51 protein-coding genes (1 of these 51 only partly in view) are annotated in these 57,247 nt (G+C 72.1%); 27 read left to right on the top strand and 24 right to left on the bottom strand.

The window, feature by feature from the left end; all coding sequences use genetic code 11:
* Positions 1–201, bottom strand: the 5' end (the start) of a protein-coding gene (locus tag IF20_RS20975; protein ID WP_110944388.1) for an ABC transporter permease. Its footprint begins 678 nt before the window's first position; the window shows 201 of its 879 coding nt (coding positions 1–201); the start codon lies at positions 199–201; its stop codon lies beyond the left edge, outside the window.
* A complete protein-coding gene (locus IF20_RS20970; protein WP_052866829.1) occupies positions 146–964 on the bottom strand; it encodes an ABC transporter ATP-binding protein in 819 nt (272 codons plus the stop codon). The genes IF20_RS20975 and IF20_RS20970 overlap by 56 nt, the downstream gene beginning before the upstream one ends.
* 492 nt (positions 965–1,456) lie before the next feature.
* On the opposite strand from IF20_RS20970, the gene IF20_RS20965 reads away from it, so the two are divergent.
* The 6 genes from IF20_RS20965 (at position 1,457) to IF20_RS38005 (ending at position 12,733) form a co-directional block, all read left to right on the top strand.
* Positions 1,457–2,131: a vWA domain-containing protein gene (locus IF20_RS20965; protein ID WP_199896689.1), complete on the top strand. Its 675-nt coding sequence runs from the start codon at positions 1,457–1,459 to the stop codon at positions 2,129–2,131.
* A 34-nt stretch (positions 2,132–2,165) separates the two neighbouring features.
* Positions 2,166–3,587, top strand: coding sequence for a protein kinase domain-containing protein (locus tag IF20_RS20960; protein WP_052866790.1), 1,422 nt, complete (start codon positions 2,166–2,168; stop codon positions 3,585–3,587).
* 338 nt (positions 3,588–3,925) lie between these two features.
* Positions 3,926–6,997 (top strand): DEAD/DEAH box helicase, encoded by a 3,072-nt coding sequence (locus IF20_RS20955; RefSeq protein ID WP_052866789.1) that lies wholly within the window; start codon positions 3,926–3,928, stop codon positions 6,995–6,997.
* Positions 6,981–8,423 carry a hypothetical protein gene (locus IF20_RS20950; protein ID WP_052866788.1) on the top strand — a complete coding sequence of 481 codons (1,443 nt, stop codon included), beginning with the start codon at positions 6,981–6,983 and terminating at the stop codon, positions 8,421–8,423. The genes IF20_RS20955 and IF20_RS20950 overlap by 17 nt, the downstream gene beginning before the upstream one ends.
* Before the next feature lie 9 nt (positions 8,424–8,432).
* A complete protein-coding gene (locus IF20_RS20945) occupies positions 8,433–10,799 on the top strand; it encodes a hypothetical protein (RefSeq protein WP_199896688.1) in 2,367 nt (788 codons plus the stop codon).
* The gene (locus IF20_RS38005; RefSeq protein WP_110944384.1) at positions 10,796–12,733 is read left to right on the top strand and encodes a DUF2357 domain-containing protein; all 1,938 of its coding nucleotides are present in this window, start codon (positions 10,796–10,798) and stop codon (positions 12,731–12,733) included. Before IF20_RS20945 ends, IF20_RS38005 begins: the two co-directional genes overlap by 4 nt.
* 158 nt (positions 12,734–12,891) lie before the next feature.
* Here the strand turns inward: IF20_RS38005 and IF20_RS20930 are convergent, their stop codons facing one another.
* From IF20_RS20930 to IF20_RS20915, 4 genes are all read right to left on the bottom strand, one after another.
* Positions 12,892–13,764, bottom strand: coding sequence for an MBL fold metallo-hydrolase (locus IF20_RS20930; protein ID WP_052866784.1), 873 nt, complete (start codon positions 13,762–13,764; stop codon positions 12,892–12,894).
* 187 nt (positions 13,765–13,951) lie between these two features.
* Positions 13,952–15,496 carry a 3-hydroxyacyl-CoA dehydrogenase gene (locus IF20_RS20925; protein ID WP_052866828.1) on the bottom strand — a complete coding sequence of 515 codons (1,545 nt, stop codon included), beginning with the start codon at positions 15,494–15,496 and terminating at the stop codon, positions 13,952–13,954.
* A gap of 19 nt (positions 15,497–15,515) precedes the next feature.
* Positions 15,516–16,295 (bottom strand): CoA-transferase subunit beta, encoded by a 780-nt coding sequence (locus tag IF20_RS20920; protein WP_052866783.1) that lies wholly within the window; start codon positions 16,293–16,295, stop codon positions 15,516–15,518.
* Positions 16,292–17,212, bottom strand: coding sequence for a CoA transferase subunit A (locus IF20_RS20915; RefSeq protein WP_052866827.1), 921 nt, complete (start codon positions 17,210–17,212; stop codon positions 16,292–16,294). Before IF20_RS20915 ends, IF20_RS20920 begins: the two co-directional genes overlap by 4 nt.
* Positions 17,213–17,362: 150 nt before the next feature.
* On the opposite strand from IF20_RS20915, the gene IF20_RS20910 reads away from it, so the two are divergent.
* The 9 genes from IF20_RS20910 to IF20_RS20870 all read left to right on the top strand — a co-directional run bounded on the left by IF20_RS20910 (position 17,363) and on the right by IF20_RS20870 (position 27,380).
* A complete protein-coding gene (locus IF20_RS20910) occupies positions 17,363–18,277 on the top strand; it encodes a LysR family transcriptional regulator (protein ID WP_052866782.1) in 915 nt (304 codons plus the stop codon).
* Positions 18,278–18,422: 145 nt separating this feature from the next.
* On the top strand, positions 18,423–19,646 hold the full coding sequence (locus IF20_RS20905; RefSeq protein ID WP_052866781.1) for an acetyl-CoA C-acetyltransferase: 1,224 nt from the start codon (positions 18,423–18,425) through the stop codon (positions 19,644–19,646).
* Positions 19,647–19,826: 180 nt separating this feature from the next.
* Positions 19,827–21,179, top strand: coding sequence for an MFS transporter (locus IF20_RS20900; protein ID WP_052866780.1), 1,353 nt, complete (start codon positions 19,827–19,829; stop codon positions 21,177–21,179).
* 29 nt (positions 21,180–21,208) lie between these two features.
* A complete protein-coding gene (locus IF20_RS20895; protein ID WP_324605586.1) occupies positions 21,209–22,255 on the top strand; it encodes an alpha/beta fold hydrolase in 1,047 nt (348 codons plus the stop codon).
* 167 nt (positions 22,256–22,422) lie between these two features.
* A complete protein-coding gene (locus tag IF20_RS20890; protein ID WP_052866779.1) occupies positions 22,423–22,914 on the top strand; it encodes a helix-turn-helix domain-containing protein in 492 nt (163 codons plus the stop codon).
* Positions 22,901–23,581, top strand: coding sequence for a hypothetical protein (locus IF20_RS20885; protein WP_052866778.1), 681 nt, complete (start codon positions 22,901–22,903; stop codon positions 23,579–23,581). The genes IF20_RS20890 and IF20_RS20885 overlap by 14 nt, the downstream gene beginning before the upstream one ends.
* A complete protein-coding gene (locus IF20_RS20880) occupies positions 23,574–24,788 on the top strand; it encodes an MAB_1171c family putative transporter (protein WP_052866777.1) in 1,215 nt (404 codons plus the stop codon). Before IF20_RS20885 ends, IF20_RS20880 begins: the two co-directional genes overlap by 8 nt.
* A 173-nt stretch (positions 24,789–24,961) precedes the next feature.
* On the top strand, positions 24,962–26,224 hold the full coding sequence (locus IF20_RS20875) for a cytochrome P450 family protein (RefSeq protein WP_052866776.1): 1,263 nt from the start codon (positions 24,962–24,964) through the stop codon (positions 26,222–26,224).
* Between the two features lie 172 nt (positions 26,225–26,396).
* A complete protein-coding gene (locus IF20_RS20870) occupies positions 26,397–27,380 on the top strand; it encodes a D-alanyl-D-alanine carboxypeptidase family protein (RefSeq protein WP_052866775.1) in 984 nt (327 codons plus the stop codon).
* Positions 27,381–27,426: 46 nt separating this feature from the next.
* Here the strand turns inward: IF20_RS20870 and IF20_RS20865 are convergent, their stop codons facing one another.
* The 6 genes from IF20_RS20865 to IF20_RS20840 form a co-directional block, all read right to left on the bottom strand.
* Positions 27,427–28,071 carry a DUF309 domain-containing protein gene (locus IF20_RS20865; RefSeq protein ID WP_110944383.1) on the bottom strand — a complete coding sequence of 215 codons (645 nt, stop codon included), beginning with the start codon at positions 28,069–28,071 and terminating at the stop codon, positions 27,427–27,429.
* Complete coding sequence (locus tag IF20_RS20860; RefSeq protein WP_052866774.1) at positions 28,068–28,403, bottom strand: DUF427 domain-containing protein; 336 nt, start codon at positions 28,401–28,403, stop codon at positions 28,068–28,070. The genes IF20_RS20865 and IF20_RS20860 overlap by 4 nt, the downstream gene beginning before the upstream one ends.
* A gap of 95 nt (positions 28,404–28,498) precedes the next feature.
* On the bottom strand, positions 28,499–28,978 hold the full coding sequence (locus IF20_RS20855) for a thioesterase family protein (RefSeq protein ID WP_052866773.1): 480 nt from the start codon (positions 28,976–28,978) through the stop codon (positions 28,499–28,501).
* On the bottom strand, positions 28,975–29,937 hold the full coding sequence (locus IF20_RS20850; RefSeq protein WP_052866772.1) for a 3-hydroxyacyl-CoA dehydrogenase NAD-binding domain-containing protein: 963 nt from the start codon (positions 29,935–29,937) through the stop codon (positions 28,975–28,977). The genes IF20_RS20855 and IF20_RS20850 overlap by 4 nt, the downstream gene beginning before the upstream one ends.
* Positions 29,938–29,965: 28 nt before the next feature.
* Positions 29,966–30,853 (bottom strand): BKACE family enzyme, encoded by an 888-nt coding sequence (locus IF20_RS20845; protein ID WP_052866771.1) that lies wholly within the window; start codon positions 30,851–30,853, stop codon positions 29,966–29,968.
* A gap of 139 nt (positions 30,854–30,992) precedes the next feature.
* On the bottom strand, positions 30,993–31,856 hold the full coding sequence (locus tag IF20_RS20840) for a TetR/AcrR family transcriptional regulator (RefSeq protein ID WP_052866824.1): 864 nt from the start codon (positions 31,854–31,856) through the stop codon (positions 30,993–30,995).
* Between the two features lie 196 nt (positions 31,857–32,052).
* Here IF20_RS20840 and IF20_RS20835 point away from each other — a divergent pair, with 196 nt between their 5' ends.
* Positions 32,053–34,140, top strand: coding sequence for a SpoIIE family protein phosphatase (locus IF20_RS20835; RefSeq protein ID WP_052866770.1), 2,088 nt, complete (start codon positions 32,053–32,055; stop codon positions 34,138–34,140).
* A gap of 118 nt (positions 34,141–34,258) precedes the next feature.
* A complete protein-coding gene (locus IF20_RS20830; RefSeq protein WP_052866823.1) occupies positions 34,259–35,533 on the top strand; it encodes an MFS transporter in 1,275 nt (424 codons plus the stop codon).
* A gap of 25 nt (positions 35,534–35,558) precedes the next feature.
* Here the strand turns inward: IF20_RS20830 and IF20_RS20825 are convergent, their stop codons facing one another.
* Positions 35,559–36,302: a L,D-transpeptidase family protein gene (locus IF20_RS20825; RefSeq protein WP_052866769.1), complete on the bottom strand. Its 744-nt coding sequence runs from the start codon at positions 36,300–36,302 to the stop codon at positions 35,559–35,561.
* Between the two features lie 425 nt (positions 36,303–36,727).
* Here IF20_RS20825 and IF20_RS20820 point away from each other — a divergent pair, with 425 nt between their 5' ends.
* Positions 36,728–38,125 carry an NADP-dependent succinic semialdehyde dehydrogenase gene (locus IF20_RS20820; protein ID WP_052866768.1) on the top strand — a complete coding sequence of 466 codons (1,398 nt, stop codon included), beginning with the start codon at positions 36,728–36,730 and terminating at the stop codon, positions 38,123–38,125.
* Positions 38,126–38,143: 18 nt separating this feature from the next.
* Here the strand turns inward: IF20_RS20820 and IF20_RS20815 are convergent, their stop codons facing one another.
* Positions 38,144–40,285 carry a SpoIIE family protein phosphatase gene (locus tag IF20_RS20815; RefSeq protein ID WP_110944380.1) on the bottom strand — a complete coding sequence of 714 codons (2,142 nt, stop codon included), beginning with the start codon at positions 40,283–40,285 and terminating at the stop codon, positions 38,144–38,146.
* Between the two features lie 170 nt (positions 40,286–40,455).
* Here IF20_RS20815 and IF20_RS20810 point away from each other — a divergent pair, with 170 nt between their 5' ends.
* Entirely contained in the window at positions 40,456–41,343 is an 888-nt protein-coding gene (locus tag IF20_RS20810) for a universal stress protein (protein WP_052866767.1), read from the top strand.
* A gap of 6 nt (positions 41,344–41,349) precedes the next feature.
* Here IF20_RS20810 and IF20_RS20805 read toward each other — a convergent pair whose 3' ends face one another.
* The 5 genes from IF20_RS20805 to IF20_RS20785 form a co-directional block, all read right to left on the bottom strand.
* A complete protein-coding gene (locus IF20_RS20805; protein ID WP_052866766.1) occupies positions 41,350–42,576 on the bottom strand; it encodes a metallophosphoesterase in 1,227 nt (408 codons plus the stop codon).
* Positions 42,577–42,619: 43 nt separating this feature from the next.
* Complete coding sequence (locus IF20_RS20800; protein WP_052866765.1) at positions 42,620–43,153, bottom strand: DUF1990 family protein; 534 nt, start codon at positions 43,151–43,153, stop codon at positions 42,620–42,622.
* Positions 43,150–43,989, bottom strand: coding sequence for a YndJ family protein (locus IF20_RS20795; RefSeq protein ID WP_052866764.1), 840 nt, complete (start codon positions 43,987–43,989; stop codon positions 43,150–43,152). The genes IF20_RS20800 and IF20_RS20795 overlap by 4 nt, the downstream gene beginning before the upstream one ends.
* A gap of 110 nt (positions 43,990–44,099) precedes the next feature.
* Positions 44,100–44,864, bottom strand: a complete 765-nt coding sequence (locus tag IF20_RS20790; protein WP_052866763.1) for a crotonase/enoyl-CoA hydratase family protein — start codon at positions 44,862–44,864, stop codon at positions 44,100–44,102.
* Complete coding sequence (locus IF20_RS20785; RefSeq protein ID WP_052866762.1) at positions 44,864–46,519, bottom strand: acyl-CoA dehydrogenase family protein; 1,656 nt, start codon at positions 46,517–46,519, stop codon at positions 44,864–44,866. The genes IF20_RS20790 and IF20_RS20785 overlap by 1 nt, the downstream gene beginning before the upstream one ends.
* Before the next feature lie 83 nt (positions 46,520–46,602).
* Between IF20_RS20785 and IF20_RS20780 the strand changes: the two genes are divergently transcribed.
* A complete protein-coding gene (locus IF20_RS20780; protein WP_110944379.1) occupies positions 46,603–47,397 on the top strand; it encodes a PaaX family transcriptional regulator C-terminal domain-containing protein in 795 nt (264 codons plus the stop codon).
* Between the two features lie 85 nt (positions 47,398–47,482).
* On the opposite strand, the gene IF20_RS20775 is transcribed toward IF20_RS20780, so the two are convergent.
* Positions 47,483–48,361 carry a triphosphoribosyl-dephospho-CoA synthase gene (locus IF20_RS20775; protein WP_052866760.1) on the bottom strand — a complete coding sequence of 293 codons (879 nt, stop codon included), beginning with the start codon at positions 48,359–48,361 and terminating at the stop codon, positions 47,483–47,485.
* 194 nt (positions 48,362–48,555) lie between these two features.
* On the opposite strand from IF20_RS20775, the gene IF20_RS20770 reads away from it, so the two are divergent.
* Entirely contained in the window at positions 48,556–48,789 is a 234-nt protein-coding gene (locus IF20_RS20770) for a hypothetical protein (protein WP_052866759.1), read from the top strand.
* 50 nt (positions 48,790–48,839) lie between these two features.
* On the opposite strand, the gene IF20_RS20765 is transcribed toward IF20_RS20770, so the two are convergent.
* Positions 48,840–50,045, bottom strand: coding sequence for a lactonase family protein (locus IF20_RS20765; RefSeq protein WP_052866758.1), 1,206 nt, complete (start codon positions 50,043–50,045; stop codon positions 48,840–48,842).
* Between the two features lie 223 nt (positions 50,046–50,268).
* Here IF20_RS20765 and IF20_RS20760 point away from each other — a divergent pair, with 223 nt between their 5' ends.
* Both IF20_RS20760 and IF20_RS20755 read left to right on the top strand, forming a co-directional pair.
* On the top strand, positions 50,269–50,943 hold the full coding sequence (locus IF20_RS20760; RefSeq protein WP_052866757.1) for a dienelactone hydrolase family protein: 675 nt from the start codon (positions 50,269–50,271) through the stop codon (positions 50,941–50,943).
* 46 nt (positions 50,944–50,989) lie between these two features.
* Positions 50,990–51,667, top strand: a complete 678-nt coding sequence (locus IF20_RS20755) for a phosphoribosyltransferase (protein ID WP_052866756.1) — start codon at positions 50,990–50,992, stop codon at positions 51,665–51,667.
* A gap of 30 nt (positions 51,668–51,697) precedes the next feature.
* Here IF20_RS20755 and IF20_RS20750 read toward each other — a convergent pair whose 3' ends face one another.
* The 3 genes from IF20_RS20750 to IF20_RS20740 all read right to left on the bottom strand — a co-directional run bounded on the left by IF20_RS20750 (position 51,698) and on the right by IF20_RS20740 (position 54,555).
* Complete coding sequence (locus tag IF20_RS20750; RefSeq protein ID WP_052866755.1) at positions 51,698–52,954, bottom strand: acyl-CoA dehydrogenase family protein; 1,257 nt, start codon at positions 52,952–52,954, stop codon at positions 51,698–51,700.
* Positions 52,955–53,003: 49 nt separating this feature from the next.
* The gene (locus IF20_RS20745) at positions 53,004–53,933 is read right to left on the bottom strand and encodes a sulfite exporter TauE/SafE family protein (protein WP_052866754.1); all 930 of its coding nucleotides are present in this window, start codon (positions 53,931–53,933) and stop codon (positions 53,004–53,006) included.
* Between the two features lie 163 nt (positions 53,934–54,096).
* Positions 54,097–54,555, bottom strand: a complete 459-nt coding sequence (locus IF20_RS20740; protein ID WP_052866753.1) for an RrF2 family transcriptional regulator — start codon at positions 54,553–54,555, stop codon at positions 54,097–54,099.
* Positions 54,556–54,614: 59 nt separating this feature from the next.
* Here IF20_RS20740 and IF20_RS20735 point away from each other — a divergent pair, with 59 nt between their 5' ends.
* The 4 genes from IF20_RS20735 (at position 54,615) to IF20_RS39285 (ending at position 57,243) form a co-directional block, all read left to right on the top strand.
* Entirely contained in the window at positions 54,615–55,421 is an 807-nt protein-coding gene (locus tag IF20_RS20735) for a methyltransferase domain-containing protein (protein ID WP_052866752.1), read from the top strand.
* A 126-nt stretch (positions 55,422–55,547) separates the two neighbouring features.
* Positions 55,548–55,874 carry a hypothetical protein gene (locus tag IF20_RS20730; RefSeq protein ID WP_199896695.1) on the top strand — a complete coding sequence of 109 codons (327 nt, stop codon included), beginning with the start codon at positions 55,548–55,550 and terminating at the stop codon, positions 55,872–55,874.
* 401 nt (positions 55,875–56,275) lie between these two features.
* On the top strand, positions 56,276–57,097 hold the full coding sequence (locus IF20_RS20725) for a SigB/SigF/SigG family RNA polymerase sigma factor (protein WP_052866821.1): 822 nt from the start codon (positions 56,276–56,278) through the stop codon (positions 57,095–57,097).
* Positions 57,094–57,243 carry a hypothetical protein gene (locus IF20_RS39285; protein ID WP_199896686.1) on the top strand — a complete coding sequence of 50 codons (150 nt, stop codon included), beginning with the start codon at positions 57,094–57,096 and terminating at the stop codon, positions 57,241–57,243. The genes IF20_RS20725 and IF20_RS39285 overlap by 4 nt, the downstream gene beginning before the upstream one ends.
* Positions 57,244–57,247 lie beyond the last annotated feature (4 nt).

The following is a 57,247-nucleotide window of genomic DNA, read 5'->3' as shown; positions in this document are numbered from 1 at the left end:
CGGGTCGACGACGCCGGTACGGGCGCCCAGCTCCCAGCCGGCGACGAGCACCACGGCGAGACCGAGTTGGGCGGCGAGCACGGCGGGCCGGGACGGGCCGGTCCGGCGGCGGCGCGGGGGCCCGGCGGCCCGTGGCGGTGCGGGGTCAGCCGGCGTCTTGGACAGCTCCGGCGCCCGCGGTCCCGTGGGAAGCGCGCTCATAGGTCCTCATCACCTCGTTCCTCAAGTCCGCCCAGATCGCGCCGTACAGCTCCGTGAAGCGCGGCGTGGTCCTGATGTCGAGCAGGTCGCGCGGCCGGGGCAGCTCCACGGGGTACCGGCCGACGATGCGGCTCCCCGGGCCGGCGGACAGCAGCACGACCTCGTCCGACAGCGACACCGCCTCCTCCAGGTCGTGGGTGACGAAGAGGACCGTCTTGCCGCTGTCGGTCCACAGCGACAGCAGCTCGTTCTCCATGACCTGCCGGGTCTGCACGTCCAGCGCGCCGAACGGCTCGTCCATCAGCAGGATGTCCGGATCGCCGATCCAGGTCTGGGCGACGGCGGTGCGCTTGCGCATACCGCCGGACAGCTGGTGCGGATAGGCGTTCTCGAACCCGGCCAGGCCCACCCGGTGCACCCACTCGCGGGCCCGCTCCAGCCGTTCGGCCTTGTCCACGCCGGACAGTTCGAGGCCGAACGCCACGTTCTGCACGACGGTCTTCCAGGGCAGCAGGGCGTCCTGCTGGAACATGTAACCGGCCCTGCGGTTCAGGCCCTGCAGCGGTTCGCCGCCGATCAGCACCTGTCCGGCGGAGGGCTCGCGCAGCCCGGCGACCGCGTTCAACACCGTGGACTTGCCGCAGCCCGTGGGACCGACCACCGAGACGAACCGCCCCGGTGCCACCGCCAGGTCCACCTCCCGCACGGCCGTGTAATCGCCCTCCGCGCCCTGGTACGTCATCGTGACGCCGCGCAGCTCCATGGCCGCGCCGTCGTCCCCGTCACCCACCGGCACCCTCCGTTCAGCGGGACCTGGAGATCACTCGCCGGTCATGATTGATCACCACACCGTGATCGCGCAATGGTTGGGCAGGGGGAAGTGGGCGGGGCAGTATGCGGGGAAGCCGCGGGCACGTCGGCGTTACCGCCGCATCGTGGTGAAGTCCACCGGCAGGCGCCAGTTGCCGGGGGTGTGTCCTCAGATCTCGGAGCCGCTTGCGGTCGCCGTGCTCGGGCAGCATGGAATGCCGTCATTCAGAGCATGTATGAGCGGAGATTTCTTCGCGAGCGAGAGGGGACGATGCAACGGCGAGTAGCTCGCCGTCCGGGAGGGTGTCCGCACGCGTGAAGTGAGAACACATCATCTTTTAGCCAAATATCCGTATACTGTGATGCCTCAGTGTCGCGAGTGACCCTTGCCACACCTGGGGCGGCTTGCGGCTGTCGGTGTGGTGAGGACGGTGAGGGAGATGTCGTGGGTGCCACACCGCGTTTCATGGCCGCGAAGGCACGTCCGTTACCGGTACTTGTACTGGCGGATGTGAGCGGAAGCATGGGGGAGCCTCGAGAGAAGATCGATGTGCTCAACGAGTGCATCCGTCGCATGCTCGGCGACTTCGCGACGGCCGACATCGGCCGGGGCGTCATCCACGTCGGAGTGATCTCCTTCAGCCAGGACAGGGCGGACCTGCACCAGAAACTGGTGCCTGCCGCTGAGGCTTCCTGGACTGACATGGAGGCCAGAGGTGGTACCCCCCTCGGAGCGGCTCTTGGACTCGCCGATGAGGTACTGCACGACGAGTCGGTCATTCCGGCCCGGGCCTTTTCTCCCACTCTCATCCTCGTGTCGGACGGGATGCCCAACGACGAATGGGAAGAGGCCCTCGTCCGTTTGCTTGACTCCCCGAAGGGATCCAAGGCCCACCGTCTGGCCATTGCCATCGGGCCGGATATGACTGAGCAGGCGAAGGCTGTACTGCGCCGCTTCGTCAGCGACGAGGAGAACGGGGTGTTCGAAGCGCAGGACGTCGGGCGCATTCAGCAGTATTTCCGGTGGGTCACCGTAACCGTCACTCAGCGGGCCCAGAGCACTCATCCCGACCGGGCGCCGGTGTTGAGCCCCGACGATCTGTCCGACTTCGGCGCCTGAGTCGCGCAAACAGGCGGTGAGAGGAACCCGTTCCGTGGCATCACGCTGGGATCTCGGCGGTCTGCTGCGGCCCGTCGAGGACGAGTACTACCAATTGTGGTCGCTGACTCACTCGATCGGAGCCGGCGGCCAGGGTGAGGTGTGGCTGGCCCGAGGCGGTCGCACCGCCGTCAAAATGATCACTGCGCCGTCCCAGGAAGCAGCAGAGGCCGTTCATGCTCGGCTGCGTCGCATCCAACGCCTCCCGCTGGACGGTGTTCCGCTGGCCCGCGTGCATGCCTTGCTCGCGCCGCCGAAGCTCGGTTACGTGATGGAACTGGCCGACGAGATGGTGCCCCTGGACACGTTGTGCGTCCCTGATGAGGAGGACCTGGCGGCCTGGTACGTGCGCACCGGTGGCCTGGAACGCCGACTTCGCCTGTTGGCTCAACTCGCAGACGCCGTTGCCCGGCTCCATGCTCGCGCCATCGTGTACCAGGACCTGTCACCCTCGAACGTTCTGGTGTCGGCCGCCGTCGAACAGCAGGAAATCCGGCTCATCGACGTGGACAATCTTGGCCTCGTCTCGACAGTCGAGTCTGCTGCGGTGCACACCCCTGGGTATGGAGCACCGGAGATCGTGGCGGGGCGCAGCGGGGCCACCACGCTGGCTGATGCGCATGCGCTCGGCGTTCTGATCTTCGAGACGCTCACGGCGAACCATCCGTTCAGGGGAGACGAGGTCCTGGACTCCGATCCCGCCTATCAACAGGAGTACGCAGACTGCTTCCGTCTTCCCTGGATCGACCATCCCACTGACCGTACCAACGAGTGCTCCGTAGGCATCACGCCTCGGCAGGAGCTGCTGTCCGGTCAGCTGTGGGAGCTGGCCACGCAGTGCTTCGTGGCGGGTGTGGCCGATCCTCTGCTGCGGCCGTCGGCTGCCCGGTGGGCAGCGGCCCTCCACTCGGCGGCGGGACAGACGGTGGAATGCCCGGAGTGCGGGTGGGCCTACCGCGCCGTTGCGCCTTCGTGCCTCTCATGCCGGAGGCCCAGAGACAGGGTCTGGGTATTGCGCCACGGACTGACCGGTCCGGTGGGCATCGAGCCGCAAGCTCAGTCGGAAGGCGGTGACGACATGCCGGATGCCGAGTTGGCGGAGGTCCCCCTCCCCGATTTCACCGTGTTCCGTCCTGGCGGGACGACGGCACTGACCGCCCGGCATACCTCACCTGCCCCGGACCGGCCCGACGCGGTGGTTGCTCAACTGCGGCTGCACGGCCGGGACGCCACCGTACTGAACGTTTCGCGGGCCAGCCTCTGGCTGGATCATCAGGACGGACGGCCGTGGCGGGAGATTGGCCAAGGAAGCCAGGCAACCTTACCTGTCGACGGGCGCACCTGGACCCTCCACTTCGGAAGGCAAGGCGCCATTCACCGCTGGGTACGCCTGATGGCATTGGAGGCAGGTGCGTGAGCGTTCGCCTCAAGGAACCGGTCATGCCGTCCCGTATGCCGGGAGAAGGCGTCTTCGTGTCGTTCTTATGGAGCCGAGTGCCTCAGGAGTGTGCCGGCCGGACCCTTCCCGACGGCAGCGAGGTACGTCTCTCTTGCCGGCCCACGGGCCAAGTTGACCTGGTCACGGACACCGGAACGTTCGGAATCAAGCCGGCGACTCCCGAGGACGAACGGAAGCTCGTCGAAATCGAGGCAGCCGGCAACAGTTGCGTAACGGTCACCGCTCATCCAGTCCGGCCGGAAGCGCCCGCGTCCGACGCATCGCGCCGGCCTCGTAGAGGAAAACAGCACTCGCCCGTGCCGGAGCACGACGAGCCCTTCACCTTACGGGTGCACCTCTACGCCCCCGCCGTAGGGCTCGCTGTCCCGCTCACCTCGGGACTGCTTCTCGATGTCAACGACGCCGTCGTGGAGGATGCCGCGAAGTACGCGGATCGGGCGGACACTGCCAACGTCGCCTCCGTCATGGATTTCATGAGACGCGAGCTCTTCCTTGAGCCCCGCCCCGGAGCCACCACGGACGCCAGGCGCATGGTGGTCTCGGCCGGGCCGTCTGGCAGCTTCGAGGCCGGCTTCCGGGTGCACGGCCCAGGGCTCATGGCTGACGTCGAGAAACACCATGGTGGCTACCGCGTCGTTCGCCTCCTCAGCTCGATCCATGACCAGCGCGTCGACGATCAGAAGGCGTTGGCCGTGGGGGCCATCGACTTCCGTGACATGTCCGCCAGACAACGCGACCGCGAGCGCATCCAGCAGGGACTCGACCTGGTGGCCAGCCAGAACAGCTACCTGGCAATGTGGGATAGGTACCAGGAGCTGGAGGCCCACTACATCAGGGGCCGTATTCGCGGCTTCGGAATCATCCGTTATTCCGACGTCAAACTCGAGTCCGACGGCCGCTGCGCGTTCACGGTGGACCTCAACCGGGCACTTCCTGCCACCCGAGCCGCGCTGGAGAACACGGCAGCAGTCGAGCGCGTCGAGATCGAGGCAGCAGCGGAGGTTCCGGTCTCCGTGACGGACACCGCGATGACAGATCGGGAGTGGTTGGTCGCCTCCCGCGCCCAAAGGGTGCGGGCCTGGGTCGGTGAACCTCTTGGATACGACAGCGTCACCGAGACCTTGAGGCTCGCCGGCACCCTCAACGACCAGCAGGACCCGCCGCCTCGAGGGTGGCTCTACCTGGCACACCGCGGTGATCAGCGTCGGCTCGACCGGCGTGAGAAGGCCATGCAGAAGCTCCGCACCGACGGTGCGCACATTCCTGCGCTGCCGAGCCTGCTGGAGGGGAAATTCTGGCCGCAACCGGCACAACGGCGAATCACCAAGCTCTCCCCTTCCGCCATCAATTGTTTCGCTCCTCACGGCCCGACGCCGGCCCAGCGGGAAGCGGTCCTCACTGCTCTTAACACACCTGACGTGGCGATCATTCAAGGACCTCCGGGCACCGGCAAGACGCAGGTGATCGCTGCACTGGTCAACCAACTGGGTGATCAGGCACAGGGCGGTGACGTCGCCGGGAGTACCCTGCTGACGAGCTTCCAGCACGCGGCAGTGGACCATCTGGTCAGCAGAGGTTGGGTCTTCGGGCTGCCGCCGCTCAAGGTCGACTCCCGTGGCCGGGGCAGTAAAGTGGCCTTGGACACCTGGCGAATCGAGGCAGCCCGTGCCGCCGACCTACGGCTGCGCGAGCGCCCGGCGGGGCGTCATCTGGCTGCTGGGCGAGCCGCCGCCGAGCTGGCTGCCATGTACCGAGTGGCACCGGTCCCCCCGGAGTTCTTGCCGCAATTCCTCGACCAGGTGCTCTCTGAGCTCGGCGACGTGGCTGAACCGGCACTGGTCGGAGAACTCCGCAGTCACAGGGACAGGGCCGAGGCGCATCGCAGGAGGGTCGCGGCCATAGCCGACGCCGAGGTGCGCGCGGACCTCCTGCCTTACATCAGGTCGCTACGCTGCACGGCGACCGGATTCCAGGACGACGGGCCCAGAACGGCACGAGCGCTGCTCACCCGGCTCGAACTCGCCGACAGCCCGCTGATCGACGATGTCCCGTACGAGGGCCCCCTACGCGCGGCCGTCGGCGCCACTTCGCCATCACCCGAACTGCTCGACTCGCTCGGCGCGCTGCGCGATGCTCTGCTCGACTGTCTCGCCGCACGCGTCCGACTGCCTGACGTCACCGTGGCCGATCCCGCGGTCGTCGACATCCTGGACCGCATGGCCGCACAACTCCAGGAGGCCGTGACCCGATCACCCGATGCTATCGCTGCGGCGCTGCTCGATTACCGTGACGATCTGCGCAGCGATCCGGAAGGAGTCGACGACACTCTTCGCGCTTACACCGTCTCGCTGGCCTCCACCTGCCAGCAGGCCGTTTCCAAGGCCATGGTCGAAGTCGGCCGTCAGGACGGAGTCTTCGAGTCGGTCATCGTGGACGAGGCCGCACGGGCCAACCCACTGGATCTGCTCATTCCGCTCTCCCAGGCCCGCCGGCGGATCGTGTTGGTCGGCGATCACGCTCAGCTCCCCCACATGCTGGAACCCGATGTGGAGCGCGAACTGAGTTCGCTCGGCGACGACGTCCGTGACCGGTTGCAGGAGAGTTTGTTCCAACGCCTCGCGCGGCAGTGGGAGCACGGATCACGCGACGGCCACTCCCGGTTCGTCCGCCTCGACACTCAGTTCCGTATGCATCCCGTCCTCGGAAGCTTCGTCAGCGACAACTTCTACGACAGGAAACTGCGCAACGGTCGTGACGCAGCTGAATTCGTCCACGGGATCGACCGATACGGGGAAGTTCCCGCAGTGTGGCTGCCCGTGCCGCTGTCCACCGGTGGCGAAACCCGACGGGGAGCGAGCCGGGCGCGGCACGCCGAGGCGGTCGTCATCGCAGCAGAGATCTCCGCGTTGATCGAGCAGCACCCGAAGATGACCTTCGGCGTCATTTCCTTCTACGCGGCACAGGTCACCGAGGTGTGGAAGGAACTGAAGAAGGCTGGACTCGCGGAGTACACCGAGGCGGGCGGATGGCGGCCGGTGTCCCGGCTCTGCCGTGACGAGGACGGCACACCACTCGACCGGTTGCGGGTCGGCACCGTCGACGCTTTCCAGGGTATGGAGTTCTCCGTCACCTATCTGTCCACCGTGCGCAGCTGCGCACCCTCCGCACGCACCGACGCCAAGCGCGCTTACGGGCACCTGACCGTTACCAACCGATTGTGCGTAGCGATGAGCCGCCAGCAGCGTCTGCTGGCAGTGGTCGGCGACGATGACATGTTCGGGCCTGACAGCCCCAAGGCGGTCGAGCCCCTCGCCGCGTTTCTGGAACTGTGCAGGAAGGGGGGCGACGGTCGTGTCATTCAACCGTGAGACCCCGGTCTTTCAGTTGGCATTCCCGCCCCGTGGGCGGTACAAGCCCCTTCTGCTCCCCGTGTGGGTTCACCAAGTAACTGCACCGACCGGCTACGCCCGCACACTGGACGTATTCCAGACCGTGGTGTTGCGCCTGTGCGCCGCTGGCGTCCGCGATGTTGGTGACCTCTCCCGGTTGATCGGACTGGACGCCGCCCTGTGCCGTACCACCATCGCCCGGCTCGTGGAGGGCGGATTGATGCAATCCGGACTGAAGCTGACTGAGGCAGGACGACGTACGGTGGCGGAGGGAGAGGTGGCGGAAGCAGAGCCTCGGCTCGTGCGTGTCTTCCAGGACCCGGCCACCGGGACGCTGCTTCCCCGCATCCTGGTCGCCGATCCGGTACGCGCCGATCTTCGGATGCATCGCGGCCGCTGGGTCACTATCCAGTTCGGTACTGCCGGCGCCTCCCGCGAGGTCAGTGCGCTGACACTGCGGACCAGCGGTTCTTCCATGCGCCCGTCGGAACGTGATGTGCTCGGAGCCTGTAGAAGCCACGACCATGCGGCCCGCGGTGTGCGCGGAGTGTCCCGTGACCAGGCCAACACCGAGGTGGCGGCTCGGCGGGTCGGCTTCCACGGCGCTGCGAGCCCGGCTCATCTGGTGTGCTACGTCGTCGAAGGGGATGACGGTTCTGGGCGCCAATGGACCGTTGAAGACCCCTTCGCGGTCGGTGACGGCCGCGCCTTCGCCGACCTGCTGGCTGGTCGCATCGAAGGCGACGAGCAGCTGGGGCGGCTGATCGACGACTTCCTCGGCGGGAACCGCCGTGACCGGACCGCAACGGCGCGCAAGGTCGACCGGGAACTCGCCGAGGTGGCTCGTGACGATGTCGTGCGCGCTCTCGGGGAGGAGGTCCGGGACCACCCGGAGGTGTTCAATCACCTCGCGGACATTGAGTTGGCGCTCGTCAAGGACACTGCGCGGGAGCGAGAGAACGCCGCACGCAATGCGATCCGCGTCTTCGAGTGCATCCTTCCCGGACTCAATGAACTGTTCCCCGCCCGACTGCCGGAGTCCACGGTGCCTGGGGTACGTGAGCGTACGTTCGTGCTGGCTGCTCAGCGCCTGGGCGCTACCTCCGTGCCGCCGGAGATGCGCAAAAACTGCAGGAATCCGAACAAGCAGCTGGCCGGGGACATACTCAGGGCCGTCTGGGCGGCCGGAGAGAATCCCCGGCATCCCTTCGCCGCATTCCTCCGTGCGCGTCCCACGCTCCTTGAGGACCTCGACCGGTCACGGATCCTGCGCAATAACGCTACGCACGGATCGACCGGTGCTCCAGCACCCGACGAGCTGGAGCACATGCGGACTCTCGCCTACGACGCAGCCCGCCACCTGCTCGGTCTCAGCGGTGGCCGATCCACAAAGAGCAAGAGGTGAACTGACGACATGGGGAAGAAGCAGACGCGAACGCGTCGAAAGGCAAAAGGAGCGGTGTGGCCGGGGCAGCCGGCTGCGTCTCAGAACCCCGCGACCCCCCGCGCTCGTCAGCAGGTTCCGGCGGCGGCCACCACCGGCCCGAAGGAGACGGACGGCACCGCAGAATTGCTGACCGAGATACAGCAAGTTGCGGAAGAGGCACGAGAGGCTCTCACTGCGGGGGGTGACGACGGCGACGCGGTATCCGAGCTCGAGAGGGCCTGGCGGCTCTACCGCGCGCTCGCCGAGCGCCAGGCAGCAGCCGCAGACGCCTTGGCAGTACAGGCTGAGTGGCTTCGTACCGAGCGGGAGAAGCTCACGGTCGCAGTCACCCGTCAGACGGAGGAGGCCACCGCCCTACAGGAGAAGCGCGCCGCGCTCGATGCTCGTACGGAGATCCTTGACGACCAGGAGCGCTCACTGGCCGACCGCGAGCAGGCGGTGGAAGCGCAGTTCGCCGAACGTCGCCTTGAGGCGGGCCGTGAGCTGGAAACCTGGCTGGCCGACCAGCGCCGAACGGCAGTCGCCGCCCTCGACACCGAACGACAGGACTGGCAGTCCCGGTGGAGTGAGGCACAACGACGTCTGGCCGATGCGCAGGCGGCTCTGGACCAGCGGGAGAGCGAACTCGCGCAGCAGGAACGAGACCTGCGATCGGCCCGGCTTCGCCTGGACGACGAGCGAGAGGACGTCGACCAGCTCAAGGCCGCGCTCAAGGAACAACAAGCCGCTCGCGCGGAACGGTTCGAGCGTGAGGTGACGAGCCGCACCGACCAGTTGCTTCAGCAGATGGAGGAGGACCGCCACAGGCTCTCCACCCTCACCGAGGGCAACAAGCGTCTGAGCACCCGGCTGCGTGAGTACGACAGTGCCCTGGCCTCTCTCGGGGGTATGACTCTGGAGCAGGTCGTCGAGCGAATAAGCGAGCTCCGGGCCGAGAACGCCCGTCTGTCGGAGGAGAACGCCACTGCCCCACGGGCCGATGCGCGCATGCTCGAGCAAATGCGGCAGCAGGTGGTGCAGCTCGCCGCGGACAACGAAGAACTGGTGCGTGAGCGCGGAGAGCTGGAGTCCGCCTTGCAGCGTGATCGCATCGCCGTCAACGAGCGCCAGAACTACCTGGAAGCCAACAACTGGCTGCGCGCTGCAAACAGCCAGCTCCAGCAACTTCTCAATGAGGAAGCGGCCAAGCTCCAGGCCACTGCTCAGGCAGGCAAAGAGGGACACGCCTTCCCAGCCTGTTCGCGTATGGACCGGGAATTCGGCACACCGCAGCCGTCCGGGGCGCACGCTCCAAATTTGCCCGAGCTCGTGCGACAGATGCAGGCAGTCATGCGACAGAAGGCGGGCCTTTCCTACCACCTGTCCGACCTGCGCTTGGTTCTGGCGGGGATGGCAATGAGCCGTCTCCATCTCTTCCAGGGAATCAGCGGAATCGGCAAGACCGGGCTGGCCTGTGCGCTGGCCACCGCCTTCGGTAACGACAGCAGTGTGGCCGTGGTGCCCGTCCAAGCAGGCTGGCGCGATCCTCAGGATCTCATGGGCTATTACAACAGCTTCGATCGGATCTTCTATGAGTCCGAGTTCACCAAAGCCCTGTACCGTGCGCAGTGCCCTGCTTTCAAGGACCGCCCCTTCTTCATCGTCCTCGACGAGATGAACCTTTCCCATCCCGAGCAGTACTTCAGCGGAGTGCTGTCGGCCCTCGCCATCAAGGACCGGCCCCGACTGGCTCTGACCACAGCGCCGGTCAAAAACCCGCCCGATCTGCTCATCGACGGGACCCACATCGCTATCCCGGAGAATGTCTGGTTCATAGGAACCGCCAATCACGATGAGACGACCGTCGGATTCGCCGACAAGACCTATGACCGATCCTTCGTGCTGGAACTGCCCTGGCAGCACCCGGACCTACCGGAGACAGCGCCGGCATTCCCAGAGCCCTTCGCGTACCGCAGTCTCAGCCAGGCATTCACCGAAGCGCAGACCGCCTATGGTGCGCAGGCCGTCGGCATCATCGATTTTCTCGACGACCAGTGGCGTGATCGTTTCGCCGAAGAACTCGGCATTGGCTGGGGCAACCGACTGGAGTTGCAGATCAAGGAGTTCGCTCCGGTCGTGGTCGCTGCCGAGGGGAGCCCGGGGGAGGCGCTGGACCACCTTCTGGCTACGCGCATTCTGCGATCCCTGCGGGGACGGTACGACATCCATGCGGACACCCTCGAGACGCTGCGCACCGAGCTTGTCGAGAGCCTGATGCAGTTCGACGGCGCTCACAAACCTGTGGCGACGCAGCGGCTACTGGACGACGAGATCCGCTCGCGTGGTCGGCGATGACTCGGGAAGCGAGCGAACCCGAATCTGACTCCGCCCTCGTTCGGCACCTGCTGGCGTTGTCCTCCCGGCTCACTGAGGAGGCCACGGGGCTCAATGACTGGCTGGCCATGCCACCGATCATTCTCGACGTCTCCGACGAGACAGAAGCACTGCCAGTGGAGGAAGCCTTCGAGCGTGAGTCCGGTGCCCTGCGGACAGTGTGTCACCGTCCGTACATGCGGCTGCGTACGGCTCAGGAAGTATTGCCGATCTCGCGAGTGCGCTCCATCGCTGCCGGCGCGGCGGCACGTCTGGCTGCCCACCCGGAGGACTGGGTCTCGCACACGCTCGCTGGTGTTCGGCCGGGCCGTCTGCTGGCGCGGCGCAACGAGGAGGACGCCGACATCTATGAGAACCGGGTCGCTGTTGCTGTCCTCAACGTCATGAGGTCGCATCTTCAGCAGCGTATTGCGAAGCTGAGAGACCTGCGAAAGATGGTGAGCGATGTACACGGTCTGTTGATGTCCTCAGAGGAAAGCTCTTGGCGGACCCGGCGGAATCTGACCGGGCTGCTGAGAAATGTCGAGGACTCCAGCAGGCACCACGAGGCCGCGCAGGTGCGCTTGCGGGAGCTCGAATCGTCCCTCGCGGCGGTGGAGGTCATGCTGAACTCACCACTCGCACGCGCGGTTGATCACCGCTCCGTACCGCCTCGCGAACTGCACCCGACGAATCTGTTCAGCAGCGACCTGCATTACCGCAGGGTGGCCGTGCTCTGGCAAGCCTGCACCGCAATTGAGGCCGTCCGACCTCGAGCGGCCGAAACAGACCGCCGCCACCAGGAAGTTCGCACTGCCTTCGAACGCTTCACCGGTCTCCTTCTGATGCTCGCCTGCAGGCTGCTCCAAGCAATCCCGGATGCGGATCAACCGGCTCCTTGCCCCGGCCGCACCAGCCGCTTCCGCATGCGGGGCACGTCGTTGACCGTGACCTGGGCTCAGTCCGGCGAGTTCACCGTCCACTGGCGTGGACGATCGGTGCTACGCGTAGTGCCGGTCCCGGCCGACCTGTGCACAGCGCCCGATGCAGCCTCGGTCGCTGCGTTCATCGCCGACGTTCGCCGAAACCGACCACTGGCCGAGGGTGAGAGTGACCTCATCGTCTATCCAGGTGCACTCCTCTCGCGCCAGAATGCGGATCCCCGCGTCCTCCAGGCCGCATATCGCGTCGGGCATCGCCACGGTGATGCAGTCGGGCAACCCGCCGGCGTTGCTCCCTTGTCCCCCTTGGACATTTTCAGTGTCAGCCGTCTGATGCGCGCCATCCAGTGGGCGACCCTGGGCGCCGACGCCGGCTGCTACCCATACACGGTGTCCATGGCCGCAGGCGAGCGGTCTGCTCTCGCGGCCTGTAGCTGGCTCGAACCCCACTCTGACGGTGTGGCTGTTGTACGTCCGCCACGTCCGGAAGAGCTGGAAGAGCTGCCCCGGCTGTTGAAAGGGAACCGTGTACGGCGGGGTGGCGGCCGGGCAGCGGAACACGAAGCCCAGAGACTGCGTACCGTGCGTGTGGAGCTGGAAGACGCCGCTGCCCAGACCGAGCTTCTCGCGGTGTGTCCGATATGCGCCAAGACCGGGACGCAGCGCCAGACGGTGTTCGAACCGCGTGAGAACGGCCTGTTCGCGGCAGCCTGCTTCTCATGTCGCACCCGGTGGGAGCTCCGCCGTTGCCTGGCCTGCAGCAGCACCTTCCCGTTACTGGATATGGACGGTCTTGCCGCCGCCGGTGCTTCTGAGCCTCACCTCGACCGCCGGCTCGGGGGTGTCTTCCTGGCGGCTCCATGCTGGGCTGAAAGCGGCACAGGTCATGCGATCTGCCCGGCTTGCGGTACCTGTGGCCAGGAACCGCGAGTTGCTTCATGCCCTCGCGGGTGCCCGGTTCGCGAGCCGAGCTGAAAAGGAGGTATTGAACCGAATTCGCTAGTGGAAGAACCCCAGGTACGGCAAGAACACGTCGGCGGCACTTCGAGGCATTACCTCCATCGCGAGCGAAGCTTGGCAGAAACAACGGCCGGTGTCCGAGTGGTGGCGGGACACCCCCCCGGCGCGCCGTGTCACCAGCGCATCGCGGTGAAGTCGACCGGCCGGGGCGTCAGTTGACGGGTGCGCACGGCCAGCTGCCGCAGTCGCTCGGCCATGTGCTCCGCCGGCAGGTGCCGGCGGTCGCCGTGGCCGGGGAGCAGCCACTCGAAGCGCAGCCGCCCCGCGGTGCGTGCCAGGGAAGCGGCCAGCTCCTCGATGGAGTACCAGGTGACGCTCTCGGCCACCTCGATGTCGCCCGTCGTGCGGGACCAGTAGAAGCTGTCCCCGCTGAAGCAGTACCGCTCGTCGGCGACGTACAGCACGCTGCCCCGGGTGTGGCCGGGCAGCGGGTGCGCGACCAGCCCCGGGCCGACCTCCGTGCTCTCCGTGCCGCGCAGCACCATGTCGGCGTCGGGTGCCGCGGCCAGGTCGCCCTCGTGGATCCAGAGCCGGGCGGCGAAGCGGTCCGCGTACCGGCGGCCGTGTGCCGCGTGGTCCCGGTGGGTGAGCAGCACGTCGGTGACCGGGCCGAGCGCCGCGTACTTCGCGGCGAGCGCCTCGCTCCAGCGCGGGGTGTCCACGAGTACGAGGTTCCCCGCGGGACGGCGTACGAGGTAGGAGTTGGCGCCGGCGGTCCGCCGGGAGTTGTGGCCGCAGAGGGAGACGGTCGCGTCGAGGGCCAGGGGGAAGGGATCCAGTGCCGGGTCCAGGCGGCCGGATGCGGGGCGGACGGAGCGGGTCGGGCAGGCGAAGGCCGCGGCGTGCACCGCCCGCTCCTCCGTCGCGTCGCGTGGCTGGCGCACCACCTCGGAGCGCCGGCCGACCCGGTCGATCAAGCCGGGCGCGAGCTGCCTGGCCACGTCGCAGTCGGTGCACCGATCGTCCACGTACCAGTCGTTGTCCATGGCGCCAGTACAACGGCTGTGAAGGGGAAAGTGGAAGCCTCGTCGGGTCTTGTCTTTGCTGGTCAGGAGAGTTCTCACCGGTGTTGCACCTAGTGGCGAGTGCATGACAACCAGGTCACCCGCGGTCGCGGCGCACCGGGCAGTCAGGGCATGATCGCCGGTGCGCCGCGACCGGTCTGCGGCAGGCTCAGCCGGCCTGCGGGAACGGGCTGTTGCCCGGGTCCGTGAGGGACATGCCCAGTTGGGCGCGCTCGGTGAGCCAGCGGGTGGGACGGTAGCGGGGGTCGCCCGTGGTGCGGTGCAGGGCCTGCTGGAGGGCGAGCAGGCGGGGCGCGCCGATGGTGTCACCCCAGGCGAGCGGGCCGTGCGGGTAACCCAGGCCGGTGGTGACGGCGAGGTCGATGTCGGCCGGGGTCGCGAGCCCACGTTCCGCGATCGACGCCGCGACCGAGACGATCGAGGCGAGCAGCCGCTGCGCGACGGAGCCCGCGGCGTCCCGTACGACGGTCACCGCGTACGGGTCCGTGGCGTCGCCGCCGGGCGCCGCGAGGACCGCGCGGGCGTCGGCCGTCACCTCCGGGTCGGTGGCCGGCGTGGCTGCCAGTACGCGGCGGCGGGTGGACAGCGACAGCGGGTCGACACCCAGGGTGCGGGCCGGCGGCAGGCTCAGCCCCGCCACCGCTTCGGCGACCGTCGTGCCCCAGGTGGCGACGAGGACCAGCGCGTCGTCGGCCGGGCGCGCCGCCTCGTCGAGCACCGCGCCGGACGCGGCGAGCGCCGAACGCAGCGCCCCCGTACCGGGGCCCGTGCCGGCCACCCGTACGGGCCGCTTGGCGTCGCCGGTGACGGGCGGCTCGGGGACGGCCGCCGGCGCCGGGTCCTCGGGACCGTACACGTACCAGCCGCGGCCCGCCTTGCGGCCGAGCAGCCCGGCGGTGACCCGGTTGGGCGTGAGGAAGGACGGGCGGAGCCGGTCGGCGTGGCGGAAGCCGTGCCAGATGGTGTCGATGACCGCCGCGGTCACGTCGAGCCCGGTGAGGTCCATCAACTCGAACGGGCCCATTTTCAGGCCGAGCACGTCGCGTGCGATGCGGTCGATGCCGGGTACGTCGGCGACGGTCTCCTCCAGCAGCGCCAGCGCCTCGGTCACCAGACCGCGCCCGGCGTGGTTGACGAGGAAGCCGGGGGTGTCGGCGACGACGACGGCGCGGTGGCCGGTGCCGGCCACCAGGTCGGTGAGGAGCGCCGGAATCTCGGGCCGGGTCGCCGCGCCCGGGACCACCTCCACGATCTTCATCAGCGGTACCGGATTGAAGAAGTGCAGGCCCGCCAGGCGGGAGGGGTCGGCCAGCGTGGCGGCGATCGAGGTGACGGAGAGGGAGGAGGTGTTGGTGGCGAAGACCGTGGACGCGGGCAGCGCCTCGGCCAGCTTCCCGAAGACCTCGGCCTTGGTGTCCAGGTCCTCCCGGGCCGCCTCGATGACCAGCTCGACGCCGTCGCCGGGCGCCCAGGGGGAGTCCAGCGGCACGATGCGGGCGAACGCGTCCGCCGCCTCCGCCTCGGTCAGCCGGCCCTTGGCGGCGGCCCGGTCGAGCATGCCCCGCACGAAGTCCACGGCCGAGCCGACCGCCTCCGTACGGATGTCGGCCAGCTCAACGGTGTGGCCGGCGGTGGCGGCCCACTGGGCGATGCCGCGGCCCATCACACCGGCGCCGACGATTCTGATACGCACCTCGGTGAGTCCCTTCTGGTCAGCGCAGGTACACGCGGTCCGGGTCGACATCCTCGCGCAGCAGGCGCAGTTCGTCGGCGCCGGGCGGCCGTACGGTCTCCACCGTGTCGGCGACCGCGAGGTCCCAGCCGGTGTTCTCGCGCACCTGATCCACCGTCACGCCCGGGTGCACGGCCACCAGCGTCAGCTCCTCGCCGACGCCCGCGCGGGCCAGGATGCCCAGCTCGGTGATGACCCGGGTGACGCCCGTTCCGAGCGGGCGCAGGCCCTCCTCGACGGCGCGGTCGGGCCCCGGCGTGGTGCAGAAGTCCAGCTTCTCGGTGAAGGACCGCGGGTCGTGGCGGCGCATCACCACGAACACCTCGCGGGAGTTGGCCATCACCTCGATCGCGCCGCCGGAACCGGGCAGCCGGACCTTCGGCGCGTCCCAGTCGCCGATGACGGAGGTGTTGAGGTTGCCCCACTTGTCGATCTGCGCCGCGCCGAGGAACCCGACGTCGATGTGGCCGCCCTGCAGGACGTACCCGAAGAGCGCGGGCATCGACAGGACCGCCTCGGCCCCGGTGATCAGCACCGCGTCGGCGATGGTCTCGGGCAGGTGCGAGGGGTGCGCGCCGCACACCCCGGACTCGTACACGATCTCCAGCTGCGGCGCGACCGTGAGGTGCGCGAGCGAGGCGGCGAGCGTGGGCAGCCCGATCCCGGCGAACACCGTGCGCCGCGCCGCCAGTTCGCGCGAGGCGACGACGGCGAGCAGTTCGGACGAGGTCACGTCGGTGGTGGTGGTCGAATCCGTCATCCCAGTCGCCTCCCGTAGTTCACCGGCAGGCTCATCGCCTCGCCGACGGCAAGGGAGTCCCAGAACTCCTCACCGAGCTTGCTGACGTACTCCGCGTGGTCCGCGGTGCCGTACACCCACTCCTTCAGCCAGTCCCGGAGCCGGTCGGGGTCCTTGCTGATGCCGGACCAGGCGCGGTAGAAGGCGTTGTCCCGGTCGTAGTAGCCCTGCGCGAAGGACGGGTGGGCGCCGCGCGGGCAGGCCACCACCGCGTCCACCGCGTGCGAGGGGATCACCGTGCGGTTGGGGTCGGAGCGGACGACCTCGTCCTCGACGATCTCCTCGACGACCACGACCGCCTTGTCCGCCGCGTACACCGCCTCCGCCTGCACGCCCGTCAGGCCCCAGATCTGGGTGTTGCCGCTGCGGTCGGCGCGCTGCGCGTGAATGATCGTCACGTCGGGGTTGACGGGCGGTACGACGTAGACCTGCTCCGGCTCGCCGTCCGGGCCCGGGAAGGGTGAAGTGACCTTGCGCAGGCCGTCGTTGACCGAGGGCAGGTCGCTGCCGCCGTACGAGCGCAGCGGGTAGAAGGGCAGCCGCTGGGCGCCCGCGAGGTAGCGGCAGATCATGCCGTAGTGGCTGTACTCCTCGAAGATCAGCGGCTCCGGGTCGGCCTTCTCCACCCGGCGGCGCAGCTCACCCAGCGAACCGGCCGAGGAGTTGCCGACGAAGGAGGAGACCAGCCGGGACACGCAGCCGGCCGCGAGCATCTGGTCCACGACGATGTCGGCCGTCATCCGGACGACGGTGAGGCCCCGGCGGCCCTGCCGGATGATCTCGTGCCCGGCGGCGGTGGGGATGAGGTGCGTGAAGCCTTCGAGGGAGACGGTGTCCCCGTCATGGACGAAGGAGGAGACGGCCTCCCGCATCGTCATGGTCTTGTCCACGGTGCTCCTCGGCGTGCGGGGTGGCGGATCCGGTCCCGCATACCGTTTCACCGGCCATTGATCTCCGTCCAATACCGAATTAAGGTCAGACTGATATCCAGCAGAACATAGTCGGTACGGGTGGACGGTGGAACGGACATGGAGCTGCGGCATCTGACCGCCTTCGTCGCGGTGGCCGAGGAGCTGCACTTCGGGCGGGCCGCCAAGCGGCTGCAGATGGCGCAGCCGCCGCTCAGCCAGCAGATCCGCCAGCTGGAGAAGGAGCTGGGCGTCCAGCTCTTCGAGCGCAACACCCGCTCCGTCCGGCTGACCAGCGCGGGCCAGTCCTTCCTCGACCCCGTACGGACCGTGCTGGCCGACCTGGACACCGCGACGCGCGCCGCGAAGGCCGCCGGGCGGGGCGAGTACGGCCGGGTCACCATCGGCTTCGCGGGCGCCTCCACGCACGAGACGCTGCCCCTCCTCACGCGCGCCGTGCGGGCCGCGCATCCGGCGCTGGAGCTGGTGATGAAGGGCCAGACGTACGCCAACGTGGCGCTCGCCGGGGTGGCCGACGGCTCGCTGGACCTCGGCTTCGTGCGGCTCCCGGTCACCCAGCCCGGCGTCGCGACCCGGGTGATCGACGAGGAGGAGCTGGTCTGCGCGCTGCCCTCGGACCACCCGCTGGCCCGCCGCCGGCGCATCCCCATCGCCGCGCTCGCCGACGAGCCGTTCGTCAGCTTTCCCGCCAACGCCGGGTCCACGGTCCGGGACGCCACGGTCCGGGCGTGCGAGGGCGCCGGGTTCAATCCGCGGGTCGTGCAGGAGGCGCCCGACTCGTACACGATCCTGGCGCTGGTCGCCGCGGGCGTGGGCACCACCCTCACCGTCACCTCCTGCCAGCACATCCAGCAGACCGGGCTGGTCTACCGGCCGCTCGCGGGCCCGCCGATCCGGCTGCAGGCCGCGCTGGCGTGGCGTCCGGACAACCCCTCGGCGGCCCTGCGTACCGTCCTCGCGGTGGCCGAGGAGGCGCTGCCGACCCCTGAGGGGAAGACTCCGGTTCGCTCCTGACCTGCGGCGATAGTCGATTGATAAATCTGGCGTCCCAATCTCGACCGAATTGGATATTGGACCGGCTCAGTGCTCGGGTGGAAAAGTCACCGGGAAGCGTCCACCAGGTCCACCACGGCACCAGGGCACCAGGAAAGGCCGTCGCATGTCCGACTCCACCGAAATCGTCCTCTGCGAACCGCTGCGCACCCCGATCGGCAAGTTCGGCGGCGCGCTGGCCGGGCAGCGTCCCGCCGCCCTGGCCGCCCTGCTGATCTCCGAGATCGTCCGCCGGACCGGTGTCGCGCCCGAGAAGGTCGACGAAGTGATCCTCGGCCACGCCTGGCCCACCTCCGACGCGCCGGCCATCGGCCGGGTGGCCGCCCTGGACGCCGGCCTGCCCGACACCGTCACCGGCGTACAGATCGATCGCCGCTGCGGCTCCGGGCTGCAGGCGGTGCTGGACGCGGCGATGCAGATCAAGGCCGGGTTCAGCGACGTGGTGATCGCCGGTGGCGTGGACGTGATGAGCGCGGCGCCGTACTACACCCACGAGGGCCGCTGGGGCATCAAGGGCCCGAACCTGACGCTGCACGACTCCCTCACCCGCGGCCGGGTCACCGCGGGCGGCGAGCGCCACCCCATCCCCGGCGGCATGATCGAGACCGCCGAGAACCTGCGCCGTCAGTACGGCATCAGCCGCGCCGACCAGGACGCGCTGGCGCTCCGCTCGCAGCAGCGGGCCGGGCGCGCCATCGAGGCGGGCCTGTTCGACGAGGAGATCGTGCCGGTCACCGTGCGCGGCCGGAAGGGCGACACCGTCGTGTCCGCCGACGAGCACCCGCGCCCCGAGACCACCGCCGAGCAGCTCGCCGAGCTGAAGCCGATCATGGGCAAGCAGGACCCGGAGGCCACCGTCACCGCGGGCAACGCCAGCGGCCAGAACGACGCGGCCGCTGCCTGCCTGGTCACGAGCGCCGCCACCGCCGAACGGCTCGGCCTCACCCCGATCGTGCGGCTGGTCTCCTTCGCGCGGACCGGCTGCGCCCCGGAGACCATGGGCCTCGGCCCGGTCGGCGCCACCCGCGCGGCCCTGGACAAGGCGGGTCTCAAGCTCGCCGAACTGGACCTGATCGAGTTGAACGAGGCATTCGCCGCACAGGTACTGGCCTGCACGAAGGAGCTGGGCCTCGGCGAGGCTGACCACGAGCGGATCAACGTCAACGGCTCCGGCGTCTCCCTCGGCCACCCCGTCGGCGCCACCGGCGCCCGTATCCTGGCCACCCTCGCCCGCGAGATGCGGCGTCGCGAGGCCCGCTACGGCCTGGAGACCATGTGCATCGGCGGCGGCCAGGGCCTCGCGGCCGTCTTCGAGCGAATCGCCGCCTGACCCGCGCCCCCGGCGCCGCCTTCGGGCGGATCGCCTGACCCGCGCCCCGACCGCTCTCGGGGTTCCTCCGTATACGTACAAGTTCATCGCGCACCACCCGTACCACCCAGGGGCGCCGCTCGGCCGACGCGGCGCCCCTGGTCTCCCCTTCCCCTGCCCAAAGACGCCCAGGGAGTCCGTATGAGTGCGCCCGCCGCGCCCACCCCACGCGACCGCACCAGAGCCGCCAACCGCGCCGGAATCGGCGCCTTCATCGGCTCCACCATCGAGTGGTTCGACTTCTACATCTACGGCACCGCCTCCGCCCTCGTCTTCGACAAGGTCTTCTTCCCCGAACTGGACGGCGCCCTCGGCACGCTGGTCGCCTTCGCGACCTTCTGGGTCGGCTTCCTCGCCCGTCCGCTCGGCGGCATCGTCTTCGGACACTACGGTGACCGGCTCGGCCGGAAGAAGACCCTCGTCATCACCCTGCTGATGATGGGCCTGTCCACCACGGCCATCGGCCTGCTGCCCGGCTACGCCTCGATCGGCGTCGCCGCGCCGGTCCTGCTCGTCTGCATACGGATGATCCAGGGTATCGGCCTGGGTGGCGAGTGGGGTGGGTCGGTCCTGATCGCCTCCGAGTCCGCGCCCAAGGGCAAGTCCGTCCTCTACGGCGCCTTCGCGCAGCAGGGCTCGCCGGTCGGCAACACCCTCAGCACGCTGAGCTTCCTCGCCATCAGCCAACTGCCGGACGCCGCCTTCACCTCCTGGGGCTGGCGGGTGCCGTTCCTCGCCTCCGCGCTGCTGGTCATCGTCGGCCTCTTCGTCCGGCTGAAGGTCGCCGAGTCCCCGGCGATGGCCAAGCTGATCGAGAAGAAGGAGGTCGCGAAGGTGCCGCTGACCGAGGTGGTGCGCAGCCACCCGATGCTGATCGTCCTGGGCATCGGCGCCTGCACCATCGGCCTGTCGGCGACGTACTTCAAGTCCACCTTCGCGCTGTCCTGGGCGACCAGCGCACTGGACTTCGACCGCAGCTCCTTCCTCACGATCATCCTGGTCGCCAACATCACCCAGATCATCGTCCAGCCCTTCGGCGCGGTCCTCGCCACGAAGATGAAGAGCTGGTCGCGCGCGGTCTGCGTGATGCTGGTGCCCGAACTGGTCCTGATGCCGGTGATGTTCGTCCTCATCGGCACCGAGAACTACGGCCTGGCGATGTTCGGCGTCGCGGTCGCCACGATCCCGCACTGCCTGTACTACGCGGCGCTGGCCGGCATGCTCGCCAGCCGGTTCCCCGCGCACCTGCGGTACACCGGCATCTCGCTCTGCTACCAGCTGTGCGGCACGCTGCTGGGCGGCACCACGCCGATCATCGGCCAGTCGCTGCTGAACTGGACCGGTTCGATCACCGCGGTCATCGTCTACGCGGTCTTCCAGGTCGCCCTGACCATGGGCTGCATGCTGCTGCTCCTGCGCCGCCCGAACCACGACGAGACGGCGGCGGAGGTCGCGGCGGGCGCCCCGGCCACCGCGCCGCTTCCCGCGCGGTAACGCGGCCGGCGGGCCGGGCTGGGATGCTCGTGGGCGTCCGTACCTCCGACGTCCACGACGTCCACGACGTCCACGACGTCCACGACGTCCACGACGTCCACGGCGTCCACGGCGTCCACGGCGTCCACGGCGTCCACGGCGTCCACGGCGTCCACGGCGTCCACGGCGTCCACGGCGTCCACGGCGTCCACGACGTCCACGACGTCCACGACGTCCACGACGTCCAGGAGAGGAGCCCAGCCGTGCCCGCCGCTTCCGACCCCGAGTCCGTCGTCCGCCTGGGCGGCCGCCGCTTCGCCTACCTCGACTCCGGCGGCCCGGGCCCCGTCCTGCTCGCGCTGCACGGCCACTTCGGCCGCGGCCGGATCTTCGCGCCGCTGGCCGCCGCACTGGCCGGCCGGTACCGCGTCCTCGCCCCGGACCAGCGCGGCCACGGACTCTCGGACCACGGCGGCCCCTTCACCCCGGACGCCTACGTGGAGGACGCGGCGGCCCTCCTGCGCGCCCTGGACGCCGGCCCCGCGGCCGTGCTCGGCCACTCCATGGGCGGCGCCGTCGCCTTCCTGCTCGCCGAGCGCCACCCCGACCTCGTACGGGCCCTCGTCGTGGCGGACATGACCGTGCGCAACCACGTCCCCGAGACAGAGCCCGTCCTGGACGTCTCGGGCTGGCCGCGCCGTACCGTCTCGCGCGCGGCCCTGCGCGCCGCCATCGAGGCGCGGGGCATCCCGGACGCCGGTTACTTCCTGGACAGCGCGGTGGAGTTCGAGGACGGCTGGGGGCTGCTTTTCGACACCGAGGCGATGATGGCCTCGCAACGGGCCTTCGTCGGGGATTTCTCGGACCGGTGGACGGCCTCCCGGCAGCCGGCCCTGCTGCTCAGGGCGGGGGAGAGCTTCCTGCTGACCCGTGCCACCGCCGAGTGGATGGCCGGCGCCCGGCCGCACACGGAACTCACCGAACTCCCCGGCTGCGGGCACTGGCTCCACGCCGACGACCCCGATGGATTCGCCCAGGCCGTCGGCGGTTTTCTCGACACCGTCCGTATTCGGGGAACCTTCTCAACCACGAGTTGATGCACACGTGCCCCGAGAAGTCGTGACCGTCCGTAGGTGGACTGGTGCGTGTCGTTCCGCTCGTGAAAGGATGAGCGCAGCGGAGAGCGCGCGACTCAACTGTCCGTTGGGCGTGCGCGTCGTTCGACCGCTGCTGGGACCAGGGCAGACAGGGATGGGGCATCGACATGGCGCGAGGGGGCGACGGCACACCGAAGAGCGAGCACAGCCCGCTCGCCGAGCGGCTGAACCACCTCTTCGCCCACATGCACCCGCCCGGCGCGCCGTACACCAACGCCTACGTCGCCGAGGAGATCAGCGAGGGCGCCGAGTACGGTGACGTCACCCTCTCCGAGCAGTACCTGTCCATGCTCCGCAAGGGCAGGCGCACCAACCCCAGCCACGAAGTGCTGCGCGCACTCGCCAAGTTCTTCGCGGTACCGGTCGGCTATCTGGTCGGGGACCTCTCCCAGCCGCAGGCCGACCGGGTGGAGGAGGAGCTGCGCTTCCTCGCGGCCATGCGCGACCAGCGGGTGCGGACCATCGCCCTGCGCGCGGTCGGCCTGCCGCCCGAGGTGCAGGACAGCCTCACCACGATCATCTCCCAGTTCCGGCAGCAGATGGACCTGCCGCCGGACCCGCCGGCGACCAGCGGTGAGGAACCGCATGCCGGCCACTGACGAGCAGCTCTTCGTCGCCTGGCGACGGACGGGAAACGAGGACGGTACGGCCATGCGGGTACGGCGCATAAGGCGGAGGTGCAAGCAGCTCGTCCAGGAGCTGGCGCTGCCCGCCGCGACCGACCTGCCCGGTCTGAGCGAGGTCGTGGCGCGGCGCGTGGGACGCCCCGTGCACCTCGCGCCGATGAGCCTGGGCGGCGTGGTCTCCGGCATGACGGCGGGCACCGACGACGGCTGGTGGGTCTTCTACGAGCGGCAGACCTCGCCCTGGCACCAGACCCACATCGTCCTGCACGAGCTGAGCCACCTCCTCCTCGGCCACGAGCAGGACCCCACCGTCACCGAGAACGCGCTGAAGTTCTGGACGCCCACCATGGACGTCGCGACCGCGGCGCGGCGCATGGGCCTGACCGCCCGCTTCGCGCGCCACCACTGCTACGACGACGCCACCGAGCGCGAGACCGAGGTCCTCGGCACGCTCCTCATGGCGCACCTGGTGCCCACGACCGCCAAGGACGACCCGCCGCTCAGCGGTGACGCGGCCGAGATCGCCGCGGCGCTGGGTCCGGCGCTCAAGCACATCCGGCGCGAGCTGGACGGCGCCGGGGGCAGCGGTCCGGAGGCCCCGGGAGTCGGTTCCGAGGACGGGGGGCCGTCGCGTGTTTGACGTGGTCTACCTCTGCTTCGCGGCCGTCGCCTGGGTGCTCGCCGGCTACAAGTTCCGCGCCTGGCTGCGCGACCGCGCCAACGCCGACCTGGGCCTGACGTCCCTGATGACGGCGGGCGTCGCCACGGTGTTCCTGTTCTCGGCGCCGAGCCTGTACCGCGCCTTCGACCGGTTCACCGGCGTCGCCAACCTCGCCATGGTCTTCCTGTATTCCTCCGTCGTGGTCTTCGCGGCCGGCGCCCTGGTGCTGCTGCTGCGCTGGACCGGCGGCGAGGACGAGGCGGGCCGCCGCGGGACCCGCGCCCGGACCCGTACGGTCCTCGGGCTCGTCGTGGTGGCGTGGGCGGTGGCCGTCACCGGCTTCGCCGTCGGCCGCCCGGACGCCGTGGAGCACCCGCGCGACTTCAGCACCGCGTACACCGACGCACCCGGCGTCATGCTCTTCCTGATGCTGTATTTGGCCATCTTCGGCGCCAGCCTGGCCGGCCTCGGCACCCTCTGCCCGCGCTACGCCACCAAGGTCGGCCCGTCCTGGCTGGCCCGCGGCCTGCGCGTACTGGCCGCCGGCTGCTGGCTGGGCCTGCTGTACTGCGCCTGCAAGCTCGTCGGCTTCGCGCTCTCCTGGGCCGGCAGCCCGGCGCTGTGGCTCTCCAACGGCGTGGCCCCGCTGAGCGCTTCGGTCGCCGCGATCCTCGTCCTCACCGGATTCGCGCTGCCCGCCGCCGGGCCCCGCGCCGCCGCCTGGCGCCGGCTGCGCCGCCTCTCGCCCCTGTGGCGCGAGGCCACCGCGCAGGCCCCGGAGGTGACGATGGAGGGCACGCGGCCGGGCGGCTGGCCCTTCGCCGACCTGGAGTGGCGGGCCAACCGCCAGATGGCCGAGATCCGCGACGTACAGCGCGGCATCCGCCGGTACGTCGAGGCCGACGCCGTCGACTTCGCCACCGAGCGGGCCCGCTCGCTGGGCATCGAGCCGGCGCAACTGGCCGCGGTGGCCGAGGCGGTGGCACTGCGCCGGGGCCTGGACAACCGGCAGGCCGGCCGGCTCCCGGAGCCGTACGCCGAATCCGTCGTCGTCACCACCGACATGGCACCGGCGGCGGAGTACGAACACCTGGCACTGGTCGCGGACGTGTACCGCTCGTCCCTGGCCGAAACGGTCCTCGCCGAGCTGCGACAACGCAGCACCGTGCAGGAGCGGGGGGCATAGCGCCGCGACGGCGCACCACAGACGAGGTGGCTCGGCACGGGGGTCCGAACCGCCTACGGCACAGGGCGGCACGGGGCATCTGCCCCGGAGCCGCCCTGTGCTCTTGCCCGCCGCCGGTGCGGCACCCGACCCGAGTACGGGCGGCCGGCCCCCACCCCATAAGGTCGGGATCCATGCAGAGGACCCCCACACCCGACCGCCCCGACCCGCTCGACCCGACGGCACTGCTCGACGACCCGTACGCGGCGTACGAGGGGCTGCGCGAGGCCGGGCCGGTGCACCGGATCAGCGGCCCCGACGGGCAGCCCGCCTGGCTCGTCACCCGTTACGCCGATGTCCGCGGTGCGCTGGCCGACCCCCGGCTCTCCCTGGACAAGCGGAACAGCTCGACCGGCTACCGGGGTTTCTCCCTGCCGCCGGCGCTGGACGCCAACCTGCTGAACATGGACCCGCCGGACCACACCCGCGTCCGCCGCCTGGTCGTCAAGGCGTTCACGCCCGGCCGCGTCGAGAAGTTGCGGGCCCCCGTGGCGAAGGTCGCGCAGGACCTGCTGGACGCGGTCGAGCCCCAGGGCACCGCCGACCTCATCGCCGACTTCGCGGGCCCGCTGCCGATCATCGTCATCTGCGACCTGCTCGGCGTCCCGGAGCACGACCGGCGGGACTTCCGCGCCTGGACCGACGCGCTCATCACGCCCGACCCGTCCCGGCCCGCGGCGATGAAGGAGGCGATCGGCGCCATGCTGCGCTTCTTCACCGAACTGATCGCCACCAAGCGCGCCGAGCCGGGCGACGACCTGCTCTCCGACCTGATCGCCGTGCGCGATGAGGGAGACGAGGGAGACGAGGTAGACGAGGCGGACGACGGGAACGGAGCCGGCGGGGTGGCGGGAGACCGGCTCAGCGAGGACGAGCTGACCTCGCTCGCCTTCCTCATCCTCTTCGCGGGCTACGAGAACACCGTCCACCTGATCGGCAATGCCGTGCTTGCGCTGCTGGACCACCCGGACGTGCTGGCGGAGTTGCGTGCCGAGCCAGAGCGCATGCCCGCGGCAGTGGAGGAGTTCGCGCGGTACGACGGGCCGGCGCCGCTGGCCATCCGCCGCTTCCCGGTCGAGGACGTGGAGATCGGCGGGGTGCGGATCCCGGCCGGGGAGAGCGTGCTGCTCTCGCTGGCGTCCGCCAACCGTGACCCGGAACGATTCCCCGACCCTGCGACACTCGATCCGCACCGCGATATTTTCGGCCATCTCGCGCTCGGCCACGGGATCCATTACTGCCTCGGAGCACCACTCGCCAGGATGGAGACGCAGACCGCCCTCGACGCCGTGATTCAGCGTTTCCCCGGTCTTCGCCTGGCCGTCCCGCGCACGGAGTTGCAGTGGCGCCGATCCATCCGTGCGCGTGGCCTGATGTCGCTCCCCGTCGCCTGGTAACAGCGACTCGAACAAGCTTTTCCTGCATAACCGTTCCGGCATGCGGTAGAAAGGTTCTGAGCCCGCCCGGTGTGCATCCCCCGTCGCACCGGGCGGGCCTTCCGCCGGTACGCGTGAGCCGTCTGGCGCATCCGGTACTGCGCGTGACCGCTTGTCTCCCTAGCGTGGTTCCATGGGAACCGACACCGCTTCGACCAGGACCACGGGCACCGTAACGGCCATAGCCGTGGCCGGTGCCCTCCTCGCACTACCCGCCCCCGCCCACGCCGCGCCCGCGACGCAGGGCAGAGCACTCCCCGACCGCCCCGTGACCCATACCGCGGCCTGGCTCGAACCGGCCCGGCCGTGGTCCGTCTCCCCGGCCTTCGCCCCCCGGCGGCCCGCAGCGGCGCCACCCGCCGGCATCGATGCCAAGGCCTGGACCGTCACCGACGCCACGACCGGGCAGGTGCTGGGCTCGAAAGAGCCGCATCGCCAACTGCCGCCCGCCAGCACCCTGAAGACCCTCTTCGCGCTCACCGTCCTGCCGAAATTCCCGGCCGACATGGTCCGCACGGTCACCGCCGCCGACCTCAAGGGTGTGGGCGAGGGCAGCAGCCTCGTAGGCATCAAGAAGGGGCAGCGCTACAAGGTCGCCGACCTGTGGCGCGGCGTGTTCCTCCGCTCGGGCAACGACGCGGTGCACGTCCTGGCGAACATGAACGGCGGCTGGCAGGCCACCGCCAAGGAGATGCAGCTGAAAGCCCGCACGCTGGGCGCCGAGGACACGACCGTGAAGACGCCGGACGGCTACGACGCGGCCGGCCAGGTCTCCTCGGCGAGCGACCTCACGCTGTTCGCGCGAAAGGGCCTGCAGAACGCCGACTTCGCGCGGTACTGCGCCACCGCACGGGCCGCCTTCCCCGGCGGCGCCAAGGGGGCGCGCGACATCGTGAACACCAACCGGATGCTGTCCGGCACGAACGGGGTGCCGCGCTACCCCGGCATCATCGGCGTGAAGAACGGCTACACCAGCAAGGCGGGCAACACCCTCATCGCCGCCGCGAAGAAGAACGGACGCACCCTCGTGGTCACCGTCCTGGCCCCCGGCAACGAGAAGAACGCGGTCTACAAGGAGGCCGCGTCCCTCCTGGACTGGGGCTTCAAGGCGGGCTGAGGCGCCGTCCCCGGGCCCGGGAGCCGGTGCGGCTCCCGGGCCCCGGTCAGCGCTCCGCCGCGACGCGCAGCCGGGGCGCGTGGTCGGCCGCCGGCACCGGGCCGCGCAGCGACCCGGCCAGCTCACCCGCCCAGCGGATCAGCCCGTCGACATCGACGCCGTGCGGCGCCGTGCCCGCGTACGGCCCGATGGCGGCGGCGCCGCGGGTCAGCAGCGAGCCGGCGCCCGTGACGTTGCCGCGGGCCGCGTGGGTGAGACCGACCGCCAGCTGGGCGAGTCCGCGCCACAGCTCGCGCTCCGCCGGCGGCCCGGACTTCCACGCGTCCTCCAGCACCTCGTGCGCGTGGAACGGCATCCCGTCGTCCAGCAGCCGCTGCGCCTCCGCCAGCGACTCAGCGGGCTCCCGTACGACGCCCTCCGGCTGCCGGGCGACGCCGGGGGAGCCGTACGGCAGGGGGCGGCCCAGGCCGTCCCGCGGCCGGGCGTTGCGCGCCCGGCCCTCGGCGTCCCGGTCCCGGCGCCGAGACGTTTCCGGCGCCGGGGCACCGCCCGCCCGCACAGCCGGGTCCTGCGCCGCCGCGCAGTGCGGGCAGGCGGCGGCCGGGTCCTCGCGGATCCGGCCGCACTCCTCGCAGACCCGGTCCAGCCAGCAGGCCGGGTCGCCGCCCTCGTCGTGGCTCCGCGTGCTCATCGGCCGTCGACGACCTCGGTCTCGTAGAAGCAGTAGTGGTCCTTGATGTCCGCCACGGCCTCCTTGGGCTCCGGATACGCCCACACGGCGTCCTCGGGCCCGTCCGGCAGGGACCAGTAGGACGCGTCGCCCTTGAAGGGGCAGTGGGTCGTGGTCTCGGAGGGGATGAGGACGTCGGTACGGACGTCCTGCGGCGGCAGGTAGTAGCGGGCCGGGTAGCCGGTCTCGCGCAGTACCAGCGGGCGGGTGCTGTCGGCGATCACCTGCCCGCCGTGCACCACGCGCACGTGGTCCTCGCTCCGCTCGACTGTGATGCGGTGGCCTGTGGTCATCGGTGGTCCTCCCGGGTGAGGAACGGTCCCTCCCAGGATGTCACCCGCGGGCGGTGCGGGCCCGGAGGCCCTCCGGGCCCGCACCGCCGTCGCCGTCAGATCTCCCGGATGCCCCGTCCCGCCCACTCCGGGGCCGGGCCGGTCAGGGCCGTGAGGCGGTCGCGCACCGCGTCGGGCAGCGGCGCCGAGCGGCCGGTGCCCTGGTCGACGTGGAGGGCGAAGAGCTCCTCCGTGGCGACCGGGTCGCCGGCCGGCTCACCGGCCGCGTCGGCGACGTACATCTCGTGCAGGAAGCGGGCCTTCTTGGTGTCCGCGCCCAGTACGGTGGTGCGTACGGCCAGTTCGGCGTTCCGGTCGACCTCGCGGAGGTACCGGACGTGCGCCTCGACCGTGTAGAGCGAGCAGCCGCTCGCCTCGCGGTACTCCGGGCCCAGCCCGGTCTCCGCCATCAGGGCGTCCGTGGCGAACCCGAAGACGAGTACGTAGTACGCCTCGCTCAGGTGGCCGTTGTAGTCGATCCACTCGTCCTTGACGGTCTGCCGGAAGAGCGGCAGCGCCCCGGCCGGGGCGCTCACTCGGCGCCGCCGAGCCGGCCGGTGGCGCGCAGTACGTTGATGACGCCCTGGTCACGCTCGGCCACCAGGTCCGCGTACGTCCGCTCGCCCGCTTCGGCCTCGCAGCCCTCGACCATGGCGTCCCGCAGCTCACGCGTCAGCTCGGGGGCCTCCAGGCGGGTCCACGGGGACTTCAGGGACGGGCCGAAGTGGTCGAGCATGTGGCCCATGCCGCCCTCGCCGCCGGCCAGCGCGAAGGTCAGCAGCGGGCCCATGAACGCCCAGCGCAGGCCCGGCCCTTCGGTGATCGAGTCGTCGATGTCCTGCACGCTCGCCTCGCCGTTGGCGACCATGTGCAGCGCCTCGCGCCACAGGGCTTCCTGGAGGCGGTTGGCGATGAAGCCGGGCAGCTCACGGTCCATGGTGATCACGGACTTGCCCGCCACGTCGTAGAAGCGGGAGGCCCACTCCACGGCCGCGCGGTCGGTCTTCTCGCCGCCGACGACCTCGACGAGGGGTATGAGGTACGGCGGGTTGAAGGGGTGGCCGACGACGAGGCGGCCGTTGTCGGCTCCGTCGGAGTGCATGTCCGACATCGGGTAGCCGGAGGTGGAGGAGGCGATGATCACGCCGTCCCGGGTGGCGTCGGTCAGCTCGGCCAGCAGCGAGCGCTTCAGCTCCAGCTTCTCCGGCGCGCTCTCCTGCACGAAGTCGGCGTCGGCGACGGCCTCGGCGAGGGTGGGCGCGACGGTGAGGCGGTCCTGCGAGGCGCCCTCGGCGAGGCCCATCTGCTCCAGCGCAGGCCAGGCGGCGGAGACCAGGCGGCGCAGCTTCTCCTCGGCGTCGTCGGCCGGGTCCCAGGCGGTCACGTCGTAACCGCGGGCGAGGAAGTGGGCGACCCAGCCGCCGCCGATCACGCCGGCGCCGATGCAGGCGACCTTGCGTACGTCTTCGGGGGCGAGGGGAGGGGTGGCGGTCATGCGGGGCTCCAAGGTGGTGGGACGTACGTCAGGCGCGGGGCTTCAGGCCCATGCGGGCGCGGGCCCGGTCGGGCGTGGCGACCTTGGCGCCGAGGGACTCGGTGATGGTCACGGCGCGCTCGACGAGCTGGGCGTTGGTGGCCTTCACGCCCTTGGAGAGGTACAGGTTGTCCTCCAGGCCGACGCGGACGTTGCCGCCGAGCAGGATGGACTGGGCGACCCACGGCATCTGCATGCGGCCGAGCGCGAAGCTCGCCCACTGGGCGTTCTCGGGCAGCATGTTGACCATCGACTGGAGCACGCCCGGGTCGGCCGGGGCGCCCCACGGGATGTCCATGCACAGCTGGAAGACGGTCGGGTCGTCCAGCAGGCCCTCGGCGCGCAGCTGCTTGGCGAACCACAGCTGGCCGGTGTCGAAGATCTCCAGCTCGGGGCGGACGCCCAGCTCCTGGATGCGCTTGGCGCCCTTGCGGAGCATCTCGGGGGTGGAGATGTAGAGGTTGTCGCCGAAGTTCAGCGAGCCGCAGTCCAGGGTGCAGATGTCGGGGAGCAGGTCCTCGACGTGCGGGAGCCGGTCCAGGCCGCCGACCAGGTCGGTGCCGGGCTGCGCGCCCTTCTCCAGCGGCTGGTCGGGGTCGAGCACCAGGTCGCCGCCCATGCCGGCGGTGAGGTTGATGACGACGTCGGTGCCGGTCTCCTTGATGCGCTCGACGACCTCCGCGTACAGCTTCGGGTCGCGCGAGGGGTCGCCGGTCTCGGGGTCGCGGACGTGGATGTGCACCACGGCGGCGCCCGCTTCCGCCGCCTCCACGGCGGACTTGGCGATCTGCTCGGGCGTCACGGGGACGTGTGGGGAGCGGCGCACGGTGTCGCCCGCGCCGGTCAGCGCACAGGTGATGATGACCTCGTCGTTCATGACGGGATTCCCTTCTGCGATGGGTGGGTGACGAACCGTCAGGTGTGACGGCAGGGGAAGGGAGGGGGTGCGCGGGCAGGCGTCGGCCACGCCTGCCCGCGCACGATGGGGGGGGCCGGACGGTCTCCGGTACGGCGCCTTACGGCGCGGTCAGCTCGTCCTCGACGAAGGCGGTCAGCGCGGCGTGCATGCTGTCCGGGGTGGTGCTGCCGGGGGCGGTGGCCAGCACCTGGGTGGCCAGGCCGTCGATCAGCGCGGTCAGCCGCAGTGCGGTGAACTCCACGTCGACGGGGCGGAAGACGCCCTGCTCGACGCCGCGTCGCACGACGTCGGCGACGGTGTTCCGCCACTGCCGGTAGTAGTGGTCGTGCAGCCGGCCGACCTCGGTGGAGCGGGCCGCCTGCGCCCACATGTCCAGCCAGACCAGCCACTGCCGGCGCTGCTGTTCCGTGCGGGGGGTCTGCAGCGCGATGAGGTGCAGCATCTCCTCGCGCGCGTCGGTGGCGCCGGCCAGGCCCTGCGCGCGGCGCGCGGTGTCCTCGTCCATGCACCAGCGGACGGCGGCCTCCAGGAGGTCGTCCCGGCCGGGGAAGTGGTAGTGGATCGCGGCCGTGCTCGTCCCGCAGGCCGCGGCGATGTCGGCGACCCGTACGGAGTGGAAGCCGTGCTCGGCGATCAGCCGCACCGTCTCGCGGACGATCTGCAGCGGCCGGCCGCCCTCGGGCAGTGCGGTGGGTGCCGACGCGTCGTCCGGTGCCGCGGTCACGGCCCGGGAGCCCAGCAGCCAGCCGGTGTCCACCCCGCCGATCTCGGCGATGCGGACGATCTCGGCGATGGTGAAGCGGCGGGTCCCGCCGAGGGAGCGGGAGAGCTTCGAGGGGTCCATCACGATGCGCCGGGCGAACTCACGGCGGCTGCAGCCGATGCCGTCGATCACCTTCTTGACGCGGTCCGTGAGATCGCCGCTCTCGTCGGCGAGCCGGGTGCCGGGGTCTTCCTGCATGGTCCGGGACCGTAGCAGGGTGATGAGATCACCGCAACGCATACCGCGTCGATTTCCCGGGGAAACCCTGGACAGGAACGGATAAACGGCTCGTGATGAGGCCTGACTGATGAGAAAGTCAGATGCGACTCGCCCGGTGGGGCCGGCCCGGTGTGCGGACATCCCGTACGGGTGGGAGATGTGGGAAAGTGACGACATGGCCGAACCGGGCGCGCAGTCCTCTGCCATGTCGCCGCCGGAGGAGTGGCCCGCCCCGCCGCACCTGATTCTGGCGCTCAACGGCATGGGGGGCTTCGACTGGGACCTGGAGCGCGGCCGGCTGCACATGGACGCCGCCGCGCTGCGGATCTTCGACGTGGGCCCCGACGAGTACGACGGCCGCCCCGCCTCCCTCTCCCACCGGGTCCCGCCCGCCGAGGCCGCCCGGCTGGACTCCCTGGTCGCCCAGGCCATCAAGGACGGCAGCGAGTCCTACGGCGCCTACTTCCGCGTCCGGCACCACGACGGCACGCTGCTCTGGATCCACACCCACGGCACGATCTACCGGGACGACAGCGGCCGGCCGCACCGCATCGTCGGCATCGTCCGCGACGCCCGCCAGGAACTGCAGCTCTCCCGTACCGCCGGCCCGGCGACCGCGGGCGATCGCCGCCGCGGGCACACCTCCGTCGTGGAGCGCACCACCGCGGCCCTCGCGCACGCCCGGAGCGTCCGCGACGTCGTCGCCGTCCTCGGGGACGCCCAGGGGCTGAGCCGGCTCGGCGTGGAGAACGTCATCCTGGGGCTGGTGGAGGCCGGCCGCATCCAGCTCGTCTCCGAGGGGCAGGCCGGCAGCTTCGTCCCGGAACACCGGTTCACCCGAGTGGCGGACGAGTTCCCGATGAGCGAGGTCGTGCGCACCCTCAGGCCGCGCTTCGTCCGCTCCCGCGCGGAGTTCGCCTCCTGCTACCCGCGGCTCTGGCCGCACGTCCAACCCCTGAACATCGGCTCGGCCGCCTACCTCCCGCTGATCGCGCAGGCCCGCCCCATCGGCGTCATCGGCCTCTTCTACCGGGAGGAGTGCGAGTTCAGCACGCACGAGCGCAGCATCCTCGTGGCGCTCGGCAGCAGCATCGCGCAGAGCCTGGCCCGCGCGATGCTCTTCGACCAGGAGCACGACCTCGCCGAGGCGCTCCAGCACGCCATGCTGCCGCGCCGCATCCCCGGCGTCCCCGGCGCCCGCATCGCGGTGCGCTACCGCGCGGCGCGGCTGGGCCAGGACATCGGCGGCGACTGGTACGACGTCATCCAGCTGCCCGGCGGACCCCCTTCCGGTGGCGGCCGGGTCGCCGTCGTCATCGGCGACGTCCAGGGCCACGACACCCGGGCCGCCACCCTCATGGGGCAGCTGCGCATCGTCCTGCGCGCGTACGCCGCCGAGGGCCACCCGCCCGCCACCGTCATGGCCCGGGCCTCCGCCTTCCTGCACGAACTGGATCCCGAACGCTTCGCCACCTGCACCTACGCCGACATCGACCTGACCACCGGCGCGCTGCAGGTCGTCCGGGCCGGCCACGTCGATCCGCTGGTCCGGCACGCCGAGGGCATCTGCCGCCGGCTGCCCGTGGTCGGCGGGCTGCCGCTCGGCCTGTCCGCCGAGTTCGGCCAACTGGACTACCCCGTCACCACGGTGCGCCTCGCGCCCGGGGAGACGCTGGTGCTGTGCACGGACGGCCTGGTCGAGCGGCCGGGGCATGACCTGGACGACGGGATGGCCCGGCTGGCCCGGGCGGTGCGCACCGGGCCGCAGGACGTCCAGCAACTCGCCGACCTGCTGTGCACGCTCTCCCTCAGCGGTGACGGCGAGGACGACATGGCGCTGCTGCTGCTCCGGCGCAGCGGCACGACCCCGCCCGACCACCACGGCACGGTCCGCCGGCACGTCGTGCCCGGGGACGCCGGAGGGCTCGCCGGGGCCCGGCGAGCGATCCGGGAGGCGGTCCGGGCCTGGGGTGCGCACGAGCGCGCCGAGGAGATCGAGCTGGTCGCCGACGAGCTGATCACCAACGCGCTGCTGCACACCGACGGGGCGGCCCAGGTGTCCCTCGCGCTGCCCAGGAACGGGGAGCGACGGCTCCGCCTGGAGGTCGCCGACCGCTCCAGCGTGCTGCCGCACCGCGAGGAACCGGCCGACAGCCGCGTGCACGGGCGCGGCCTGCTGCTGGTCGACCGGCTGGCGGACGTCTGGGGCGTGACCCCGCGCGGCAACGGCAAGAGCGTGTGGTGCGAGTTCCTGTGCCCGTGACGCCGGGGACGCGGGCCGATCCACGGGCTTCCGGACATATGGCTGCCGTCTACAGCATGTAAGGCGTGAAGGTGGCCCCCGCCACATACATCCGACGCGTCGCGTGCTTTACTGCCGCGTGCCCACTGAGACCGCTCCCACCGGCGTGCGTTCGCGCATATTCGCCGACCTCACCCCGCTGCGTACCTCCGTCCACTACCGCCGGCTGTGGACGGGCAACACCGTCTCCTGGGTGGGGCAGCAGATGACCGCGCTCGCGGTCTCGCTCCAGGTCTACGACATCACCCACTCGACGTTCTCCGTCGGGCTGGTCGGCCTCTGCTCCCTCGTCCCGCTGGTCGTCTTCGGCCTGTACGGCGGCGCCATCGCCGACACCGTCGACCGCCGCACCCTGGGCCTGTTCAGCGCCCTCGGCGCCACGACCATGTCCGTCGTACTGGCCGTCGCCGCGCTGCTGCACGTACGCCAGGTCGGCCTGCTCTACGCCGTCGTCGCCCTCCAGGCCGTCTGCTTCGCGATGAACTCGCCGGCCCGCTCCTCGATGATCCCCCGCCTGCTGCCCACCGAGCAGCTGCCGGCCGCCAACGCGCTCAACTCCCTCACCAGCAACCTCGGCCTGATGGGCGGCCCGATGCTGGGCGGCCTCATCGTCGGCTGGTGGGGCTACCAGGCCGCCTACCTCATCGACGTCGTCGCCTTCACCGCGTCCCTGTACGCCATGTGGCGACTGCCCTCGATGCGCCCCGAGCACGAGGCGGGCCCGGACGGCGCCCGGCCCGAGCGCGCCTCCGTCCTGGACGGCCTGCGCTTCCTCGCCACCCGCCCCAACCTGCGGATGACCTTCTTCGCCGACCTGGCCGCGATGGTGCTGGCCCAGCCGCGCGCCCTCTTCCCGGCCGTCGCCGCGCTCTGGTTCGGCGGCGACGCCAAGACCGTCGGCCTGCTGGTCGCCGCGCCCGCCGTCGGCGCCGTCCTGGGCGGGCTGTTCTCCGGCTGGCTCGGCGTCATCCGGCGGCACGGCCTGGCGATCCTGCTCGCCGTCGCCGCCTGGGGCGCGGCCGTCGCCGTCTTCGGCCTCACCCGCAACCTCTGGCTCGGCCTGGTCTTCCTCGCGGTCGCGGGGTGCGCCGACACCGTCTCGATGGTCTTCCGCTCCACGATGCTGCAGGCCGCCACCCCCGACCGGATGCGCGGCCGGCTCCAGGGCGTCTTCATCGTGGTGGTCGCGGGCGGGCCGCGGCTCGGCGACTTCCTCGCCGGCTCCGCCGCCGACCTCGCCACCCCGGCCGTCGCCGTGGTCGGCGGCGGCCTGGCCTGCCTCCTGGTGGTGACGCTCCTCGGCCTGGGCCGCCCCGCCTTCGCCCGCTACGACGCCCGGGACCCGCAGCCCTGACGCGCGGCCGGGCTCTCGGTACCACTCAGTACCGGGTGATCGCCGTGTCCCCGGACTTCGTCCCGATCGCGATGTGCGGCCGCTTGTCCGGGTCCGCCCAGGCCAGGACGCGGGCCATCGCGCCCGCCGGTACCGAGACGCAGCCCGCCGTCGCGCCCTTGCCGTTGACGTGCAGGAAGATCCCGGCGCCGCGGCCGCGCACCGGCTTGTCGTAGTTGAAGCCGATGACCAGCGCCCGGTCGTACTGCGTCGGATAGTCGGCCAGCCGCTCCGACTCCTTGGCCGCGCAGTCGGCGGGCAGCGGCTCGGCCCAGCGGTTGTACGCGGCCGAGGCGTTGTCCTCGCACCACCAGGAGTTGCCGTGCACCCGGCGGTAGGAGACCTCCGTACCGGCCGGGGCCGCGCCGATCCCGAAGCCGAACGGCAGGTCGTACAGGCCGGTCGGCGTGGTGTTCGTGCTCTGCTTGCGGGAACTGCCCTCGGCCAGGCCCTTCGCGCCGAATCGGGCGGGCGCCGAGCCCGCCTGCCGCCAGTGGCCGTGCCGCTTCCCCCACCAGATCAGCCGCCCGTGGGTGGCAGCCGTCCGCGGTGCCTCGGCCGTGATCAGCTGACTGCCGCCGCCGGTGTCCGCCATCCGGGCGGGCAGCGGCGCGCCCGACCGGTCCGCCGTCGGGTGCCCGGGCGCTGCCGCGGCCGGGCCGGAGCCGGCCGTGCCGGCCAGCGCGAGCGCGGCCGCACCGGCCGCCAGTGCCTGCAACGAAGGCTTCATGACGGCACTGTAGGGGGGAACCGCTCGGCCCGCGCCCCTCGGATTCCGCCGCGCGCCGGAGCGATAGCCGGGCCAGACTCGGGTACGGGGGCCATAGGGAAGAACCACCGCCGCGGGCGGACCGCCCGCGGCACGCACCACACCGTGAGATCCAGGAGGTCTTCCGTGGAACGGCAGCCGCACCCCGCGCGCGCTCACGACCCCGGCGGCCCGACACCGCCCAACCCCGGCCCGGGACCGGTCCCGGACCCCGTGCCGGGCCCGCCCGACCCCGTACCGCCCACCCCGGAACCGTCCCCGGTCCCGCGCCCGCCCGGCCCGAGCCCGGACCCGGTACCGGAACCGTCGCCGCAGCCCAGCCCGCTGGGCTGACCGTCCGCACCACCAGAAGGACTCCCGCACCACCAGAAGGAGAGGTGCTTCCCATGGCCATCGCCACGGTGAATCCGGCCACCGGCGAGACCCTCAAGACGTTCGACGCGCTCAACGAAGGCGAGATCGAGGACCGACTGGTCCGCGCGGACCAGGCCTGGCAGGAGTACCGCACCACCGGCTTCGACCGGCGCGCCACCCTGCTGCGCAAGGCGGCCGACCTGCTGGAGGCCGACGCCGACGACATCGCCCGCACCATGACCACCGAGATGGGCAAGCCGCTGGCGCAGGCCCGCGCGGAGGCCGCCAAGTGCGTGAAGACCATGCGCTGGTACGCCGACCACGCCGAGGCGCTGCTCGCCGACGAGCACCCGCGGGCCGTCGACATCAAGGACTCCGGCGGGGCCCGCGCCTACGTGCGCTACCGCCCGCTGGGCCCGGTGCTCGCGGTGATGCCGTGGAACTTCCCGCTCTGGCAGGTGATCCGCTTCGCCGCGCCCGCGCTGATGGCGGGCAACGTCGGCCTGCTCAAGCACGCCTCGAACGTCCCGCAGACGGCCCTGTACATCGAGGACCTCTTCCGCCGCGCAGGCTTCCCCGAGGGCGCCTTCCAGACGCTGCTGATCGGGTCCGGCTCGGTCGAGATGATCCTGCGCGACCCCCGGGTGGCCGCCGCGACGCTGACCGGCAGCGAGCCCGCGGGGCAGTCCGTCGCCGCCATCGCCGGTGACGAGATCAAGAAGACGGTGCTCGAACTGGGCGGCAGCGACCCGTACCTCGTGCTGCCCTCGGCCGACCTGGAGAAGGCGGCGGCCACCGCCGTCACCGCCCGGGTGCAGAACAACGGCCAGTCCTGCATCGCCGCCAAGCGCTTCATCGTCCACACCGACGTCTACGACCGGTTCGCCGCCCTCTTCACCGAGAAGATGAACGCGCTGCGGGTCGGCGACCCGATGGCGGACGGGACCGACGTGGGCCCGCTCTCCAGCGAGCAGGGCCGCGCCGACCTGGAGCAGCTGGTCGACGACGCCACGATGCACGGCGCCACGGTGCTGTGCGGCGGCGGCCGGCCCGAGGGCATGGACCAGGGCTGGTTCTACCGGCCGACGGTGCTCGCCGACGTCACCAAGGACATGAAGATCTACTACGAGGAGGCGTTCGGGCCGGTCGCCACGCTCTTCCGCGTCGCCGACCTGGACGAGGCGATCACCCTCGCCAACGACACGTCCTTCGGCCTCAGTTCCAACGCCTGGACCGAGGACGCGGCCGAACAGGACCGGCTGGTGCGGGACATCCAGGCGGGCGGCATCTTCTTCAACGGGATGACCGCCTCGCACCCGGGCATGCCCTTCGGCGGCGCCAAGCGCTCCGGGTACGGCCGGGAGCTGGGCGACCACGGCATCCGGGAGTTCTGCAACATCACCACGGTCTGGTACGGCGCCAAGGGCTGATCCCCGGTGGCCGCCGCTTCAGGAGTCTTCGGGGCCGGGCACGGTGAACTCGCACCACAGCGCCTTGCCCGCGCCCCGGGCCTCCGCGCCCCACCGGTCCGACAGCGCCTCCACCAGCAGCAGGCCGCGGCCGGTGGTCGCGGTCTCGCCCGGGTTGCGCCGCCGCGGCCAGTGGCTGGACCCGTCCTCGACCTCCAGCCGCACCCGGTCCGGCGGGCCGGAACGCAGCTCCAGCGAGACCAGCGCCCCGCTCTCGGTGTGCCGCAGCGCGTTGGTGATCAGCTCGGTGGCCACCAGCTCCACGTCGCCCGCCACCGCACCGGCCCGCCACTGGTCCAGCATCCGCCGCAGCTCGGCGCGGACCTCGGCCGGGCCGGTGGGGTCGGCCTGGTGGATGCGGAGCCGGATGCGCGGCGTTGCCGGGCCGCCCGGCTCGGCCAGCCGGCGGAGCAGCAACAGCGCCATGTCGTCCGGCGAGCCCGGCTGCTCCCACAGCAGGTCCGAGAGGTGGTCGGCCAGCTCGTCCAGCTCGCCGGGGCCGTCCCGCACGGCGCCGGTCAGCGCGTCGAGCCCGGCCAGGATGTCCGAGCCCGGCTGTTCGACCAGGCCGTCGGTGCACAGCAGCAGCGTGGAGCCCGGCTCCAGGAACAGCTGGGTCTCCGGATAGTGGTCCTCGCCGAAGACGGTGGCGAGGCCCAGCGGCAGCCCGCCGCACACGGTCGGCCAGTGCACGTGCCGCTCCGCGTCCACGAGCAGCGGCTCCAGGTGCCCGGCCCGCGCCACGGACAGCGCCCCCGAGGCGAGGTCCGCCTGGATGTACGTGCAGGTCGCGAACCGTTCGGTCTCCAGCTCGGCCAGGAAGCGGGAGGCCCGCCCCAGCACCGTCTGCGGCGGATGCCCCTCGCCCGCGAAGGCGCGCAGCGCGATCCGCAGCTGGCCCATCACGGCCGCCGCGTGCGTGTCGTGGCCCTGCACGTCGCCGATCACCACGCCGGTACGGCCCTGCGGCAGCGGTACGACGTCGTACCAGTCGCCGCCGACGTCCCGGCCGGTGCGGGCCGCGTGGTAGCGGACCGCGACGTCGCCGCCGGTGATGGCGGGGATCCGGCGCGGCAGCATCGAGGCCTGCAGGCCGGTCGCGATCTCGCGTTCCTGGTCGAAGAGGGTGGCCCGCTGGAGGGACTGGGCGATGACGCCGGCCAGCGCCAGCGCCAGGTTGCGGTCCTCCGCCGTGTAGACCTTCGCCTCGGTGTTGATCAGCGCGAGCGCGCCGATCACCTTGTCCTGCGCGACCAGCGGCAGGAAGGCCGCGCTGCGGATGCTGATGTTCCGTACGTACGGGCGGAGCCGCGGGTAGCGCTGCAGGAGCTCTTCGTGGGAGGTGACGTAGGACGGCTCCCGGGTGAGCGCCGCGTCGGAGAGCGGAAGGGTCCGGTCCAGCGGCATGTGCAGCAGCTCCGGCACCGAGTCCAGGGGCGGGGTGGCCGCGATGACGTCGAAGACGCCGTTCTCCACCAGGCCGAGGACCAGCGCGTCGGCGCCCAGCCGCAGCGGGCCGCCGGGCGCGGTGAGCACGTCGGTGACGTCCTCGACCGACAGCGCCCGGGACAGCGCGGTGGTGGTCCACTGCACCAGCCGGGTCTGCCGCTCGCGCTCCTCGTCGGAGATGTTCAGCAGCGCGGAGTCGGCCAGCTCGGCGGTGGCCTCGCGGACGATGCCGGCCATCCGGTACGGCCGGCCGCTGCCGTTGCGCAGGATCCGGCCCTGCGCGTGCGTCCAGCGGGGGGTCCCGTCCCGGCAGCGGATGCGGAAGTACGCGGCGCAGGAGCGCCGGCCCTGCTGGATCGCCTGGACGACGACGGCGTCCAGCCGGTAGCCCTCTTCCTGCGACACACGGGGGAGCAGCGAGAGCCGCGTCCCGTCGAACTCCTCCGGGCGCAGGTCGAAGACGGCCAGGCCGCCCGGGTCCAGGTCGAAGGCGCCGCTGTCCAGGTTCCAGTCGAAGGAGCCCATCCGGTTGAGCGCCAGCAGGTCGGGCAGGGCGATGCCCGACCGGCGGGACCGCTCGTGCCCGGGCCGCCCGAGGAGGCTGCGGCGGGACCGGCGCGGTTCCCGCGCCCCGTCCGCCGCCTCCGCCGCCCCGTCCCAGCTCCGCTCCATACCGGGATCTTACGGTCATATCGGGTAAGGGTGGGAACTGAGGACGGCGGGGTGTCCCGGACCGCGCGGGGCGCCGTCACCCCTCGGGCCCGCGCCCCACCGGCCATGACAGCGCCCAGGACATCGGGGCACCGGAGACGCGGTGCCCGTACCGTCGGATCGAGGAGACCGTGAACAGCACCCTTCCCGTCATCGCCGGTGTCGACGGCTCGCCGAACAGCCTGCGGGCGCTGGACTGGGCAGCCGAAGCGGCCCGGCTCACCGGGGCCCGGCTGCACGTGGTGCACGTCTGGCCCATCACCCCCATGCCGCGCGCACTGGGCGACGCCAAGCCGCACCCGACCCCCGACCCCGCCGACCCCGTGCTGCGCGAGGTCCAGGAGCGCTTCGCCGGCCGCGCCGACGTCCCGGAGACCCGGTACCTCTCCGCGCACGGCGCGTCCACCTCGACGCTGATCCGGCTGAGCGCCCAGGCCCGGCTGCTGGTCCTCGGCTCGCGCGGCCGCGGCGGCTTCACCAGCCTGCTGCTCGGCTCGGCGGGCCGGGCCGCCGCCATGCGGGCCGCCTGCCCGGTCGTGGTCGTGCCGGACGAGCGGCGCGTCGATCCGGGGGCCGGGGTGCAGGGCCGGGTGGTGCTCGGCCTGCACCCCGAGGAGACCTCCGACGAGGCGGTGGACCACGCCTTCGCCGTGGCCGAGCGCCGGGCCGCCGAGCTGCGGGTGGTCACCGCGTACCCGAGCCCGTACCCGCTGCTCATCGACCCCGAGAGCCTGCCGCCGGGGCACCGCACCGACGCCGAACTGGCGGCGCACGCCGCAGCCCGGCAGGACGAGCGGCTGCGCCCCTTCATCGAGCGCCACTACCCCGGGGTGACCGTCGACCAGGTCGTCGCGCCGGGCGACGTGGCGGGCCGGCTGGTCGCCGCGTCCCGCGCCGCCGACCTGGTGGTGGTCGGCCGGCACCGTCGCCGGCTGCGCGAGGGCGGCCTGATGGGCTCGGTCGCCAACGCGGTCCTGCTGCACGGGCACTGCCCGACGGCGGTCATCCCCGTGCGGTGAGCCGGCTCAGCTCCCCGCGGCGGCCGGCGCGTTCACCGGCGTGCCGGTCCGCGTGCAGTGCGCGAGCTTCGCCGTGCGGGTCGCCACGTCCACCGTGTACGCGTCGATGGACAGGCCCTTCGGCGAGACCTTCAGCACCATGAAGCCGTGGCTGGCGAAGTCCTGCCAGGCCGCCGGCAGGTCGAAGTGCGCCTTGCCGTCGCCCGTCTTGGACGCGGCGCCGCAGACGACCTGACGGGTGCCGCCGGTGCGCGCCGAGGGCTCCAGGATCTGCAGCGTGTGGTCGTGGCCCGACAGGATCAGGTCGGCGCGGCCGCACACCACCTCCTCGTACAGCTCCTTGAGGTGGATGCCGCTGGTGTAGTGCCCGATGGTGAAGCCGTCGTAGGAACCGGCGCTGCCGTGCTCGCCGTTGTTGAGGTACGGGTGGTGGCCGAGCACGATCTTCCAGCGCGCCCGCGAGGCCTGCAGCGCGCCCTCCAGCCAGGTCCGCTGCGCGCGCATGTACGGCCCGTCCCAGTGGAAGTACGGGTCGGTCTGGACGACGTAGGAGGAGACGGGGGTGGTGTCCAGGGCGAAGAACTCCACGAGCGGGTCGCCGTCCGCACCGGAGCCGGCCGGCAGCGCCACGCTGTAGTAGCGGCCCGGCATGTACCACCGCTTCGACGTCGTCGCGTAGGCCACCTCCCGGTCGCCGCGCGAGGGGTCGCCGCCGCTGCCGGGTATCAGCCCCGAGCAGTCGTGGTTGCCCAGGACCATCAGCCACGGCACGTCCATGCCGGCGTTGGGCTTCTCGAACTTGTCCTGGAACTCGGAGTCGTGGGCCGACTCGGGCCCGTTCTCGTAGATGTTGTCGCCCAGCCCGACGGCGAGCCCGATCTGCTCGGTGCGCATCAGGTCGCGCGCTGCCGCGGCCACCGCGTACTGGCCTTCCTCGCCGGTCCCGGCATCGCCGGTCACCAGCACGGCGAACTCCCCGTTGCCGTTGGGCGCGGCGGGGAGCGGGAACTTCCCGTCCGCCGCCCGGTCCCGCGCCGCCGCGGGGCCGGCGGCCCCGTACGGCAGGACGGCCAGCGTGGCGCCGGCGACGGCACCGCCGAGGAGCGTGCGGCGGTTCAGCAGGGGAGCGGGTCGGGTGTCGGCGGGGCTGGTCAGGTCCCCGCCGGGGACGGTGCCGTTCCGCAGCCACCGGTCCTCGGTCATGTCCGCCTGCGGCGGAATCAGCTCACACATGCCGTGAGTTGTCTCATGACCTACTGGTCAGTTGGTGAAGATGTCATGAACATGGAGTGGATGTACCGGGTCCGGCGGCGAGCCGCCGCAGCGTGCGTCCGCAGTGCCGCGCGTAGGCCCGCTGCAAGACCGGCACCACCGGCCCGGCGAGCCGCGTGTACCACCGCGCCGGCCGGCTGAAGGCGGTGACGGCGAACCATACCGAGCCGTCGGCGCGCAGCTCCGCGAGGAAGGACTCCTCGCCCCGCTCGGGGTGCCCGGCGAGCGTCCCGTACGCGAAGCCGATGCGGTCGCTGTCGTACGTGCTCCACACCACCCGGCAGGGCGCGGTGACGCGCAGCGGGCCGACGCCGAGCCCGACCTCCACCGGGACGCCGGGCTCGGCGCTCGCCGCGCCCGCCCGGACGCGCACGCCCGCCGCCCGGTGCATCCGGAACGTCGTGATCGCCTCGCCCGCCCTCTCCAGCACCGCCCGGCCGTGGCCGACGGGGACCTCGACCCGCAGGTGGTGGTAGCCGGCGGGCAGCGGGCCGTGCTGGGTGGCGCCGTGTTCGGGGTAGCTGAGTCCGGCGGTCATGAACGCTCCTCGGTGCGGGTGGTGGGGCGGACGGAGTGCTGCAGGCGGCGCGCGGCGAGCAGGGCGCACAGGGCGAAGCCCAGCGCGTTGCCCACGCCGTGGGTCGCCGCCATCCAGGTCAGGGTCGGGTGGGGCAGGCCGCTCGCCTCGCCCAGCGCCCAGCTCAGCGCCAGCAGCATGGTCGCCACGAGCGTCGCCGCCGATACGGCGAGCAGGGTGCGGGTCGTGCGGTCGGCGGTGCGCGCGCCGCGCAGGGTGACCAGGCCGACCAGCCACATCCCACAGGTGAGCACCGCGGCGCCCGCGAACTCCACCCACTCGCCGGTGAAGTACCCGGCCAGTACCAGCAGCGTGCCGGCCGGGACGCCGAGCGCGGCGCACCGGGCGGCCGGGGTGTCGGTGGCCCGGCAGGCCAGCCCCGCCACCAGCGCGGCGGCGAACCCCGCGAAGTGGAAGTGCGGCACGGTCAGCGACAGCATGCGCAGGGAGAAGCCGAACAGTGTGGTGCCGTGTCGCTCGGCGGTCAGCGCCAGGCCGGCGACGGCCGGCGTGGCCAGCGCGGTCAGTACGGCGATCTCGCGCGGCGCGAACGACCGGGTGCGCAGCAGGCGCCGGGGTGCGAGCAGGGCGAGGGCGAGCGTGGCCGCGGCGTAGCAGGCGGCGAGTGCGGTGGCGGCGGGGCCGCGCGGCAGCCACGGGCTCACCGCGCCGAGCGTAGCGGGCAGCCACCAGATCCTCCGCAGCCGCGCCGCGCCGGGCTCGTCGACCAATGCGAGCCCCATCGGCAGCACCGCGAGCATGCCCAGCGCGGCAATGAGGCGAACGAGCACGTCCATGCTTCCCCCTCCTGCTGTTGAACGTGTTCAAACAGCGTGTACGGCAGACCGTACGCGCTGTCTTGAACGCGTTCAAGTCGGGGGTGGTGTCGCACGCCCCGAGGGGCGGCTCAGGCCTCCTTCGCTCCGTGCCGCCCCGCGCCCGCGGCGAAGCGCGCGGCGCCCGCCGCGGCCTGCGTCAGCGACTCCTGCCCGTGACGGAGCTCGACGGCCATCGCCTCCTCTTCCGGGAGCCCGGCCTGCGCGCGCACCGACGCCCGATCGCCCCGCAGACACCCCTGCGGGAAGCGGGCGATCTCCGCGGCCAACGCCTCCGCCTCGGCCCGGGCCCGCCCCTTCGGCACCACCCGGTTGGCCAGCCCCATGTCCAGCGCCTCGGCGGCCGGCACCGGGCGGCCGGTGAGGATCATGTCCATCGCCCGGCTCTCGCCGATCAGCCGCGGCAATCGGACCGTGCCGCCGTCGATCAGCGGCACGCCCCAGCGGCGGCAGTAGACCCCGAAGACCGCGTCCTCCTCGGCCACCCGCAGGTCGCACCAGAGCGCCAGCTCCAGGCCGCCCGCCACCGCGTAGCCGCTGACCGCCGCGATCACCGGCTTGGACAGTCGCAGCCGGGTCGGTCCCATCGGCCCGTCGCCGTCCGGCGCCACCCGGTTGCCGCGCGGCGTGCCGATCGCCTTCAGGTCGGCGCCCGCGCAGAACGTGCCGCCCTCACCCCACAGCACCGCCACCGCGGCCTCGTCGTCCCGCTCGAACCGCCGGAAAGCATCGGCGAGTTGCTGTGCGGTCGCGCCGTCGACCGCGTTCCGGGCCGCCGGCCGGGACAGCACGACCGTGCTGACCGGGCCCTGCCGCTCGACGCGTACCGCGCTCATCAGCCCGCGTCCGCGGGCGACTTGATGCGCGTACGGGCCAGGATCGCGCCCAGGTCCACGCCGGCCGGCAGGGTGCCGAAGGCGTTGCCCCACGCGCCGGCCAGCCGGGTGGCGCAGAAGGCGTCCGCGACCGCGGGGTCGCTGTACCGCACGAGCAGCGCGCCCTGCAGGATCAGCGTCAGCCGCTCCGCGAGCGTACGGGCCATCAGCTGCGCCCGCTCCGGGTCGGCGAGCTCCGGCAGCATCGCCTTCAGATCCGCCACCGCGGCGTCCAGCCGGGCGTCCGCGCCCGCCGCCTCCGCCACCTCGGCGAAGTACGCGTCCAGCGCCGCCGGTTCCTTGGCCAGCGCGCGCAGCACGTCCAGCGCCGCGACGTTGCCCGAGCCCTCCCAGATGGAGAGCAGCGGGGCCTCCCGGTAGAGCCGGGGCATCCCCGACTCCTCGACATAGCCGTTGCCGCCCAGGCACTCCAGCGCCTCCGCCGCGTGCGTCGCGCCCCGCTTGCAGACCCAGTATTTGCCGGCGGCCAGCGCGAGGCGGCGCAGCGCGCCCTCGGTGGCGTCGCCGGCCTGCGACCGGTCCACCGCGGCAGCCAGTCGCATGCCCAGCGTGGTCGCCGCCTCCGACTCGATCGCGAGGTCCGCCAGCACCGCGCGCATCAGCGGCTGGTCCGCCAGCTCTCGGCCGAAGGCGCGCCGGTGCGCGGTGTGGTGCAGCGCCTGCCGCAGCCCGGCGCGCATCCCGGCGGCCGAACCGAGCACACAGTCCAGCCGGGTCATGTTGACCATCTCCACGATGGTCCGCACCCCGCGCCCCGGCTCGCCCACCGGCCAGGCCACCGCCTCGTCGTACTCCACCTCGGAGGAGGCGTTGGAGCGGTTGCCGAGCTTGTCCTTGAGCCGCATCAGGTGGAACCGGTTGCGGCTGCCGTCCGGGAGCACGCGGGGGAGCAGGAAGCAGGTCAGCCCCTCCTCGGTCTGCGCCAGCGTCAGGAAGACGTCGCTCATCGGCGCGGAGGTGAACCACTTGTGGCCGGTGATCCGGTACGTGCCGTCGCCCGTCGGCACCGCCCGCGTCGTGTTGGCCCGCACGTCCGAGCCGCCCTGCTTCTCCGTCATCGACATGCCGGCGATCAGCCCGGCCTTGCCCAGCGGCGGCCGCAGCCCGAAGTCGTACGTGCGCGCCGCGAGCAGCGGCTCGTACTCGGCGGCCAGCTCGGGCGAGGCGCGCAGCGCCGGCACCGCCGCGTACGTCATGGAGATCGGGCAGCCGTGCCCCGGCTCGGCCTGCGACCACACGTAGAACTTGGCCGCGCGGACCAGGTGGCCGCCCGGCCGGCCCTCCGCCCAGGGCGCCGCGTGCAGGCCCTGCTCCACCGCCACGGACATCAGCTGGTGCCAGGCCGGATGGAACTCCACCTCGTCCACCCGGTGGCCGTACCGGTCGTGGGTACGCAGCTTCGGGGGCTGCTCCTCCGCCATCCGGGCCAGCTCCTGGACCTCCTCCGAGCCGGCCAGCGCGCCCAGCACCTGCACCTCGCGCTCGCCCCACCCGGCGTCCTCCCGGCGGAGCGCCGCCAGCAGGGCCGGGTCGTCCGCCGCGCTGAATCCGGTGAGCGGCGGGGCCTGATTCACGACTTCATGGGTCACGGTCATACGAGGGACATTACAGAGCCACAACAGGCGACGGAAGGCCGTAATGCGCACCGTGCCGTCCGGTGGTTAGGATCCGGGCAGGCATGGACACGAAGCGAAGTACCGGGACGAGGGACGCCGCAGTGGTACGCGAGGACGACGGGCAAACCCCTCTTGAGCTGCGGCCGCTCACCGCACGCTCCGTCGTGCTCAGCACCCTCCTCGGCCACCACCCGCCCCGGCTGCCGGCCCGCGCCCTGGTCCGGGTCGGCGAGCTGTTCGGCATAGCCGAGGGCACCGTCCGCGTCGCCCTCTCCCGCATGGTCGCGGCCGGCGACCTGCGGCAGCGCGACGGCGCCTACGGGCTCACCGCGCGGCTCCTGGACCGCCAGGCCCGGCAGGACGAGAGCCGGGCGCCGCGCACCGTGCCCTGGTCGGGGGAGTGGGAGATCGCCCTGGTCAGCGGCGTCGAGCCGCGTACCGCCGCGGACCGCACGGCGCTCCGCCAGGCGATGGCGGCGCTGCGCCTCGGCGAGCTGCGCGAAGGCAGCTGGCTGCGCCCCGCCAACCTCGACCGGCCGCGGCCCGCCGTCGCCACCGCGCAGTGCACCTGGCTGACCGGGACGCCGGACGGCGACCCGCGCGCCCTCGCCGGCCGGCTGTGGGACCTGGCCGGCTGGTCGGCGCGCGCCCGTACTCTGCTCGCGGCCCTCGACGGGGCCGCGGGGCCCGCCGACCGCTTCACCGTCTCCGCGGCCATCCTCCGCCACCTCCTCACCGACCCCCTCCTCCCGGAGCCGCTGCTCCCCGAGGACTGGCCGGGCGCGGAACTCCGCGCGCGCTACGACGGGTTCGAGGCGGAGCTGAGCGCGTTGCTCCGCCGCCACGTCGAGGGCTGAGCCGGCAGAAGTCGGACGCCGAGTCGGCGGAAAGGCAAAGGCGGGGCGGGCCAGGAGCCTCGGGAGGGACCCGCCCCGCCGGCTTTCATGCCCCCGGCGTCCGCCCCTCGGTCCCGAACGTGAAGTCCAGGAAGAGGGCGGCGGACAGCACCGCGTGGCTGCCGCGCGGCGTCAGCCCGGAGTCGCGCATCCGGGCGTGCAGCCGGTCCAGCGCGGCGCGGCCGCCCGGGGTGTCGTAGCCGCCGGCGCGCACCACGTCCCGGGCGTCCATCTGCACCGAGAGCAGCGCCGCGGGCCCGCCCTCGTGCAGCAGCGAGGTGTCGTCCAGCGTGGCCATCAAGGTGAGCAGCGCGTCCATCCGCGCGGCGGTCTCGGGCCTGCCGTGCGCCCGGGACTCCCGCAGCGCGGGCAGCGCCACCCGCCGTACGTTCGGGAACCCCGCCTCGGCCTGGCCGGTCGCGCCGGGGACGCGGAAGTGCAGCCGGGCCCGGCCGCCCGGGGTGTCGGCGGGGCCGGGCGCACCGTCGTACGGCAGCCGGGCCAGCGTCGCCGCCGCCGCGCAGGCCGTGTACGCCGACCGGCAGCCGGTGGCCGCCGCGCCCGCGACGAGCAGCCCGACGGCCCACAGCTCGCCCCGGTGACCGGCGGCCTCCGCCGCGGCCTGCTCGCCCAGCCCGCCCAGTTCGGCGCGCAGGCCGGGGTCGAGGGCGCGGCCGTCGGCGGCCTCCGCGAGCGCGGCGAACGTGGGACGCAGCGCCTCTATGGAGCGCAGCTCGGCGCCGTTCTCGGCGTCGTCGGGTGCCGCCGGGTCGGGAACCCGCGGCAGCCGGGCGCGGGCGGTGCAGGCGGCCACCGCGAGATCCGCGAGGAGGTGCGGCGTGACCGGGGGGATGAGGTGTGCGGGCGAGGTCGGCGCGGGCCGGAGCATGGCGGTGCCTTCCTTCTTCTCGTTCGGGTCGGGCATCGGGGCGCCCGGAGCGGCGTCCCGACCCTGTGATGCCGCCCGCGACGCCCCGCTATCCGGGACTTTCGACACGTATGTCCGGACCGTAGGTCACCGGACCGGTCGGAACCGGCCGGGTCCGCGGCGCGGAGTTTGAGCCCGCGGGCGTCGGAAACCCGCAACGCACCTCAGCCCACGACGTGGAGGTCGGTCACATGGCCAGCACTCGCGAGACCGGTGAGGTCACCGGTACCAAGGACAAGAACTACAACCTGCTCTGGTACACGCAGACGTGCCTGGACAACGCCCTGCGGATGGAGACGTACATCCAGGACGCGGAGCAGGCGAAGGACACCGAGCTGGTGGACCTGTTCCGCAAGGCCCAGGCCGACAGCCGTAAGGGCGCGGAACTGGGCAAGCAGCTGCTGAGCAGCCGGCTGGGCAGCTGAGGGGGCCGGGTGCCGGGTGGTTCCTCAGTGGGGGAACCACCCGGCACTCGTCATGCCGGCGGCAGCACGCACACCGGCATCGGGGCCGCGAACGGCGTCCCGGTCGGCCGCAACGCCCCCGAGCCGGCGTCGACGCGGAAGACGGTGACCGTGTTCGACCGCTGGTTGCCCGCGAACAGCAGCCGGGCGTCCGGCGAGAACGCGATGTGGCGCGGGAAGTCACCGCCCACCGGCACGGTGTCCAGCAGCCGCAGCCGGGCGCCGCGGTCCTCGACGGCGTACCGCGTCAGGCTGTTGTGGCCGCGGTTGGCGAGGTAGGCGTACCGGCCGTCGGGCGTGACCAGGAACTGCGCCGGATAGCTGGTCCCGGGCCCGGTCCCGGTGGACTGCGCGGCGCCGGGCGTGAGCCGGCCGGTGACGGGGTCGTACCGGCAGACCACCGCCGTGTTGTCGACCTCGTTGGCGAGGTAGGCGTACCGGCCCCCGGGGTGGAAGGTCAGGTGGCGCGGGCCCGCGCCGGGGCGCAGCGCCGCCGTCGACACCTGGTGGAGCGTGCCGGCCGAGGGATCCAGGCGGTACGTGTAGACCGTGTCGGTGCCCAGGTCCACGGCGAGGACGTGGCCGCCGTCGGGCGCGGTGACGATCTGGTGCGCGTGCGGGCCGTCCTGGCCGGGGCCCGGCGGCGGCGCGGAGTGCTCCACCAGGTCGGTGCGCTCGCCGAGGGCGCCCGTCGCGGGGTCGACGGGGTGCACGGCGACGCTGCCGGAGGAGTAGTTGGCGCTCAGCAGCCAGCGGCCGGAGGGGTGGACGGAGAGGTGGCAGGGGCCCGCGCCGCCCGTGGACCGGCTGCCCAGCACGCGGTGCGCGCCGTCCGCCGCGAGCGCCACGGCGGTGACCGCGCCGTCGGCGTTCTCGTCGACCGCGTACAGCGTCCTGCCGTCCGGGGAGAGCGTGAGGTAGGACGGGTCGGCGACGCCGGGGATCACGCCGTTGCCGGTGATGAGCCCCGTTTCCGGGTCGTACGCCGCCAGCCCGATGCCGCTGCCGCCGCCCGCCGTCGAGGTGTAGGTTCCCAGGAACAGCGGCCGGAGTGCGTCGCGCTTCCGGTGGCCGCCGTGTTCCGCCGCGGTGGCCGGTGCCGCGCCCGCGGTCGCCAGGCCGGCGGCCGTCGCGCCCGCCGCCAGCGCGCCGAGGAAGCCGCGGCGGCCGAGTCGCCCGGAGGGCTCGGGCGCAGGCGCTGACGAGCGGTCGTTCATGGCACACCTCTCCATCCGCCGGCATGACCGGGCGTCGGTCGGCAGCCAGAGTGGTCCATACCAACGGGGCTGACAAGACCCCGTGCGCGCCCGGTCCGGCGCGGCCATGTTTGTCGATGTGTGTCGATGTGTGCCCGCTTTGCCGGGAAGAGTACGATCTTGCGTGCGGGGTTACCCGTATCGACGAGCCATACCGCCGGCGAACAGAGCGGGAGCGAGCCCGATGACCTTCGACGAAACGGTGTCCGTACCGGTCGGCGACGCCTCCCTGACGGGCGACCTGCGCGTCCCCGAGCACGCCCGCGGCGTGGTCGTCTTCGCGCACGGCAGCGGCAGCTCCCGGCACAGCCCGCGCAACCGCGGGGTCGCCGAGTACCTGCACGCCAACGACCTGGCCACCCTCCTGCTGGACCTGCTGACCGAGGACGAGGACCGGGTCGACGAGGTGACCCGGGAGCACCGCTTCGACATCGCCCTGCTCGGCACGCGGGTCGTGGCAGCCGTCGACCTGCTCCGCACCCACCCGGCCACCGAGCGGCTGCGTCCGCACCTCTTCGGCGCCAGTACCGGCTCCGCCGCCGCGCTGGTGGCCGCCGCCGAACGCGCCGACCAGGTGGGCTCCGTGGTCTCCCGCGGCGGCCGCCCCGACCTCGCCGGCGACGCGCTGAGCCGGGTGCGCGCCCCGGTCCTGCTGCTCGTGGGCGGCCGCGACACGGAGGTGCTGGAGCTGAACCGGGCGGCGGCCGAGCGGCTGCCGGCCCGCTGCGAACTCCACGTGATCCCCGGCGCCACCCACCTCTTCCCCGAGTCCGGCGCACTGGACCAGGTCGCCGTCGCGGCCCGCGACTGGTTCCTCGCGCCGGGCAAACCGCCGCTCGGCGCCGACGACCCCCGGTGACCCCCGCGACCGAGGCGCGCCCAGCACCGTCGCCAAGGAGAGAGCCATGCGCTTCACGGACCGCAGAGACGCCGGCCGGCAGCTCGCGCGACAGGTGCGGGAACACCTGGAGGCGACCCGGCCCGACCTGATCGGCGGGCACCCGCCCGACGGCCCCGTCGTCCTGGCGCTGCCGCGCGGCGGCGTCCCGGTCGCCGCCGAGATCGCCCACGACCTGGGGGCGCCGCTGGACGTCCTGGTCGCCCGCAAGATCGGCGCCCCCGACCAGCCGGAGCTGGGCATCGGCGCCCTCGCCGGCGAGGACCCGCCGCTCTTCGACCCCCGCGCCCTGCGGTACCTCGGCCTCACCGAGGAGCAGCTGGCGGCCGACGTCGCCCGCGAACGCACCGAACTGCACCGCCGTACGGACCTCTACCGCGGCCGGCGCCCGCCGCCCGACCTCGCCGACCGTACGGTCCTCCTCGTCGACGACGGCCTGGCCACCGGCATGACGGCCCGGGCCGCGCTGCGCGCCCTTCGCCGGCACGGCCCCGCCTGCGTCCTCCTCACCGTGCCGGTGGCCTCCCCGACCACGGCCGCCGCGCTGGCGGCGGAGGCCGACGACGTGCTCTGCCTGAGCCGCCCGCCGGACTTCCGCGCGGTGGGCGAGTGGTACGAGGACTTCACCCAGGTCTCCGACGAGGACGTCATCGACATCCTGCAGCGGGCGGCCGCCGGCCGCTGACGGCGCCGCGACGGCCGGCCGCCATGCGGCTCAGGCGTGCAGGGTGAGGGACGGCCGGGCGCCGTTGAGGTAGTGGGCGCCGATGTCGCGGAGCCGGTGCGTGGCCGAGCTGCGGGCGGTGAGCGTACGGGCGTTGCGCCAGAAGCGGTCGAAGCCGGGGTCGGTGGCGGGGGAGAGGCTCGGCGCGCCCGCGGTGAGTTCGAGGATCCGCGTGGTGATGTGCAGCGCCGCATCGGCGGTGACGGCCTCGGCGGCGGACACGAGGAACGCGATCTCGGCCCGCTCGTCCGGCCCGAGCGTCGGACCCGTCGACAGCCCCTGCGCCATCGCCTCCGTGGCCCGGTCGACGACCGACGACGCGCTGTGCGCCGCGGTCGCCAGCTCGCCGTAGGCGAGGAGCAGGTACGGGTCCTCGCCGGGCGCCGTGGCGTACTCGCCGCCGCCGGTGTCGGTGAACGGATGGACGCCCGGCGACACCCGGCTCACGTCCCGCGCCTCCGCCAGCGCGCCCTCGGCGTTGCCCAGGCCGACGTGGAGCAGGATCAGCCGGAGCGCGAGGGGGGCGAGCGCGGTGTACGGGAGGACGGTGTGCTCGTCCCCCGGGACCGTGCCGAGGATCTGAGCGGCCGTCACCGGCACGTCGTCGCAGCCGACGGTGGCCGCGCCGGTGAGCCGCTGGCCGAGCCGCTCCTCGGGCGCGTCCGGCGTCACGGTCGTCCGCGCCGGGTCCACCACGACCACGACCGGCTCGCCGGTGTCGATGCGGTGGGCCGAGAGCAGGAACCGGTCGGCCGTGCTCGCGCCCGCGGCCAGCGAACGGACGCCGTTGAGCAGGTACTTCCTGCCGTGCGGCGCGAGCCACAGGCCGCTGCCGTCCGGGCTCTCCGGCGCGTCGGTGCGCCCCGCCCAGAGCCACCGCCCGCGCGCGGCCCGGAGTTCGAGCCGCGCGGCGTGGTCCGGGGTGCCGAAGAGCCGGGGACCCCAGGACGTCACGTGGTGGTGGGCGAGGAGCTCCGCGAGGGAACTGTCCGCCGTCGCGATCTCCCGTACGGCGGCGCAGGCGGTGCGCCAGTCCGTGCCGCGGCCGTCCGGTCCCGGCGGCGCGAGGAAGGCCGGCAGCCCGGCCTCGCGGAGCCGGGAGACCTCCTCGTGGGGCGGCTTGCCCGCCCGGTCGCGGGCGCTCGCGTCCACGGCGAGGTCGTCGGCGAGGTCCCGCACGGTGCGCGGCCAGGCCCCGCCGTCGGCCGGCTGCCCGGCGGGCGCCGGACAAGGGGTGTCGAGGGGCACGCGATACCTCCGGGAGGGTTGCGGGGTGGGGGGTTCGGGACGCCGGCCGTCAGGTGGTGGTGGCCTCGGCGGGCCGGGCGTCCGCCGGCTCCGCCGCGGGCCGCGGCGCGGTCCTGCTCGTGCGGCGGTGCTCCTTGACCGAGTAGGCGACGGCGGCCGCCCACACGACGTAGACGAAGCCGTAGACCGTCCACTGGGTGGCATCGCCGGCGCCGAGCCAGTCGCTGCGCAGCAGGGTGCGGATGTTGGTCAGGACGATGAGGCCGCCCACCGCGGAGCCGAGGATGCGCGGCGGTACGTGGCGGACCAGCCAGGCGGCGATCGGCGCGGCGATCAGCCCGCCGGCCAGCAGGGCAACGGCCCACAGCCAGTTGACGCCCTCGCCGCCGAGGCCGACGAGGAAGCCGAGGCTCGCGGCGACCGCGACCAGGAACTCGCTGGTGTCGATGGAGCCGATGACCTTGCGGGGCTCCAGCCGGCCGCTGGCCAGGATCGCCGGCGTGCCGACCGGGCCCCAGCCGCCGCCACCGGTCGCGTCCAGGAAGCCGGCGACCAGTCCGAGCGGGGACAGAAAACGCTTGCGCAGCGGCTTGTCCAGCTTGTCGGTGGGCAGCCCGGCGACGGTGAACCGGCCCAGTACGTACAGCCCGAGACCCAGCAGGAGGAGCGCCATCACCGGCTCGGCGAGCTCGGTGGAGAGGGCGGAGAGGAACGTGGCGCCCGCGAAGGCGCCGACGGCCCCGGGGATGCCGATCTTCAGGACGACCCGCCAGTCGACGTTGCCGAAGCGCCAGTGCGCGACGCCGGAGGCGAGGGTGGTCCCCATCTCGGCGAGATGGACGGTGGCGGAAGCGGCGGCCGGGTTGGTGCCCACGGCGAGCAGCAGGGTGGTGGAGGTGACGCCGTAGGCCATGCCCAGGCTGCCGTCCACCAGTTGGGCTCCCAGCCCGGCCAAGGCCAACAGGATCAGCGTACGCACGGCGACCTCACAGTTTCCCTAGTTTTCCCACTGGATTGATAGGAATACTCGGCGCACGGATGTCCGGTGACAAGGGCCTGTTCAAGAAGTGGACAGAAGCCTCTCGCGATACGAGACGCCGCAGGTGGGAGCGGCCCGGTGACCCGGCCTCAGAAAGGCGCGGTCAGGGATTGGTCCAGGCTTCCGGACCCTCCGTCAGGGACAGGATGTCGGCGGGGAGCCGGGCGGACGCGACGTCGGCCAGCGACACCCCGTCCAGGATCTGCCGTACGTTGGCGCGCAGCGCGATCCACAGCGGCAGCAGCGATTCGGCGGGCCCGCTGTACGCCAGCTCCGGCGGCCGGACGCCGCGCACCGAGACCAGCGGCCCGTCCACCGCGCGGATGACCTCCGCGATGCTGATGGCCGCCGCGGGCCGGGCCAGCCGGTAGCCGCCGTTGCCGCCGCGCTGGCTGCGTACGAGCCCGCCGCGGCGCATGTCGTTGAGGATGCCTTCGAGGAACTTGTGCGGGATGTCCTGGGCGACGGCGATGGCCTCGGCCTTGAGCGGGTCGGCGTCGGTACAGGCGGCGAGCTGCAGCGCGGCCCGTACCGCGTAGTCCGCCCTGGCTGAGATACGCATGCCGGCATTATCCCGCACGGTGACGGACCGCCCCGCGGCCCGCGTCCTACGATCATCGGGTGGCACACGCGAACGACGACGGATACCTCTTCGACAATCAGCGGACCGAGGCCGGACAGCGCTTCGCCGCGATGTCCGAGCTCTTCGACCCCGTCACCTTCCGGCACCTGGCGGCCGTGGGCGTGACCGAGGGCTGGCACTGCTGGGAGGTCGGCGCGGGCAGCCCCGGCGTACCGGCCTGGCTGGCCGCGCGCACCGGCGCGGCCGGCCGCGTCCTGGCCACCGACATCGACCCGGTCTGGCTGGCGTCGGACGCCCCGTACGAGGTGGCGCTGCACGATGTGGCGGCGGAGGAGCCGCCGCCCGGCCCGTTCGACCTGGTGCACGCGCGCCTGGTCCTGGTGCACGTACCGGAGCGCGCGGCCGCCCTCGCGGCGATGGTGCGGGCGCTCCGGCCGGGCGGCGTGCTCGTGTTGGAGGACGCCGACCCGGCGCTGCAGCCGCTGAGCTGCCTGGACGAACACGGGCCGGCCGAGCGGCTGGCCAACCGGCTGCGGCGGGGCTCCCGCGAACTGCTCGCCCGGCGCGGCGCCGACCTGGCCTTCGGGCGGACCCTGCCGCGCCTGCTGCGCGAGGCCGGCCTCACCGACGTGGCGGCCGACGCCTACTTTCCGGTCACCTCGCCGGCCTGCGACGCGCTGGAGATCGCGACCGTACGGCAGCTCAGCGACCGCCTCGTCGAGGCAGGCCTCGCCACCGAAGCCGAGATCGAGGAGCACCTCGCGAACGTCACGGCGGGCCGGCTCGATCTCACCATGGCCCCGCTGATCTCCGCGTGGGGCCGCAAGCCGGGCGGCGACCGCTGACCGACGTGGACCGGCGCGGCGCGCAACCGCCGTACGAGGGACACCCCGCCGTCCGGCCCGTCGCTGCACCCCGCACCGTCACCCATCCGTACTCCTTGCTTTCCGCCGTCTCCGACCGACGGCACCATGCCGGACCCGCGGCCATCCCAGCCACCCGATTTCCGCGCAGCGGGGGAGGAGGCCCGGACGGGCTGGGGCGGCGGGCGAGTGCTCCGCGACCGCAACGCGGCCTCCTACCTGAGCGGTGTGGTGGTCTCGGGCTTCGGCAGCTCCGCCCTGTTCCTGGCCGTCGGCGCGGGCCTGGTCGCACTCGTGGACCACCGCATCCTGCTCCCCGCAGCAGCCGCCGTGGCGAGCGCCGCGGCCCTCGGCTGCCTCCTGACGGGACGTCGGGTCGGTGCCCGGGACGAGGTGGCCCGGAAGGATGAAAGGCCAGGTCACAGGCGTTCCTGAGCGAGTTCGGGAGGTCGTGGAGCATTTTTTTTCGGCGGTTTGTTTGCCGGAAAAAGTCGGGGGCAGCAGGAGTTACGTGCTTCGGCCCGTAGGCACGCCCCGTGGGAGCAGTGTGACTTCCGCAGGACGCGCCTGCCAGGTCGCTCTTCCACGGGTGAAGAAGTGTCCCAGGAAAGAGATTTGCTGACCCAGGAGCCCGGACCATGCTCGTGAAGACGCAGAACGCAGTGCAGACCGACGACCTCCGGTACGACGCGGAGGTGCCCGAGGCGTCCGAGGTTTCGGGCGCCGCGCCGGCGACGGAGCGCGGCACGGAGGCTCGCGTCACGCGGCGCCGCGCCGACCAGGCCCCGAACCGGCCGCCGAACAAGCCCCGTGGCCTCAAGCGGCAGCGCCGCTCGGTGAAGGCCACGACCCCCGCCGTCCCCGGGCGCCGCAACCGGCACCCGCACGACGACGCGCCCGACACGGCCGAGGACTTCCGCCGTCTGGTCACCCTGCCGGACGGCCCCGAGCGGCAGGAGCTGCGCGGCCGGGTCATCAGCGCCTGGCTGCCGATGGCGGAGCGCCTCGCGCTGCGCTTCCGGAACCGCGGCGAGAACCTGGAGGACCTCCAGCAGGTCGCCGCCATGGGCCTGGTCAAGGCCGTCGACCGGTACGACCCCTCGCACGGCAACGCCTTCGAGAGCTTCGCCGTGCCCACGGTCATCGGCGAGATCAAGCGCCACTTCCGGGACCACATGTGGGGCGTGCACGTCCCCCGCCGGGTCCAGGAACTGCGCAACCGCGTACGCGCCGCCCGCCAGGAACTGACCAGCACCATCGACGACCACGGCCCCACCCCCGAGCAGATCGCCGAGCACACGGGCATGCCCGTGGAGGACGTCGTGCTCGGCTCCCAGGCGCTGAACAGCTTCAGTCCCCTGTCCCTGGACGCGGAGCTGCAGAACAGCGACGACGGCTGCTCGCTCGCCGACACCCTCGGCACCCCGGAGGCGGGCTTCGACCTCGTCGTCGCCCGGGAAGCGGTCAAGCCCTACCTCGCCGGCCTCCCCGAGCGGGAGAAGGAGATCCTCTACCTGCGGTTCTTCCGCGACATGACGCAGAGCCGGATAGCCGAGCGGCTGGGCCTCTCCCAGATGCACGTCTCCCGGATCATCTCGCGCACCTGCCGTCAGATCGCCGACCGCATCGAGGCCCGCCCGGAGCGTGCGGCGGCGTGAGGAAGGCACGAAAGGCACGACTCCTCGCCTTCCGGTTCCGGTCCGCCGCGTACCGGCTGCTGGCCGGCCGCGGTGGTCCGGCGCCGGGCCCGGCGGCCCCGACCCGGGTCCACGGGCCGGCCGCCGCCGGCGAAGCCGCGGCCTGAGGCG

Source organism: Streptomyces niger (genome assembly GCF_000718305.1).
Classification (GTDB): Bacteria; Actinomycetota; Actinomycetes; order Streptomycetales; family Streptomycetaceae; genus Streptomyces; species Streptomyces niger.
This window is presented reverse-complemented; position numbering and strand designations above follow the sequence as displayed.

Coding starts and splice junctions, on each gene's coding strand:
- IF20_RS20890 (WP_052866779.1), top strand. CDS start 22,423: ATGGCGCGAGGGGGCGACGGCACACCGAAGAGCGAGCACAGCCCGCTC.
- IF20_RS20790 (WP_052866763.1), bottom strand. CDS start 44,864: ATGAGCGCGGTACGCGTCGAGCGGCAGGGCCCGGTCAGCACGGTCGTG.
- IF20_RS20910 (WP_052866782.1), top strand. CDS start 17,363: ATGGAGCTGCGGCATCTGACCGCCTTCGTCGCGGTGGCCGAGGAGCTG.
- IF20_RS20780 (WP_110944379.1), top strand. CDS start 46,603: ATGGACACGAAGCGAAGTACCGGGACGAGGGACGCCGCAGTGGTACGC.
- IF20_RS38005 (WP_110944384.1), top strand. CDS start 10,796: ATGACTCGGGAAGCGAGCGAACCCGAATCTGACTCCGCCCTCGTTCGG.
- IF20_RS20805 (WP_052866766.1), bottom strand. CDS start 42,576: ATGTGTGAGCTGATTCCGCCGCAGGCGGACATGACCGAGGACCGGTGG.
- IF20_RS20845 (WP_052866771.1), bottom strand. CDS start 30,853: ATGAACGACGAGGTCATCATCACCTGTGCGCTGACCGGCGCGGGCGAC.
- IF20_RS20905 (WP_052866781.1), top strand. CDS start 18,423: ATGTCCGACTCCACCGAAATCGTCCTCTGCGAACCGCTGCGCACCCCG.
- IF20_RS20770 (WP_052866759.1), top strand. CDS start 48,556: ATGGCCAGCACTCGCGAGACCGGTGAGGTCACCGGTACCAAGGACAAG.
- IF20_RS20740 (WP_052866753.1), bottom strand. CDS start 54,555: ATGCGTATCTCAGCCAGGGCGGACTACGCGGTACGGGCCGCGCTGCAG.
- IF20_RS20945 (WP_199896688.1), top strand. CDS start 8,433: ATGGGGAAGAAGCAGACGCGAACGCGTCGAAAGGCAAAAGGAGCGGTG.
- IF20_RS20800 (WP_052866765.1), bottom strand. CDS start 43,153: ATGACCGCCGGACTCAGCTACCCCGAACACGGCGCCACCCAGCACGGC.
- IF20_RS20795 (WP_052866764.1), bottom strand. CDS start 43,989: ATGGACGTGCTCGTTCGCCTCATTGCCGCGCTGGGCATGCTCGCGGTG.
- IF20_RS20860 (WP_052866774.1), bottom strand. CDS start 28,403: ATGACCACAGGCCACCGCATCACAGTCGAGCGGAGCGAGGACCACGTG.
- IF20_RS20825 (WP_052866769.1), bottom strand. CDS start 36,302: ATGAAGCCTTCGTTGCAGGCACTGGCGGCCGGTGCGGCCGCGCTCGCG.
- IF20_RS20970 (WP_052866829.1), bottom strand. CDS start 964: ATGGAGCTGCGCGGCGTCACGATGACGTACCAGGGCGCGGAGGGCGAT.
- IF20_RS20865 (WP_110944383.1), bottom strand. CDS start 28,071: ATGAGCACGCGGAGCCACGACGAGGGCGGCGACCCGGCCTGCTGGCTG.
- IF20_RS20875 (WP_052866776.1), top strand. CDS start 24,962: ATGCAGAGGACCCCCACACCCGACCGCCCCGACCCGCTCGACCCGACG.
- IF20_RS20765 (WP_052866758.1), bottom strand. CDS start 50,045: ATGAACGACCGCTCGTCAGCGCCTGCGCCCGAGCCCTCCGGGCGACTC.
- IF20_RS20915 (WP_052866827.1), bottom strand. CDS start 17,212: ATGACGATGCGGGAGGCCGTCTCCTCCTTCGTCCATGACGGGGACACC.
- IF20_RS20930 (WP_052866784.1), bottom strand. CDS start 13,764: ATGGACAACGACTGGTACGTGGACGATCGGTGCACCGACTGCGACGTG.
- IF20_RS20785 (WP_052866762.1), bottom strand. CDS start 46,519: ATGACCGTGACCCATGAAGTCGTGAATCAGGCCCCGCCGCTCACCGGA.
- IF20_RS20900 (WP_052866780.1), top strand. CDS start 19,827: ATGAGTGCGCCCGCCGCGCCCACCCCACGCGACCGCACCAGAGCCGCC.
- IF20_RS20835 (WP_052866770.1), top strand. CDS start 32,053: ATGGCCGAACCGGGCGCGCAGTCCTCTGCCATGTCGCCGCCGGAGGAG.
- IF20_RS20755 (WP_052866756.1), top strand. CDS start 50,990: ATGCGCTTCACGGACCGCAGAGACGCCGGCCGGCAGCTCGCGCGACAG.
- IF20_RS20870 (WP_052866775.1), top strand. CDS start 26,397: ATGGGAACCGACACCGCTTCGACCAGGACCACGGGCACCGTAACGGCC.
- IF20_RS20775 (WP_052866760.1), bottom strand. CDS start 48,361: ATGCCCGACCCGAACGAGAAGAAGGAAGGCACCGCCATGCTCCGGCCC.
- IF20_RS20820 (WP_052866768.1), top strand. CDS start 36,728: ATGGCCATCGCCACGGTGAATCCGGCCACCGGCGAGACCCTCAAGACG.
- IF20_RS20885 (WP_052866778.1), top strand. CDS start 22,901: ATGCCGGCCACTGACGAGCAGCTCTTCGTCGCCTGGCGACGGACGGGA.
- IF20_RS20760 (WP_052866757.1), top strand. CDS start 50,269: ATGACCTTCGACGAAACGGTGTCCGTACCGGTCGGCGACGCCTCCCTG.
- IF20_RS20920 (WP_052866783.1), bottom strand. CDS start 16,295: ATGACGGATTCGACCACCACCACCGACGTGACCTCGTCCGAACTGCTC.
- IF20_RS20815 (WP_110944380.1), bottom strand. CDS start 40,285: ATGGAGCGGAGCTGGGACGGGGCGGCGGAGGCGGCGGACGGGGCGCGG.
- IF20_RS20840 (WP_052866824.1), bottom strand. CDS start 31,856: ATGCAGGAAGACCCCGGCACCCGGCTCGCCGACGAGAGCGGCGATCTC.
- IF20_RS20850 (WP_052866772.1), bottom strand. CDS start 29,937: ATGACCGCCACCCCTCCCCTCGCCCCCGAAGACGTACGCAAGGTCGCC.
- IF20_RS20730 (WP_199896695.1), top strand. CDS start 55,548: ATGCCGGACCCGCGGCCATCCCAGCCACCCGATTTCCGCGCAGCGGGG.